The organism is Prevotella sp. HCN-7019, from assembly GCF_037890215.1.
Classification (GTDB): domain Bacteria; phylum Bacteroidota; class Bacteroidia; order Bacteroidales; family Bacteroidaceae; genus Prevotella.
Genome location: NZ_JBBKBO010000002.1, coordinates 461,372 through 519,042, shown reverse-complemented (window position 1 = coordinate 519,042; position 57,671 = coordinate 461,372). Strand labels below are relative to the sequence as shown.

Annotated in this window: 38 protein-coding genes and 1 tRNA gene (2 of these 39 running past the window's edge); 31 read left to right on the top strand and 8 right to left on the bottom strand. The window is 50.5% G+C overall.

All coding sequences use genetic code 11. From position 1 onward, the window contains the following. Nucleotides 1-971 carry the 5' portion of a DUF4091 domain-containing protein gene (locus WKT13_RS05055; protein ID WP_340323088.1) on the bottom strand. The gene continues 793 nt to the left of window position 1, outside the view, so only the first 971 of its 1,764 coding nucleotides appear in the window; it begins with the start codon at nucleotides 969-971; its stop codon lies beyond the left edge, outside the window. Between the two features lie 1,025 nt (nucleotides 972-1,996). On the opposite strand from WKT13_RS05055, the gene WKT13_RS05050 reads away from it, so the two are divergent. From WKT13_RS05050 to WKT13_RS05040, 3 genes are read left to right on the top strand one after another with little or no spacing between them, the layout of a single operon-like run. Beyond that, the gene (locus tag WKT13_RS05050) at nucleotides 1,997-2,530 is read left to right on the top strand and encodes a YceD family protein (protein WP_298618129.1); all 534 of its coding nucleotides are present in this window, start codon (nucleotides 1,997-1,999) and stop codon (nucleotides 2,528-2,530) included. A 6-nt stretch (nucleotides 2,531-2,536) separates the two neighbouring features. Next, nucleotides 2,537-2,722, top strand: a complete 186-nt coding sequence (gene rpmF / locus WKT13_RS05045; RefSeq protein WP_021993472.1) for a 50S ribosomal protein L32 — start codon at nucleotides 2,537-2,539, stop codon at nucleotides 2,720-2,722. Nucleotides 2,723-2,725: 3 nt separating this feature from the next. Further along, the gene (locus tag WKT13_RS05040) at nucleotides 2,726-3,745 is read left to right on the top strand and encodes a beta-ketoacyl-ACP synthase III (RefSeq protein WP_340323087.1); all 1,020 of its coding nucleotides are present in this window, start codon (nucleotides 2,726-2,728) and stop codon (nucleotides 3,743-3,745) included. 178 nt (nucleotides 3,746-3,923) lie between these two features. Here WKT13_RS05040 and WKT13_RS05035 read toward each other — a convergent pair whose 3' ends face one another. Next, nucleotides 3,924-4,901, bottom strand: coding sequence for a GntR family transcriptional regulator (locus WKT13_RS05035; protein WP_298618131.1), 978 nt, complete (start codon nucleotides 4,899-4,901; stop codon nucleotides 3,924-3,926). Nucleotides 4,902-5,339: 438 nt separating this feature from the next. On the opposite strand from WKT13_RS05035, the gene WKT13_RS05030 reads away from it, so the two are divergent. After that, the gene (locus tag WKT13_RS05030) at nucleotides 5,340-8,276 is read left to right on the top strand and encodes a family 16 glycoside hydrolase (RefSeq protein ID WP_340323086.1); all 2,937 of its coding nucleotides are present in this window, start codon (nucleotides 5,340-5,342) and stop codon (nucleotides 8,274-8,276) included. Between the two features lie 123 nt (nucleotides 8,277-8,399). On the opposite strand, the gene WKT13_RS05025 is transcribed toward WKT13_RS05030, so the two are convergent. Further along, entirely contained in the window at nucleotides 8,400-9,257 is an 858-nt protein-coding gene (locus tag WKT13_RS05025; RefSeq protein WP_298618133.1) for an enoyl-ACP reductase FabI, read from the bottom strand. Between the two features lie 88 nt (nucleotides 9,258-9,345). Next, a complete protein-coding gene (locus WKT13_RS05020) occupies nucleotides 9,346-9,816 on the bottom strand; it encodes a hypothetical protein (protein ID WP_298618134.1) in 471 nt (156 codons plus the stop codon). Between the two features lie 136 nt (nucleotides 9,817-9,952). Here WKT13_RS05020 and era point away from each other — a divergent pair, with 136 nt between their 5' ends. The 8 genes from era to WKT13_RS04980 all read left to right on the top strand — a co-directional run bounded on the left by era (nucleotide 9,953) and on the right by WKT13_RS04980 (nucleotide 23,253). Then, the gene (era, locus tag WKT13_RS05015; protein WP_340323085.1) at nucleotides 9,953-10,834 is read left to right on the top strand and encodes a GTPase Era; all 882 of its coding nucleotides are present in this window, start codon (nucleotides 9,953-9,955) and stop codon (nucleotides 10,832-10,834) included. A 99-nt stretch (nucleotides 10,835-10,933) separates the two neighbouring features. After that, nucleotides 10,934-12,247, top strand: coding sequence for a ribosome biogenesis GTPase Der (der, locus tag WKT13_RS05010; RefSeq protein ID WP_340323084.1), 1,314 nt, complete (start codon nucleotides 10,934-10,936; stop codon nucleotides 12,245-12,247). Between the two features lie 39 nt (nucleotides 12,248-12,286). Further along, nucleotides 12,287-12,682 (top strand): hypothetical protein, encoded by a 396-nt coding sequence (locus WKT13_RS05005; RefSeq protein ID WP_340323083.1) that lies wholly within the window; start codon nucleotides 12,287-12,289, stop codon nucleotides 12,680-12,682. Nucleotides 12,683-12,700: 18 nt separating this feature from the next. Next, nucleotides 12,701-13,630, top strand: a complete 930-nt coding sequence (locus WKT13_RS05000) for a hypothetical protein (RefSeq protein WP_340323082.1) — start codon at nucleotides 12,701-12,703, stop codon at nucleotides 13,628-13,630. 1,527 nt (nucleotides 13,631-15,157) lie between these two features. Beyond that, nucleotides 15,158-16,744 (top strand): DUF6377 domain-containing protein, encoded by a 1,587-nt coding sequence (locus WKT13_RS04995; RefSeq protein WP_340323081.1) that lies wholly within the window; start codon nucleotides 15,158-15,160, stop codon nucleotides 16,742-16,744. 290 nt (nucleotides 16,745-17,034) lie between these two features. Next, the gene (locus WKT13_RS04990) at nucleotides 17,035-19,965 is read left to right on the top strand and encodes a hypothetical protein (RefSeq protein ID WP_340323080.1); all 2,931 of its coding nucleotides are present in this window, start codon (nucleotides 17,035-17,037) and stop codon (nucleotides 19,963-19,965) included. A gap of 150 nt (nucleotides 19,966-20,115) precedes the next feature. Beyond that, nucleotides 20,116-22,383: a glycoside hydrolase family 31 protein gene (locus tag WKT13_RS04985; RefSeq protein ID WP_340323079.1), complete on the top strand. Its 2,268-nt coding sequence runs from the start codon at nucleotides 20,116-20,118 to the stop codon at nucleotides 22,381-22,383. 141 nt (nucleotides 22,384-22,524) lie between these two features. Then, entirely contained in the window at nucleotides 22,525-23,253 is a 729-nt protein-coding gene (locus tag WKT13_RS04980) for a SusF/SusE family outer membrane protein (protein WP_340323078.1), read from the top strand. Nucleotides 23,254-23,462: 209 nt separating this feature from the next. Here WKT13_RS04980 and WKT13_RS04975 read toward each other — a convergent pair whose 3' ends face one another. Together WKT13_RS04975 and WKT13_RS04970 are read right to left on the bottom strand one after the other, a co-directional pair. Further along, on the bottom strand, nucleotides 23,463-24,245 hold the full coding sequence (locus WKT13_RS04975; protein WP_298618143.1) for an ABC transporter ATP-binding protein: 783 nt from the start codon (nucleotides 24,243-24,245) through the stop codon (nucleotides 23,463-23,465). Between the two features lie 70 nt (nucleotides 24,246-24,315). Then, entirely contained in the window at nucleotides 24,316-25,062 is a 747-nt protein-coding gene (locus WKT13_RS04970) for an MlaE family ABC transporter permease (protein WP_298618144.1), read from the bottom strand. Nucleotides 25,063-25,841: 779 nt separating this feature from the next. Here WKT13_RS04970 and lptB point away from each other — a divergent pair. From lptB to WKT13_RS04905, 13 genes are all read left to right on the top strand, one after another. Next, nucleotides 25,842-26,675: an LPS export ABC transporter ATP-binding protein gene (gene lptB, locus WKT13_RS04965; protein WP_298618145.1), complete on the top strand. Its 834-nt coding sequence runs from the start codon at nucleotides 25,842-25,844 to the stop codon at nucleotides 26,673-26,675. Nucleotides 26,676-26,690: 15 nt separating this feature from the next. After that, a complete protein-coding gene (gene yfcE, locus WKT13_RS04960; protein ID WP_340323077.1) occupies nucleotides 26,691-27,230 on the top strand; it encodes a phosphodiesterase in 540 nt (179 codons plus the stop codon). 226 nt (nucleotides 27,231-27,456) lie between these two features. Then, on the top strand, nucleotides 27,457-28,815 hold the full coding sequence (gene tig, locus WKT13_RS04955) for a trigger factor (RefSeq protein ID WP_340323076.1): 1,359 nt from the start codon (nucleotides 27,457-27,459) through the stop codon (nucleotides 28,813-28,815). 153 nt (nucleotides 28,816-28,968) lie between these two features. Next, nucleotides 28,969-29,646 (top strand): ATP-dependent Clp endopeptidase proteolytic subunit ClpP, encoded by a 678-nt coding sequence (gene clpP / locus WKT13_RS04950; RefSeq protein ID WP_298618148.1) that lies wholly within the window; start codon nucleotides 28,969-28,971, stop codon nucleotides 29,644-29,646. Nucleotides 29,647-29,732: 86 nt separating this feature from the next. Further along, a complete protein-coding gene (gene clpX, locus WKT13_RS04945) occupies nucleotides 29,733-30,974 on the top strand; it encodes an ATP-dependent Clp protease ATP-binding subunit ClpX (RefSeq protein WP_298618149.1) in 1,242 nt (413 codons plus the stop codon). Nucleotides 30,975-31,055: 81 nt separating this feature from the next. Next, nucleotides 31,056-33,233 carry a DNA helicase RecQ gene (recQ, locus tag WKT13_RS04940; protein ID WP_298618150.1) on the top strand — a complete coding sequence of 726 codons (2,178 nt, stop codon included), beginning with the start codon at nucleotides 31,056-31,058 and terminating at the stop codon, nucleotides 33,231-33,233. Between the two features lie 836 nt (nucleotides 33,234-34,069). Then, entirely contained in the window at nucleotides 34,070-35,548 is a 1,479-nt protein-coding gene (gene guaB / locus WKT13_RS04935) for an IMP dehydrogenase (protein WP_340323075.1), read from the top strand. Nucleotides 35,549-35,591: 43 nt separating this feature from the next. After that, nucleotides 35,592-37,013, top strand: a complete 1,422-nt coding sequence (locus tag WKT13_RS04930; RefSeq protein ID WP_340323074.1) for a peptidylprolyl isomerase — start codon at nucleotides 35,592-35,594, stop codon at nucleotides 37,011-37,013. Nucleotides 37,014-37,051: 38 nt separating this feature from the next. Further along, a complete protein-coding gene (locus tag WKT13_RS04925; protein WP_298618153.1) occupies nucleotides 37,052-38,482 on the top strand; it encodes a peptidylprolyl isomerase in 1,431 nt (476 codons plus the stop codon). Next, nucleotides 38,479-40,164: an OstA-like protein gene (locus WKT13_RS04920; protein ID WP_340323073.1), complete on the top strand. Its 1,686-nt coding sequence runs from the start codon at nucleotides 38,479-38,481 to the stop codon at nucleotides 40,162-40,164. Before WKT13_RS04925 ends, WKT13_RS04920 begins: the two co-directional genes overlap by 4 nt. A 288-nt stretch (nucleotides 40,165-40,452) precedes the next feature. Then, the gene (gene mutL / locus WKT13_RS04915) at nucleotides 40,453-42,282 is read left to right on the top strand and encodes a DNA mismatch repair endonuclease MutL (RefSeq protein ID WP_340323072.1); all 1,830 of its coding nucleotides are present in this window, start codon (nucleotides 40,453-40,455) and stop codon (nucleotides 42,280-42,282) included. Nucleotides 42,283-42,454: 172 nt separating this feature from the next. Then, on the top strand, nucleotides 42,455-43,582 hold the full coding sequence (locus tag WKT13_RS04910; protein ID WP_340323071.1) for an OmpA family protein: 1,128 nt from the start codon (nucleotides 42,455-42,457) through the stop codon (nucleotides 43,580-43,582). A gap of 326 nt (nucleotides 43,583-43,908) precedes the next feature. Next, nucleotides 43,909-43,983: transfer RNA gene (locus WKT13_RS04905), tRNA-Val, on the top strand. A gap of 1,002 nt (nucleotides 43,984-44,985) precedes the next feature. Here the strand turns inward: WKT13_RS04905 and cysK are convergent. Together cysK and WKT13_RS04895 are read right to left on the bottom strand one after the other, a co-directional pair. After that, on the bottom strand, nucleotides 44,986-45,915 hold the full coding sequence (cysK, locus tag WKT13_RS04900; RefSeq protein ID WP_340323070.1) for a cysteine synthase A: 930 nt from the start codon (nucleotides 45,913-45,915) through the stop codon (nucleotides 44,986-44,988). 74 nt (nucleotides 45,916-45,989) lie between these two features. Further along, nucleotides 45,990-46,937, bottom strand: coding sequence for a DMT family transporter (locus WKT13_RS04895; RefSeq protein ID WP_340323069.1), 948 nt, complete (start codon nucleotides 46,935-46,937; stop codon nucleotides 45,990-45,992). A 237-nt stretch (nucleotides 46,938-47,174) separates the two neighbouring features. On the opposite strand from WKT13_RS04895, the gene WKT13_RS04890 reads away from it, so the two are divergent. The 6 genes from WKT13_RS04890 to WKT13_RS04865 form a co-directional block, all read left to right on the top strand. Next, the gene (locus tag WKT13_RS04890; protein WP_340323068.1) at nucleotides 47,175-48,449 is read left to right on the top strand and encodes a glycoside hydrolase family 27 protein; all 1,275 of its coding nucleotides are present in this window, start codon (nucleotides 47,175-47,177) and stop codon (nucleotides 48,447-48,449) included. Nucleotides 48,450-48,508: 59 nt separating this feature from the next. After that, complete coding sequence (locus WKT13_RS04885) at nucleotides 48,509-51,694, top strand: SusC/RagA family TonB-linked outer membrane protein (protein WP_340323067.1); 3,186 nt, start codon at nucleotides 48,509-48,511, stop codon at nucleotides 51,692-51,694. Between the two features lie 26 nt (nucleotides 51,695-51,720). Then, on the top strand, nucleotides 51,721-53,463 hold the full coding sequence (locus tag WKT13_RS04880; RefSeq protein WP_298618161.1) for a RagB/SusD family nutrient uptake outer membrane protein: 1,743 nt from the start codon (nucleotides 51,721-51,723) through the stop codon (nucleotides 53,461-53,463). 14 nt (nucleotides 53,464-53,477) lie between these two features. Further along, complete coding sequence (locus tag WKT13_RS04875; RefSeq protein WP_298618162.1) at nucleotides 53,478-54,686, top strand: glycan-binding surface protein; 1,209 nt, start codon at nucleotides 53,478-53,480, stop codon at nucleotides 54,684-54,686. A gap of 28 nt (nucleotides 54,687-54,714) precedes the next feature. Beyond that, a complete protein-coding gene (locus tag WKT13_RS04870) occupies nucleotides 54,715-56,145 on the top strand; it encodes a glycosyl hydrolase (RefSeq protein ID WP_340323066.1) in 1,431 nt (476 codons plus the stop codon). 1,451 nt (nucleotides 56,146-57,596) lie between these two features. Beyond that, nucleotides 57,597-57,671 carry the beginning of a glycoside hydrolase family 26 protein gene (locus tag WKT13_RS04865; RefSeq protein ID WP_340323065.1) on the top strand. Its footprint extends 1,005 nt past the window's final position, so only the first 75 of its 1,080 coding nucleotides appear in the window; it begins with the start codon at nucleotides 57,597-57,599; its stop codon lies beyond the right edge, outside the window.

Genomic DNA, 57,671 nt, shown 5'->3' with positions numbered 1-57,671 from the left:
CAGCTTATCTGTTTTTTCACGCCGAGACTCATCATGAACTCCACCCATTTGTCGAACGCCGTGTAGTCGAACGCCCATGTGCCGTCGGCCTTCTTCATCCACGTTATCATGCTCGGGAAGGCGTCGTAGGTCTGTCCGTTCCACGGACGGTGCATCATCGGCACGGTGATGGCCTTGCCGCCGGCGTCGGCGTAGAGCAGCATTATCGGGCGCATGAGTCTGAAGTGCTCGTTGCTGAACGGCTCCACGTTGTAGTAACGGGCCACGGCGTAAGGATTCTGCCATAGGTCTAAGTGGAATTTCCAGTCTTTGGCTGAAGGTAGTGTACGGTTTGTCACCTTCAGGTTGAGGCGCAGCGACGCTATCGTTTTGCCGCCAGCCTTCACCTCTACGGTGCCGCGATATGTGCCTGCCTTGGCATTCTGCGGCACGCTTATGCTCACCCATCCGCAGCGGGTGGTGTTGGACTCCATGTCGAGTTGGCGCGTGAGATGGTCTATCGGGTCGGCCACGAGAAAATGTCTGTACTCCTCCTGATTGCGTCCGCCGCACGTGTTCTGTCCGTCCTTCTGCAGTTCGTCCGCCATTACATATCTCACGAAGGCCGTCCGTACGTTCGCCTTGCTTATTGTTGAGGCTGAGCCGGTGAGGTCGCCTGCCTCGAAGGTGAGTGCGGACAGTTTCTCCGGCGTGCTCACTGCGAGCTGCGCCGACACTTTCTCGCCCCGCCATGCCGTGAGACTGATGCTCCCGGCGGTGGCCTTGGCGGGCAGTTCCTTGTTGTAACGGGTGTCGGTGTCGCCCCATCCTGCGGTGACTTTCTTCACCGCGCTCCATGCCTTGGCGTCTGTTGCGGTGGGGTTGGGCAGTTCGTTGTAGTCTGTCGTTGCTTGTCCGAACGTGCACAGCGCGCCTGCTAACAGCGCGGCGAGCATTGCCGTCCGTCTTTTCCTGATAGGTTCTGGTTTCATGTTGGCATTATTGTTTTTGAGGGTTAGTATGTTGGTTTCCTTTTATCGGCATGAAAAGATGCGTGCATCCTGGCGGAATGGTGTTCTGTTCTGTGTCTTTCCGCCCGCAGTCTTGTGTATTATACAAAGGTAATGAAATACAACAACTTGCGCAAAAGGATGATATGTTTTTTAATTTAAATTATCCGTAGGGCTTCATACTGCTCTCATTTCTGCTCATGATGTGCGGACGATGGCTGACAGCGACGGCGCGGACGGATACTCCTCATCGGACCATCCGCAGAGATATAAAAAAACAAAAAGCGCAGTCGGAAAAGTTAAATTTTTATCGTGGAAATCTCGTAAAAACTGCGTGAAATCGTCCGTGACAGGATTTTGTTCGGAAAATCGTAAAAATGACGAGTCTTTGTAAATTGTTGACAGATAGTGATTTACCGGAGATGATATTCCGGCGGTATTTTCTTCGTCCTGCGAAAGAGCCTTTATTGCACTCCGATACGGGCCGTTTCAGGTGGTGATATGGTGCATATCAGGCCCTAAAACAGTTAATATCAGAGCGTGAAACGGGCTCTTTCGCAAGACCGTCAGCGCGGTGCCGCTATGTGGAATGTACGGAACGGGCTTTCCGGAGAGCATCCGGCGGACGGAATTTCTCTGTAATCGGGAAAATGATGTGTTAAATCCAGTGTGCGGAATGTGAATGGATGTTAATGAAAATTTGCAAATACGTGCGCATGCAGGGTGGGGGATGCTCCTGCCGGCGTGTCATTGCCGTGTGGCTGTTTTTGACGTTCGGGTGGCCGGTTTTGGTTGCACGTTTCTGCCTAAGTGTGCGAAAAGGAGCGGCAAACACGGCCCGTTATCGGTGTCAGATACTTAAATAACATGATTTTTTGCTTTTTTATGTGCTGGTATGAAAATAATTTGTAACTTTGCATCCCAAAGGCAGACTCTGCTCTGTGTGCGTGTGAAGCAAACGGTTTCCTCGCGTCGGCACTGTCTGCGCAGACTATCCTTATAGCCCGATGTTCAGCTTGGAGTCTTTTAAAATAGATTTGAAAGGGTTGGAGACCGGCGTCACGACGTTTCAGTATGACCTCGGCGATGCTTACTTCAGTGCCGTTGGCGGTTCGGAAGTAGGTGGAGGCGACGTGCATGTCAGTCTGGATGTCCGCCGCTCGTCAACTCATTACGAACTTGATTTCTCCATTTCGGGAACTGTGACGGTGGCCTGCGACCTGTGTCTCGACGACATGGAGCAGCCCATAGAGTCGCACAACCACATCGTGGCTAAGTTTGGTGACGAATGTTCAGAAGACGAAAACCTCGTCATTGTCGATGAGAGCGAAGGCGTTCTCGACGTGGCGTGGCTCATATACGAATTCATTGCTCTTGCCGTTCCCGTCAGACATGTGCATGCACCTGGCAAATGTAATCCTGTCATGATAAAGGCTCTCGAAGAGCACTCGGCTGCCCGAAGCAGCGAGGAGGACGGTGCGACAGCGGTGGATCCGCGCTGGAGTGAACTGGAAAAATTAAAAACAATAATTAAAGATTAAAAGAAAATGGCACATCCTAAAAGAAGACAGTCAAAGACTCGTACACTCAAAAGAAGAACTCATGATAAGGCAGTAGCACCTACACTGGCAGTATGTCCTAACTGTGGCGCTTATTATGTTTATCATACAGTATGCCCGACTTGCGGATATTACAGAGGCAAGGTGGCAATCGTAAAGGAAGTTGCTGAATAATCGATGGGAAAGATCAACGCGATAATCACCGGCATCGGCGGATACGTGCCCGATTATGTCCTCAACAATGAGGAACTGTCGCGCATGGTTGACACGAGCGATGAGTGGATCATGACTCGCGTCGGCATCAAGGAACGTCACATCCTCACCGAGGAAGGCCTGGGTACAAGCTATCTGGCGCGCAAGGCTGCCAAGCAGTTGCTGAAGAAAACAGGCACGGATCCTGATACCATCGATGCTCTTATTGTCAGCACTACAACGCCTGACTATAAATTCCCGTCAACGGCTTCTATCGTTCTGGGCAAACTGGGACTGAAGAACGCTTTCGCATTCGACCTCGAGGCAGCATGCTGCGGATTCCTTTATGCGCTCGACATGGCTGCGTCGATGATCCAGAGCGGACGCTACAAGAAAGTGATTGTCATCGGAGCCGACAAGATGTCGTCGCTCGTTGACTATCGCGACCGCACAACATGTGTGCTCTTCGGCGACGGTGCCGGAGCTGCTCTTGTTGAGGCTACGGAGGAAGAGAATGTAGGTGTGCAGAACACTTACTTCCGTACAGACGGCATGGGACTTCCGTTCCTGCACATGAAAGCCGGCGGTTCGGTTTGTCCTGCTTCTCATTTCACCGTTAACCATCGTCTCCACTATCTGTATCAGGAAGGCCGCACGGTGTTCCGTTATGCAGTTACCAACATGGGTGACGACGTGCTCAAGGTGATGGAGAACAACAATCTGACAGCCGACGACGTGAAATGGGTTGTTCCTCATGAGGCCAACATGCGTATCATCGAGGCAGTGACCAAGCGTGTGGGCATCCCTATGGAGAAGGTGATGGTGAACATACAGCGCTACGGTAACACGAGTGCTGCTACCATTCCGCTCGCTCTCTGGGACTTCGAGAAGCAGCTCAAGAAAGGTGACAATGTGATATTCACAGCGTTCGGAGCCGGTTTCGTTCACGGAGCTTCATTCTACAAATGGGCTTACGATGGCGACAAGGTGGCTGACGCGAAGTAAAGAACAATATTATCAAGAATCATAGGAACGTGTGCACGGCTTGATGCTGTGCACACGTTTTTGTTTTTATGTCTGTGGGGATATGGTTTCGCCGGACGGGAATGAGTATTGCGCGTGGGCGGCCGGCGCCGGTCTTCATGGCTTTTGGTGTATTTTTGGCGCTGTTTGTCTGACGGTCTTACAGCGATTTGCGTATTGTCAGGTTCCAGGCGTTGTCTATGTTTATTATCTCCTTGCGTTTCAGGAGCGACGCCATGGTCTTTCCCATCTTTCTGAAGTCGGTTGACAGCGTGGCTATGCCGCCTGCCAGAATCTCTTTCAGCGTGGTGTCGTTGTATGAGATGATGCCGAATTCGCGGCCGGGCTCCATGTTCTGGCGTGCGGCCTGCTTCAATACCTTGACAAGGTCGGCGTCGTTGGCTATCATGAACAGGTCGGCCGTGCTGATGTGTTTTCCGTTGAAACCGTTCATGTATTTACATTCAAAACCGTTTTCGCGTGCGAATCTCTGAAGTCCGGTGAAGCGTTCGTAAGGCTCTTTTGCCTCGCTCTGTATCATGCAGATGCGTTTGTATTTGTGCAGATGGGGCAGTCCGGAGACAAGGGCGTTGTATGTGTCGTTCTCAAAATTCTGCCCTACGCCTGAGTAACGGCCGCGAAGCTCGGGATGATAGTGGTCGAGCAGGAATACGCGTCCGTTGAGGCTGTCGAGCAGCGGAGCCAGTCCCTGGAACTTTCCCGGCATCAGCACGTATGTGGTGTACTTACCGTTGGCCTCGCGGAGCAGCGTCTCGAACACCCGACGGTTGTAATTATGGAACTGCAGGTCCACCTTGTCGTCCTTGTCGAGGCCCGACATGAAGGCATCGTATAACTCCTGCTTGAATGAGTTCATCTCGTTGAAAAGCAGAAAAATGTTCTGCTTGAGGTTCAGCCGCACGTTGCTCACGAAGTAGCCCACGCCCGGTGCCGACGATATTATGCCGTGGGCTTTCAGTTCCTTTATGCCGGCAAACACCGTGTCGCGTGACAGATTGAACATGTGGCGATACTCGTTGATTGACGGCAGACGGTCGCCTTTGCTTATCTCTCCGTTGTTTATGCCGTCTATCACATGGTTGACCACCAGTTTGTATTTTGATTCGTTCTGTTTCATGTTTTCATTATGTATGTGTGAACACGCGGAATGTCATGTGCAAATATACGTATAATATTCGGTAAAGTGTTTTTCTTTACATAGTTTAATTTCCTTAAATATGGTTTGCATGAGCAAATATTGTCTGGTAGCCAGAATGTTATAAAAATTTAAAAACCGTATCAGTTCGTACCAGTATGGAATATTGTTGCTATATTTGTTGCCGGAATCTAAATTATTATTAACCGTATATAAGCTGTTCCAATGAAGAAACAGGATGTGCGTGATTACTGTCTGCATACCGCGTTTCCGCCTGCCGTATAAGTGCATTGCTGCATAGGTGCGTGACGGACGGATGCTCCCGTACCTGCAAAGCAAGGTGGTGGTGTTTTCACAGAATGACAACTTGGATCATTAATCAGATATATTATATAACAAAATTAAAAACCATACAGCCTTATGAAACAGACTATTGTTGCGTTATTGGCGTCAGTCGTGCCTTTGTCGTTATCTGCACAGACCCGTATAACAGTGGATGCCTCCAAAATAGAAGGCTCTATCCCGGCTCTGATTTACGGTGCCGGGGCAGAGGATGTGAACCATGAGATATACGGCGGATTGTACGACCAGCGTATATTCGGCGAGAGTTTTGAGGAGCCTGCCTTCTCTTTGGTCAACGGTTTTGCGTCTTACGACAACCAGTGGAGCCTGGAGAACGATGTGTTGAGAATAGATACGGACGGCTTCGGTAAGATTGTTTATCAAGATCGAAGCCTGCAGAAGGCGTCTGTAGATGTTGACATGCGCATAGATGGAGCTGATGCCATCGCCGGTTTCATATTCAATGTGAGCGGTGCGGGCAATGGTGCGGATGCTTTCAACGGGTATGAAGTGAGCGTGGATGCGGCAGAACGCAAACTCGTGGTGGGCAAGCATGAGAACAACTGGCAGCCCGTAGCGGAGGTCCCTCTGACCGTAACTCCCGGAGAATGGAACAAACTGCGTGTCGATTTTGACGGGGCGAGGTTCACGGTTTTTCTGAATGGTGACGAGGTATATGATTATGAAGATGTGACGAATCCGCTGACCGGCGGATATGTCGGCCTGAGAAGTTATGACGGTTCTGCCAGTTTCAGAAATCTGCGGATAGACGGTGACATGATAGAATTCAGGGCGTTGCCTCTTGATGTTGAGAACTTCAAGCGTTATGATGACTTCTGGACAGTGACGGACAATGTGATGAAAACCGCGACATCCGCCTTTGCCAAGGCTGTGTATCAGAGTCATGACATGCAGGAAGGTTCGGTAGAGACGGACGTGCGTATGGATGGCAGCCGTTCCATATCGGGTCTTATCGTTGACGTTTCGGATGCGGGCAACGGCGCGGACGGTTTCAGAGGATATGAGATAAGTCTTGATGCGGACGACCATACACTTGTGATTGGCAAGCACGATCATAACTGGCAGCCAATAGAAAGCATCCCTGTGTCGTTCAATTCATCTGACTGGAACAGGCTGCGCGTGGATTTCAACGGAAACACATTTTCCGTATGGCTGAACGGAAAAAGCGTTTACGAATATGTGGACGAGAATACTCCGCTGATGAAAGGTAAGGTGGGAGTGCGCACCTTTGACGGCCCTGCGAGCTTCCGCAACCTGAAGATAAACGGTGAGACTATCGCTCTGAGAAACAGTCCGGTGGGAGTGAGCGCCATGTGGCTTCCTGTCGGCAACGGTGTTTATACTCATGACGGCACGCAGGCGTTCAACGGCACATACTCACAGAAGATCACCGGCACGCAGGGCGACGGCATCTGTAATTTCGGATTGAACAAATGGGGCATCGGTGTTACAGGTGAAGAGCCTATGAAAGGATATGTATATCTTAAAGGTGACGTGGAAAAGGCATACGTGGCATTGCAGAATGCTGACGGCAGCGTGGAATATTGTCGCAAGGAAATAAGCGGAATAGGAGAGGAATGGAAACGTTTCGATTTCGAGATGACGCCGTCGGTATCTGACAATAACGCACGTTTCGTCGTGGCTCTTGACGAAGAAGGTTCGATGTGGGTTGACATGGCAATGCTCCATACGCAGAGTTTTCCTTACAGGGCAGACCTCACCCGGAACTTCATGAACGAGAAACAGACCTTCCTGAGATATGGTGGAACAATGATAAACGCTCCTGAATATAAGGTGAAGAATATGATGGGACCGCGCGACAAACGACCTCCTTACAAGGGTCATTGGTATCGTTACAGTACGAACGGTTTCGGAATAATCGAGTTTGTTGAGTTCGCACGTAAGATAGGAACCGAACCTACCTTCAGCATAAACATCGAAGACGATCCGCAGGACGTCATCGCTCTGCTGGAAGAACTGAAACCTTACGACCTGAAATATATTGAAATAGGAAACGAGGAAAATATCGGCGACGAGTCGTTAGGCGCATACAAGCACTATGTGGAGCGTTTCCTCGCCTTCTACGATGCCATACATCCGCTTTATCCGGAGCTTCAGTTCATCAACGCCGCGTGGTGGCGTCAGGACAAACCGGAGCTTATGGAATATGTGTTCAAGAGTCTTGACGGCAAGGCTGCGCTGTGGGATTATCATCCATGGACCGACGAGATAGACCAGGCACGTGCTGTTGAGACCGAACTTAAGAACATGCGGCAGATGTTCCTCGGCTGGAATCCTCAGACATCGATGAAATGTGCGATACTCGAAGAGAACGGCAATACCCACAATATGCACCGTGCGCTCAGTCACGCCATAGTTCTGAACGCTGTGAGAAAGATGGATGGATTTGTCCAACTCGACAGTCCTGCCAACGCGTTGCAGCCATATCTGCAGAACGATAACGGCTGGGATCAGGGACAGATATTCTTCAACAGTTCCATGTCTTGGTGTCAGCCGCCGTACTACGCACAGCAGATGGCTGCCTCACATCATCAGCCGCTTCTGATAGATAACGTATGTTCGAACCGCAACATCAATATGACTGCGACGCGCAGTGAGGATGGCAGCACCGTTGTATTGCATATAGTGAATACATCTTCTAATGATATATCTGTGGATATCGACATAAAAAATGTCGGCGATATAAGCAATATCAAGAGAGTTTCTCTTTGTGGAGACCTTGCGGACAGGAACACTCCGCACGAACCGGAGAAGATAGTTCCGCAGGAAGTGGAACTGCAGGACATGCAGATGGTACTTGAAGCGAAAAGCTATACGGTGCTCGAAGTTTCGTGTGATGTGCCAGACAATATCAATGATGTGACGCTGGAGGAAAACCAGGACAGTGTTTATTATAATATCTCCGGCCAGAGAGTCGCCGATCCGCAGCACGGAATATATATAAACAACAGCGGTCAGAAAGTGATAATGTGAGCATGACGGCTGGCGAGGATATATCTGTTGCCGGCTAGTATTGCTGAGAAAGACCATAAAGAAACGGCATCGCGAAAATTCCGCGATGCCGTTTCTTTATGGTATATTTGCGTTTTGTGCTTATTATCCGTAGATAATCTTTCCGTTCTCGTCCTCGTAAGGAGCGAGATCCTTTGCATACTGGTTCATGGCTCTGAGGCTCATACCCATTGAAGAGAATCCTCCGTCGTGGAAGAGGTTCTGCATTGTCACCTTGCGGGTGAAGTCGGAGAACATCATTACGCAGTAGTTTGCGCACTCCTCTGCAGATGCGTTGCCCAGAGGTGACATCTTGTTGGAGAAGTCCATGAGGTTGTCCATATCCTTGATACCTTTTCCTGCTGTTGTAGGAGTAGGCGACTGAGATATGGTGTTGATGCGTACGTTCTTCTCACGGCCGTAGATGTAACCGAAGCTGCGCGCGATGCTTTCGAGCATGCTCTTGGCGTCGGCCATGTCGTTGTAGCCGAAGAATGTGCGCTGAGAAGCGACGTATGTCAGTGCTACCACCGAACCGTATTCGGCGATGGCGTCCTGTTTCTTTGCAACCTGAAGCATCTTGTGGAATGAGATGGCCGAGATGTCGAGTGTCTTCTGCAGATAACCGTAGTCCAGATCATCGTATGTACGGCGTTTGCGTACGTTGGGGCTCATTCCGATAGAGTGGAGTACAAAGTCGATTTTGCCTCCGAGGAGTTTCACTGATTCAGCGAATACCTTTTCCAGATCTTCAACGCTTGTAGCATCGGCAGCCACAACGGGAGCGTTGAGTTTTTTGCTCAGTTCGTCGAGCGTACCCATGCGGAGTGCCATCGGAGTGTTACTCAGAGTGATGGTGGCACCTTCTTCAACGGCTTTCACAGCCACTTTCCATGCAATGGAGTCTTCGTTAAGCGCACCGAAAATAATACCGCGCTTACCTTTCAATAAATTGTGAGTCATTATTTATATTTCGTTGATTCGTCTGCAAAATTAGTATAAAATCGTGAAAAACACGGGTTTTACGCGAAATATTGCGGATTTTTGCTGTCTATTCCACTCTTTTCAGCTCACTGAAAGGATATAAGTCGATGTGCAGCACGTCGTTATCGACATTCCGAAAGTCAATCATACGGCCCACGGTGCCGCCTTCCTGGCGTTCTTTAAGATAAAGTATGGGGCGCAGTTCGTCGTTGTCGTTGCGCACCACGTTCAGAGACCATGTCCCCTCGCTTTTGTATTCGAGAGTGCTTGTCCATTCTCCGTTGTCGTCGGGAGTCAGTGCCGATTCGACGAGTGTGAACGTCCTGTCCTCGTTCAGTTTCAGATTGACCACGCTTTTCAGCTGTCCGTCCTCTCTCGGCATTTCGTTCTGCCATTCTCCGTACATCAGACTCAGGTATTTTTCTTTCAGTTCCTGCAGCGCCTTGTATGCGCCGGGATCGGTGGGTCGGGGCTCGTTGCTGCACGAACAGAGCAGAGTCACGGCCATCAGCAGCATCAGACAGATTTTCTTCATCATGTATCCAGTGTTTTGTTGTTTGCATTATAACGGGCGCAGACTGTCTTTATTGTGCGTGTCATTTCTGTTTATTCTTACTGTGTAATGTTGTAAGTGCAGAATTTTTTACGTATCTTTGCTGCAATAAATATATAGTATGCACAAAGCAGGTTTTGTAAATATAGTGGGAAATCCCAACGTCGGCAAGTCAACACTGATGAATCAGCTTGTCGGCGAGCGCATATCCATTGCCACATTCAAGGCGCAGACCACGCGCCACCGCATCATGGGCATTGTCAACACGGACGATGCGCAGATAGTTTTTTCGGACACTCCGGGTGTGCTGAAGCCCAACTACAAGCTCCAGGAGTCTATGCTCGCCTTCTCGGAGTCGGCGCTTCAGGATGCTGACGTGCTGCTCTACGTCACCGATGTGGTGGAGAACCCCGAGAAGAATATGGACTTTCTTGAGAAGGTGGGCAAGATGACCATTCCCGTGCTGCTGCTCATCAACAAGATAGACCAGAGCGACAACAAGACGCTGGGCGACCTTGTGGAGAAATGGCACGGCCTGTTGCCATCGGCCGAGATACTGCCGATATCGGCTCAGAACAAGTTCGGCATCGACTTGCTCATGAAACGCATTAAGGAGCTTCTGCCCGATTCGCCGCCTTATTTCGACAAGGACCAGCTGACGGACAAGCCCGCCCGCTTTTTCGTGAGCGAGATTGTGCGCGAGAAAATCCTGCTTTACTATTCGAAGGAAATTCCTTATTCTGTCGAGGTGAGGGTGGAGTCGTTCAAGGAAACGGACAACCTCATACGCATAGGAGCCGTGATATACGTGGAGCGCGACTCGCAGAAAGGCATCATCATAGGTCATCAGGGCATCGCGCTGAAGAAAGTGAGCACCGAGAGCCGCAAGTCTCTGGAGAAGTTCTTCGGCAAGAACGTCTATCTGGAGATATTCGTCAAGGTGGACAAAGACTGGCGCAACTCCAAGCGTGAGCTCGACAGCTTCGGATACAATCCTGTATGACGCCTGCCGCCCATGCGGCGGACATACGCCTGAAGGATGCGTGATAGGTGCGCCCTTACGGCATACATCATTATCGTTGAAATCAAAAACATCTGAAAAATGGCAAATTTAGTAGCAATAGTCGGACGCCCTAATGTAGGCAAATCGACACTTTTCAACAGACTGACAAAGACGCGCAGTGCCATCGTGAGTGATACTGCGGGCACAACGCGCGACCGCCAGTACGGCAAGTGCGACTGGAACGGCCGTGAGTTCTCCGTCGTTGACACCGGCGGATGGGTTGTCAATTCAGACGACATATTTGAGGACGCCATACGCAAGCAGGTGCTTGTGGCAACAGAGGAGGCCGACCTCATTCTGTTCCTCGTCGACGTGACCACCGGACTGACCGACTGGGACGAGGACGTGGCTGCAATATTGCGCCGCACCAAGCGCCCCGTGATACTCGTTGCAAACAAGACCGACAACAACAATCAGATATACGACGCGGCCGAGTTCTACGCACTCGGACTGGGCGACCCGCAGTGCATCAGCTCTGCAACCGGCAGCGGAACGGGCGATCTGCTCGACCTCGTGCTCTCAAAACTGCCCGAAGACAAGAGCGAACTGCTCGAAGACGGTATTCCGCGCTTCGCTGTTGTGGGACGTCCTAATGCAGGAAAGAGCAGTCTGATAAACGCCTTCATAGGCGAAGACCGCAATATCGTGACCGAGATAGCCGGAACAACTCGCGACAGCATATACACCCGCTACGACAAGTTCGGCTTCGACTTCTATCTTGTCGATACCGCCGGCATACGCCGCAAGAACAAGGTGACGGAAGATCTGGAGTTCTATTCGGTGATGCGTTCCATACGTGCCATTGAGTATTCGGACGTCTGCATACTCATGATAGATGCAACCCGCGGCATCGAGGCGCAGGACATGAACATATTCCAGCTCATACAGCGCAACAACAAGTCGCTTGTGGTGGTGGTGAACAAGTGGGACCTCGTGGAGAACAAGGATCAGGTGGTGATAAAGACCTTCGAGAACGCCATACGCGAACGCATGGCTCCGTTTGTCGATTTCCCCATCATCTTCGCCTCGGCCCTTACCAAGCAGCGCATCTTCAAGGTGCTCGAGATGGCCAAGAGCGTATATCTCAACCGCAAGTCGAAGGTAGGAACGGCCAAGCTCAACGAGGTGATGCTTCCTCTTATCGAGGCTTATCCGCCACCATCGATAAAGGGCAAGTACATCAAGATAAAATACTGCACGCAGCTTCCCAACACGCAGATACCTTCGTTCGTGTTCTATGCCAACCTGCCGCAGTATGTCAAGGAGCCTTACCGCCGCTTCCTTGAGAACAAGATACGCGAGAACTGGCCTATGCACGGCTGTCCGATAAACATATTCATCAGACAGAAGTGACACTCAATATGGCCTTACACTCATAAAACAACGATCAGTATGCGCAGATTGTTTATAATTGCGGCCATTGCGGTCGCTGCGATGTGGGCGTGCTCTGAGCAGAAACCGTCGGCCGACGAAATGGCCGGCCGCACGGCAAAGCTCTACTACGACTATCTCGTGGAAGGCAAATACGACGCTTATGTAGACGGCTTCTTCCAGCCCGACAGCATTCCCGGCGTGTATCGCGAGCAGCTCATAGCCAACGCCAAGATGTTCGAAGCCCAGCAGCACGAGGAACGCAAGGGCATAGCCTCCGTGCGTCTGCTGCGTGCCCGCGCCGATACAGCCCGCCATGTGGCCAGCGCCTATCTTCTGCTCTGCTATGGCGACAGCACCAGAGAGGAGATTGTCGTGCCGATGGTGGAGCACAAGGGCGTATGGATGATGAAATAAAGAAACACCCACCTGCTTATGGTATGGCTCAGACACATATTGTTTGCCGTGACGGTATGCGTGGTTCCGATTGTAGTCCACGCACAGGAACCGGTGGAGAAACCGGACGTCGGACAAAGCATTCCGGACGTCACGCAGAGTCCTGAGCCCGACCTTGGCGGCATACCTGTCACGCGCAAGCCGTTCACCACACTTCCCGGCAAGGCGCCACAACAGCCCGCCACCACTGCCGACAGCACCATGCGCCGCATTGCCGGAGCCATGTCAGCACGCTATTATCCGTCGGTGTATCCGCGCGGTGGAGCCGATTTCTCACGCAACATTTTCTTCTACGACTACTCTTCCGGCGGCGACCTGATGCGCTGGAAGGGCGGAGCCCTCGTGGGAAGCGGCAGCCGTACCACGATGCCCGGACTATTCTCGCATCAGAATGCGTCGCTCCAGGCTGTACATACAGTAGGAAACCTCATGTTCACGGCAGGCGTTACGGCCGACCGCTATCTGCTCACGCGCGGCCTGAAGACCGTCTATGGTATCAACGCCTCGGCCACATACAACTTCAACGAAAATCTGTCGCTCACCGTCTTCGGCCGGTTCTACAACAATTCGCCGTACGTTTCGATGGCCGCCATGCCCTATATCGGCAGCTCTGCCTACGGTGGATATGTCAGTTACACGGGCGAGAGGTTCGGCATAAACCTTGGTGTGGAACGGGTGTACGATCCTTTCCTCCGTCGCTGGACCACCGTGCCCATAGTGACGCCAATGATCAACTTCGGCCGCGGCATAGTGGTAGAACTGCCCGTTGGATGGTTTGTGAAGGAGCTGGTGGAGGATGCCGTGTACGACAAGAAGCAGCCACGCAATCCTACTATTCTCCCGCCCACGCTGCCACCGCCCTCACCTTCGGTCATACCTCCGCCATCGGGCACCGACGGCAGCTTCTGAATCTTATAATTGGTTATTCTCAAATATAATCGCGCACCGGCCTACTCATACCTCGTTTTTAGTTCGGATGTACGTGGGCAAACGCATTTCCTGCCGTTTATATGCTGAAAATGAAGAGTATGTCAGGTTATTGTCGTACCGCCGTTTATATTTATAGTGCAGACGGCGGACCGTTTCCTGTTCTGTGATAAACAGCGCTTCATACTCCCACAAAACTGTTTCTGCATACTCATTGCGCCTTTTTCGCACCATGTAGAAGCACGTCTCAGCCGTTGGAAAGCACTTTCCGACGTATCATAAAGGCCCGTTGGAAATACGGTGTGGATTGATTATACTAAAACCCTGCAGCTTGAATCCCGAACCGACGATGTTGTTCCTCTTTTGAAATAAAAACAAAACGGGGCACTTACAGATTTTCAGTTCTCTGTGGTTTTCGCGTCTGAGTTTTCTGTTCTACCCCGAAAAATTAGCGAGTATTTGCGGGCTGACTCTCCTTCGGACGCAAATACGCGAATTATGAGAGGTTTTTATAAGATGCTGAGTGTCAGATATTTATATTTGATAACCGTTTTTCCGTCCTGCAATAAGCACCGTTTCAGCATGCGTTATTGTCCATATCAGGGGCTGAAATGCTTAATATCACGCCATGATACAGACGGAATCAGACCCTCAAACGGGCATTATCAGAACGTCGGACGATTTGTTTCGGAATATAGTATGGGGTATGTCAAAATGCTGTTCGGGCGGAAAGAGCCTTTATTATATGGAATTTGACATTCCCTTACGTCTGTTTTCCGAAAATATTTTGTCAAAAAAAAGTCAAGAAAAACTGTAAGTCCGCCTCTCGGGTTTTCTTCAGAAACGCTGATTCTGTAATATGGAAAAGCACTGAAAGATATGCAACAAGCGTGCTGTGAGGGCGTGTCGGTTGCGGCAGTGTGAATTTATCATTAGGGGGGAAAGCCCCGTTGCTGTTCATGCCACATTGCGGTGTCCTGCCATTTTAGGTTATTCTATGATGATTTATGGATTAAAAACAATCCACACGGAATTTCTACAGAACTGTAATGTCCCTTTCTCTTGTCTGCTTCCTGCTCCTGTCGGCCGGCTTTTCCGGTGGTTGAGGCTCATTTATGGCGTTTTCTCTGCCATACGTCCATACTGCATCTGAAAAATCGGAGGGTTAAAACTGTCGTGGCGTTAACTTAAAATAGATATAAAATCCAAGTTTTCAGACATAGCGTGTATGTATGTCTTCTGCTTTGGCATCCGCATCGCGCGCAAATAAAAATATGTCTTAAAATTTTAAGGCTATCGTTTTTCTTTTTTCAAAAAATATGTAACTTTGTGAAACAATCTATATCATCTGCTTCTACTTTTACCGTGCCTTGCGTACACATACATCCGGCTGGATGTACTGCATGCGGGAGATGAGGCAGATTCTGACGATACAGGACGTCATGTGTAGCCGCCACCATGCGGCACAAATCAGAAGTACTGTTATAATTACAGAAAAAAGAACACACGATGAAATCCTTGATAATTATACTACTGACAATATGTCTCCTTCCTCTTACGTCCTCCGCTTCTGACGAAGTGGAGTTCTGGCTGCGCAAACTGGACCACAGTCTTGAGCACAAGGATAAGTATGAGAATGTGAAGAAGCACCGTATAGCATATCTGCGCCGTTCGCTTAATGTTGCAAAAGGACCGGTGCGACGCTACAAACTGTGTCATAGTCTTTTTGAGGAGTACAAGGCCTATCGCAACGATTCGGCTATGGCTTATGCATGGCAGTGCATGCAGCTGGCCGAAAAGACCGGCAATGACGACATGATGGTGGAGGCCCGTTGCGCCGTTGCCTTCTGTCAGATATCGGCGGGCATCATGAACGAAGCCTACAACACGATTTCTGTCATAAATCCCGAGCACCTGGACGTGAAGCAGAAAAGAGACTATTATAGTCTGTGTTCGAAATTGTGGCAGGAAAATGCCAATTATACCAACGGCACGCCTTACTGCGACAATTACAAGAAGAAGAGCATAGCCTATGTGGACACGCTTGTTATGCTGACTCCGAAGAACAGTGCCGAGTACTGGATGCACATGTGTACGCTGCAGATGCGTACCGGACAGTGGGAGAAAAGCATCGAGGCGTTCAGAAATTTCCAGAAGTATGGCAACGTGGACAGTCATACCAAGGCTATGACCTATGCGGTGGTGGCATGGGCATTCACCGGACAGGGCCAGACGGACAGTGCCAAGGTGTATTTCGCAAGGTCGGCCATCTACGACAATATTTCGTGCACACGTGAGATAACGGCGCTTTATCTGCTTGCCAAACTCATATATAAGGACGATTACAACCGCGCAAGCCGTTACATACATCTCGCACTCAACGACATCACTTTCTACGATTCGCGCCAGCGCAAGATAGACCTTGGAGCCATATTGCCGCTCATCGAGCAGGACCGTTATGAGGCCATACGCAGCCAGCGCAATTACTTCATGCTTGCCGCCGCGCTCTTCGTGGTGCTGCTTGCTGTGTCGTTGCTGTCGGTGAGATTTGTCAGACGCAAGAATGCAAAGATAATGCAGGCGCGCAATACCATCAGCGAGAACCTGGCACAGCTGCGTGAGGTGAACCGGCAACTCACCGAGGCGAACAAGATCAAGAACGAATATATCGGCATGTCGTTCTGTGCCAACTCTGAGCTTTTGTCAAGATTACAGAAACTCTTCACCGTGCTCGACCACAAGATTGTGGCTCATCAGTATGGCGACCTGCGCGCAATAATCGACCGCACTGTGCTCGACACCGAGCGCGACAGTATGTATGCGTCGTTCGACGCTGCGTTCCTCAAACTGTTCCCGGACTTCATCGAGAAATACAATCTGCTGTTCGACGAGAAGTATCGCACCATACCGCGAAAGAATTCTCTGACATCCGAAATGCGCATCTTCGCACTTATACGTCTTGGCATAAACGACAGCGAGCGCATTGCCAACTTCCTGAACTACTCGGTGCATACGGTCAACACATACAAGACGCGTGTGAAAAACCGCTCACTGCTCGACAACAGTAAGTTCGAACCGGCCATAATTGCCATCTGAAAACCTGCCGGCCGTATGGGCAGTAAGCTCTCCGCAGGTCGTATAATACATCCGAAAAACACATGAACAAGGCATGTTTTTCATGTCTTATTCTTTATTCTGTACTGTATTTTCTGTAATACAAAACGGTTACATGGCGAAATGTAACATGTTGATAATCAGTTGTATGTGATTATACAACTGATAAAATCATTATACAAGTACTAAAAACGCTGATATATTTTTCTTTTTTTTCTAATTTTGCATGGTACGAATCTAAATTTTATATAAACCTAAATTAATTTTAACGTATGATTAAACGATTACCTATTTATCTTTTGTTGACAGCCTTAGGTACTGGGGCCGTGTCTGGCGCATATGCAATAGACATAAAAGATGATGTTTATCAGATTGCGACGGCATCTGATCTGATGGAGTTCTCCAATCTTGTAAGTGGAGGCAGCAGCAACATCCGTGGTGTGCTTACCAACGATGTGGACATGTCGGGTGTGGAGTTCTCACCCATCGGCAATAGTGAAGTGCCTTTCAACGGAACCTTTGACGGAAACTGTCATTATGTGCGCAATCTTAATATCGATGCACCGGGACAGAGCTATGTTGGATTATTCGGAGCTGTGGCCGACGGTGCTTATATAAAGAATGTGATTGTCGACGCTGCCAGCTCAATCAATGGCGAGGAGTTCTGCGGCGGTATTGCCGGCGGATCTGTTGGCGGTGGAACGGTGACTATCGAAAACTGCGGTAATGAGGCATCGGTTTATGCAAACGGAGCAAATGCAGCAGGCATCATCGGAGTGAGCTATCTGGGAAGTTGCAACTTCAATATAAGCAACTGTTATAACGCCGGAAATATAGACGGCGGACGTGAGAGCGCTGCCATCTCCGGTTGGGTAGGCGGCGGTTCTGTCATCAGAAACTGCTATAACGCTGGAAACATCGTCGGTATGGACGGCACACAATCGCTCTACCGCAATACTTGTACATCGTCAGGTCTTTACGACATATATGGTTATCAGGGCACTCCGGTGAGTGTGGAGGAACTGGAGAGTGGTGCTGCAGCATACGCGATGAACAACAACGGCAATAATAATATATGGTATCAGACACTTGGTGAGGACAGCCAGCCGGTGCCTTTCAATACACACGGTACCGTGTATGTAGTGGGAGACCTTAACTGCGACGGTACACCGGCAGGCCAGATAAACGGTTATTCAAACGAAGATCTCTCTGTACGTGAACCACACGATTATGTAGACGGAGTATGCTCTGCTTGTGGAGATGTCAATACCGATTTCATGTCACCCGATGCAGAAGGCATGTATGCTATTTCTACACCGCAGCAGCTCTACTGGTTTGCAGCTTATACTAACAGGGTTGATGCTGCTGCCAGTGCATATCTCACTGCTGACATAGATTTTAGCAGCTACAGTGCTAAAGGTGTGATGATTGGTGAAGTGGAGGAAAATTCGTATACAGGAACATTCGACGGTCGCGAACATAAGATAACAATCGCTTATGACACAAGTAATGACAACGTGGCTCTGTTCCGTTTTATAAAGAATTCTACAATACGTAACCTGCTCACTACAGGAACAATCAACACTTCTGCACGTTATGCCGGAGGTATCTTGTGTAGGTCGGCCGGTTCTTCGCTCATCGAGAATTGTGTTAGCGACGTCAACATCACATCGTCTTATTCAGGTGATGCTACACACGGAGGACTTGCTTCCAACACACATGACAATATTGTATTCCGCAACTGTGGCTATGCCGGACAGATAGATGCTCCGCAAAGTGAAGGTAGTGCGGGAATCATCGGATATGCTCATGGAGCTAAGGAAATTCTGTTGCAGAATGTTTATGTGATAAGCAATCTTAATTTCTCAACATCAGGATTGTATGACGTGTTCGCACGCAATAACGTACAGTATGACAACTGCTATTATTGGACACCATTCCTGGACACAGAAGACGCGACATTACTCAAGGATGAAGATGCAGCTGCTTCAGGTGAGTTGTGTTATATGCTCAATGCATTCAGCTCTTGCGGAGCATCTTGGACGCAGACTCTAGGCGCCGATGCTTATCCGTTGCCTTTCATGAGTCATAAGACTGTGAATGTGGCCGGTGACGTCAACTGTGACAAGACACTGGGTGCCAATGCTACATTCACAAACGACGAGGCGGTGACAAATGTTCATGAGCATGATTATATTGATGGTGTCTGTCAGAACTGTGGTGCACGCTATATCACAACTGCAGAACAACTCATGGCTGCTGCCGACGACATTGCGACCGGGTTTGCAAGCCGGATGATGAACATTACACTTGGTGCTGATATTGATATGAGCGGCATATACAATTATCCTGGTATAGGAACTGTGGATTATCCTTATGGAGGAGTGTTTGAAGGCAATGGACACCGTATCTACAATCTGATGATAGAGAATGATATGGAAGGCAATAAAGGATTGTTCGGTGTTATAAACGGAGGTGCAAAGATCAGAAATGTGATAATGGATGCTTCGTGCTATATCTATGCAAAAGCATGGGCCGGAGGTATCGTTGGAACAATTGTCAATAAAGGACTTGTTGAGATTACCGGTTGTGGCAATGAGGCAGATATCACTGTTACTGGTGCAAATGCCGGTGGTATACTTGGTGTGAACGACCAGCAGAAGGCTCTTGTATATATCACGAATTGTTATAATACAGGTATCATAACTGCACAACGCGAAAGTGCAGGACTGTCAGGATGGCTTGGCGATAGAGCAGAAATTGTCAACTGCTATAATGCAGGAGAGGTCATTCTTCAATCACCCGATGCAAACAATAGTTTTGCACGTGGAAATAAGACTGGATTTACCAACTGCTACGAACTTGACGGCTCACAGGTGACAAGCGTCACAAGTACTCAGGTTAGAAACGGTGAACTGTGTTACCTGCTCAATGGTAAGAAGAGCGAGGATGTGGTATTCTTCCAAACACTTGATGAAGACATGCATCCGGTGCTTGACAAGACACACAAAGTGGTTTACTTCGATGGCACAGACTATGTGAACGAACTTGATACAGACGCAATAGAAGACATCGAAAACGCTGCCGATGCCAAGGTTGAGGGCATCTGGTCGCTTTCCGGTGCGAAGATGCAGACACTGCAGAGAGGCATCAATATCGTGAAGATGTCTGACGGAACAGTGCGCAAAGTGCTTGTGAAATAAACATAAATCCTGAATTCCTGAGTCCGGCCTGCAATATGGCAGGCCGGAGCAGGAAATATGTTACGCAAAGATTCACCTGTGCTGTAGATAAAGTCTGGATTTCAAAAAAACGGAAACACTATACATTATATATAATAAAATAAGGTTAATATGAAAAAGATTTTATTGTTACTGTCTTTTGCATGCCTGGCTCTGATGGCAAAGGCGCAGGAAGACTATGAGCCGAAGGCTGATCCTAAGGCTGTGGTAGTCTCTGGCAGCGCGCGCTTCACGGTGCTCACGCCGCAAATGATACGTATCCAGTACAGCAAGGACAAGAAATTCGAAGACCGCGCCACATTTGCGGTTGTTAACCGTCGTCTGCCGGTGCCGGCGTTCAAGACACGCGAAGACGACAACTACTTGTATATCAGTACGAGCGATCTCGAACTGAAATATCGCAAGAATGCAGAAATAAATGCTGCTGACAAGAATCCTGATGTGCTTTCCATTACGTTCACACTCAATGGCAGGGAAGTGCTGTGGTATCCGGGAAAGGACGACGCGCTCAACCTTAAGGGCACGACACGAACACTCGACGGATGCATAGGAGACTCAAAGCGTCCTGAACTCGAGAACGGATTGCTCTCGCGTGCAGGATGGGCCATCATTGACGAGTCGTATTCGGCACGAAGGGGTGACGGCAGCCGCACATTCGCATTCGACAATAACGTGAACGGTATGTCATGGGTAGCACCGCTCGCAGACAAGACAGCTATCGACTGGTACTTCCTCGGCTACGGCCATCAATATAAAAAAGCACTGTACGATTATACGCTTATCGGTGGAAAACAGCCGATGCCGCCGCTCTTCGTGCTTGGCTACTGGTACAGCAAATACCAGCGTTACTCACAGCAGGACTTTGTAGATATTGTCACAGATATAAAGAACAACAAGATTCCTATCGACGTGATGATTCTTGACATGGACTGGCACACTGAGGGATGGACCGGATGGACATGGAACAAAGAGCTTATCCCGGATCCGCAGGGACTTCTCAAATGGATGCACGAACAGGGCCTGAAAGTGTCGATGAACCTTCATCCGGCCGACGGAGTGGACAGCGACGAGGAGAACTTCAGCCTGCTTGCGAAGGACATGGGCCTGGATCCGGCAACCACAAAGGTTGTTCCATGGCAGCTCGAGGACTCCGTATTCTATAAGAACATGTTCAAGGACATCCTGCACCACAGAGAGAAGGATGGTGTGGACTTCTGGTGGCTCGACTGGCAGCAGAACCTCACCAACCCGCGTATGGACGGACTGAGCGAGACATTCTGGTGCAACCACGTGTTCTACAACGACATGAAGGCCACTCATCCGGACCGTCGTCCGCTGATATTCCACCGTTGGGGTGGACTCGGAAGCCACCGTTATCCTATCGGTTTCTCCGGCGACTCGTTCTCCACATTCCCGACACTCGCCTTCCAGCCTTACTTCACAGCCACTGCTGCAAACGTGGGCTTCGGCTACTGGGGACATGATCTTGGCGGCCACCAGCACGGCAACAACGATCCGGAACTTTATCTGAGATGGATGCAGTATGGTGTGTTCTCTCCGCTGTTCAGAACTCATGCTACAAACGATCCGAAGATTGAGATGCGCATCTGGAAATATCCTAACTTCCCGGATCTGCTCCAGACTGTGAAACTCAGATACGAACTCATGCCTTACATATACACCGCCGCACGCGAGTCATATGATACAGGTGTCGCAATATGCCGCCCGCTGTATTATGACTATCCTGAAGTGAACAACGCCTACCGTTATGAGGACGAATACATGTTCGGCGACGAGATTCTCGTTGCGCCTGTTCTGACAGTCGGAAAGAATGGAAAAACAGAAAGAAAGATCTGGCTGCCGGAAGGAAAATGGTTCGACGTATGCCGCAACAAGATTGTGGAAGGCGACAGAGAGTTTGTGGATTACTACAAGCAGACCGAAATTCCTTATTTCTATAAGGCCGGAAGCATCATCGTGAACTACGAGAACGTGATGAACCTCAACAACCGTCCTGACTGCATCGTGCTGAAGGTTGTGCCCGGCGCTGACGGTTCTTCAACACTTTACGAGGATGAGAACAACACCGAAGGCTACAAGTCGGGATTGTTCACCAACACCAGATTCGAGCAGAAACGTACCGCAGGAAGCGTCACTCTGACCATCAACGCACGCGAAGGTTCGTTCCCGGGAATGCCGGAGAAACGCAACTACACCGTGAAACTGCTTGCAGAGAACGCTCCTACAGCGGTAAGCCTTGACGGCAAGAAGCTCAGTAGCACAGACTGGAGCTACGACAAGGCCACACGCACTGTGAAGATAAATCTCGCCAACATACCATGTGGCAAGAAAACGGTGGTAAAGGTGAACGTGAAATAATAAATCCGGAGACAGTGCCGGACGCAATGTGCCGGCCTGCGCTCCATGTCTGAACCGCCTCGTGCGGAATGGTCCGCACGGCGGCAGAGGACATGAATCCGGAAAAGAATCAATGGTTCGTAAAACAAAAAACAGAAAGAAATGAGAAATATCAGTATTATATTCATATTGTCAATACTGTTCGGATATACAGTCAAGGCGCAGACTTACCAGAATCTGTGGATAACAGGAAGCGCCGTTCCAGAAGGAACACGTCAGCTGCAGAAGACTCCCGACGGTGAGTTCAGATTTGCCGGCACACTCAAGGACGGCGAACTGAAGATAATGACCACCGAGAAGGCTGGCGCCGACACCAAGTATATCGCACCTAAATATGAAGATTCGTACATTGTGAATAAAGGCATCGAAGCCGAACTTACGTCTGATGCCGGCAAGGCTTCATGGGTGGTGCCGTTCGCAGAAGACCGCTACCGCTTCTACGTAAGCAGCGACTGCAAGAAACTTACAGGCGAGCTGTTTGTGCCTTGGGAAGAGGCTTACGTGGGCGGTGGTGCCACTGATGCAGGCTGGGATGCCTTCAAGGTGGAGCTGATGACACAAAGTCCCGACAACGAAATGGTATGGACATGGACCGGCGAGCTGAAAACCCATCAGAACATCGAGGAGCCTTCAAGCTTCAAGATTATGGGATTGAGAAACTGGGGCCAGAAAGAGATTCACCCGTTTGTACAGGGTGAGGCCCCGCTCGGTACAAAACTCGTAAGAACAAACGGCGATGATACCAAATGGACAATAACTAAGGACGGAACATACCGCATCACAGTGGATGTGTTCAACGAAACATTCAAAGCAGAACTGATCTCTCAATAACAATAATAAGAATGCCGTCGGTCTGGAGCGATCCTGCATTTTGACGCATGAAGAATATTGCAGGACGCGTCCGGACGACGACATACACAAAGATATTCAATAGTCTGAAAACCAGAGAAACACCGGGTCCGCCATTGGTTGTGTTAACTGATGGCGGATATTTTTATGTTGTTTTCTCCGGGATATAAAAATAAATCAAGTCTGTCTTGTCAGTTGTTTTTGCGGGCAGCGGCTTTCTCCATCTCCACTTTCTTCACTTTCTTGAAAAGCTCTGAGGCGAACACGAGGTCGTTCAGCTTTTCGTTGGTGGATGTCATGACGTCATCCTTGGTGCCCTGCCATTCCTTGTTACCCTGATATATGAATATGATGTTCTCGCCGATACCCATCACCGAGTTCATATCGTGCGTGTTGATGATGGTCGTGATGTTGAAGTCCTTGGTGATGTCGCTCAGCAGAGAGTCTATCACGAGAGACGTGCGCGGGTCGAGTCCTGAGTTAGGTTCGTCGCAGAACAGATACTTCGGGTTGAGCACAATGGCGCGGGCTATGGCCACACGCTTCTGCATACCGCCCGATATCTCGCCCGGAAACTTGTTCTGTGCGTCGCCGAGGTTCACTCGGTCGAGACATTCCTGTGCGCGTTTCACACGTTCGCGGTAGTTCATCGACGAGAACATGTCGAGCGGGAACATCACGTTCTCCAGCACGTTGAGCGAGTCGAAGAGTGCGGCGCTCTGGAATATCATGCCCATCTCGCGGCGCATGTTCACGCGTTCCTCCTTGCTCAGTCCCACAAAGTCGCGTCCGTCGTACAGCACCCGGCCGCTTGTGGGTGTGAGCAGTCCCACCAGATTTTTCATCAGCACGGTCTTTCCGCTTCCGCTCTGACCTATGATGAGGTTTGTCTTTCCGTCCTCAAAGACCGCATTTATGTCCTTCAACACTTCCTTGCCGTCGAACGATTTATATAAATGTTGTATTTCAATCATCTTTTTCTTCGTGATAAATTTGTTGTATTCTGGTCTTTCCTTTTCCGTCAGCTCTCTGCGAAGCCTTTGCTCAGGAGAGCAGCTGGGTGAGGAATACGTCGGAGAACAGTATGAGAACACTTGAGCTCACCACCGCGTCGGTGCTGGCTTTTCCCACTTCAACCGAACCTCCCTCCACGGTGTAACCGAAGTATGAGGATACGCTTGCTATGATGAACGCAAAGAAAAGACTTTTTATGATACTCATCCATACGAACCATGAGTTGAACGAATGTTGCAGTCCGAGCGTCAGGTCGTCTGGTGGAAGTATGTGGCCTATGTACGCCGTGCCGTAAGCTCCGAGTATACCGGTGGCCGAAGAGAATATCACCAGAAACGGCATGATGGTCACCAGACCGAGGATTTTCGGCAGAATGAGATAGTTGGCAGAGTTCACACCCATTATCTCGAGCGCGTCTATCTGTTGTGTCACGCGCATGGTGCCCAGCTCCGACGCTATGTTCGAACCCACTTTACCGGCAAGGATGAGACACATGATGGACGAGGAGAACTCGAGCAACAGAATCTCACGTGTGGTGTAACCCGACACCCACCGCGGCATCCACGGGCTCTGGATGTTGAGTTTCATCTGAATGCAGATGACGGCTCCGATAAAGAACGAGATGAGCAATACAATGCCGATGGAGTTGACTCCCAGCGACGACATTTCCTTGATGTATTGCTTGAGAAACATGCGCATGCGTTCCGGACGTGCGAACGAGCGCCCCATAAGCAACAGATAGCGTCCGAGGGTATTTAAATATTTTGTAATCAACATATTCTGCTTTTTTGATATGTCTATGAATGTACGGGTGCAAAAGTAGTAATAAAAGATTAAAAACTACCAAAAGCGTTGAAGTTTTATGTTTATTTCAGATTGGTGCGCCCGCGGTCTTTATTTGGTGCGGCCGTGACGGCGGGGTGGGGATTATGCTCCGGCCGACATATAAAAAATCGGAAAAAGCGATGTCCTATTGTTAAATTTTCATCGTGCCGGTCGCTCAAAATTCGCGTCGTGGCGAGCGGACGCTCCCTCTGCTCCGAATTTTGCGAAAATGAGAAGTTTGTATAAATCGTTGATATACATATGCTTACGGTATGTGTCGCTCCACACTTGTCTTTCCGGTCTTGCGAAAGAGCCTGTTTCGCACTCCGGAATAGTCCATTTCGGAGGGTGATATGGTCTTGATTGAGCTGTTGTTTGGTCTGTTTTGCAGTGCAACGAAGGCTCTTTTGCGCTACGGACTGTCTGCCGTCGTCCTGCCATATGTGCGGAACGGGCTCTTCGGCATGGCCGGAGGGCGCGGTGTCTCGCTGGAATGAGAAAAATGAAATGTTAAATCCAATTCTTTAAAAGTGAACATATGTTAATGAAAATTTGCATCCGTCGCCGCGACGTTGAGGATGAATGTCGCCCGTGGCCCGTCCTTGCAGGCTTGCGCATGCGGCCGGCGGTCGGCGTATGGATGCTGTGACGCCTGTTTGTAAAAAAGCATAAAACATGGTTTGCACGGAAAGATAAAAACATTTAACTTTGTAACCGATATAATCATTGATATGAACGAAACAGACAACAAGGCCGGTGCGGCCTCTACGCACAGCATGGTGCTGCGCACCGAAGGACTCGTGAAGCGCTATGGCAAGCGCACCGTTGTTAACGATGTGTCGATAAACGTGAAGCAGGGCGAGATTGTCGGACTGCTCGGACCTAACGGAGCGGGCAAGACAACGTCGTTCTATATGACCACGGGACTCATTGTCCCGAACGCCGGACACATCTATCTCGACGATCAGGAAATAACCGATTATCCTGTCTATAAGCGTGCGCGTGCCGGAGTGGGATACCTGCCGCAGGAGGCAAGCGTGTTCCGCAAGATGAGTGTCGAGGACAACATACTCTCCGTTCTCGAGATGACCGGACTCTCACGGGCCGAACAGCTGGACAAGCTCGAAAGCCTTATCAGTGAGTTCCGACTCAACAAGGTGCGCAAGAACAAGGGCGACCAGCTCTCCGGAGGCGAGCGCCGCCGTACGGAGATAGCGCGCTGTCTGGCCATCGATCCTAAGTTCATCATGCTCGACGAGCCTTTTGCCGGTGTCGACCCGATTGCCGTTGAGGACATACAGCACATTGTCTGGCGTCTGAAATACCGCAACATCGGTATTCTCATCACCGACCACAACGTGCACGAGACGCTCAACATCACCGACCGCGCCTACCTTCTCTTCGAAGGTAAGATTCTGTTCCAGGGGGCGCCCGAGGAACTTGCTGCCAACAAGGTGGTGCGCGAGAAGTATCTCAGCAACAGCTTCGAGCTCAAGAAGAAAAACTTCCAGCTCATAGACGAGGAGCGGCGCGCAAGGGAGAACGCAATGGCCGATAATAAATAACAAAGCTACGGACAGATGAAATACATGTTCCTGTCGGACATCCACGGCTCTATCGGCCGTCTGGAACGCGCTCTCGACTTCTACGCTGCCGAGCATTGCGACATGCTTCTGCTGCTTGGCGACATCATAAACTACGGTCCGCGCAACCGCATACCGGACGATATAAACCCTGCGGCAGTCGCTGCAAGGCTCAATGCAATGAGTTCTGACATCGTGGCTGTGAGGGGCAACTGCGACTCGGAGGTCGATCAGATGCTCCTGAAGTTTCCCATCATGGCCGACTATGCCGTGGTGGTTGACGGCCGTCGCCGCATATTCATCACCCACGGTCACATCTACAACGAGGGCAATATGCCCGTGTGCCGCCACGACGTGTTTGTTTATGGTCACACACATCTGTGGAAACTTGAGCGCCACGACGGATGCGTGGTGTGCAACACCGGCTCGGTCACCTTCCCGAAGGAAGACCGCGAACCCACTTTCGCACTCTACGACGATGGCGTGATGACCATCCGCCGGCTCGACGGAAGCGTTGTCTCGCAGCTCACAATCTGAATTTTTTCTGTACCCGCCGGCCCGTCGACCCATGCGTCACGGGTCGTTATGCCGCGCATGGCGATGTCGCCGGCATGCCGTGCGGCCTCTTCCGCATACCGCTTTCATAAGTGGTAAAAAAACAAAATTTTCATTCTTATGTTAGGTTATTACACTAATAATGAGTAATTTTGCACTTTCGGAATGAAAATAAACAATAAACGAATATAAGAAAATCAAATCAGAAATGAACATTTTATTTGAGAATCCCGACAAAGTGAATGGTCTCATGACCATCACCGTTGAAGAAGCCGATTTCAAAGACAATGTAGAAAAGACTTTGAAAGACTATCGTAAGAAAGCGAACTTCCCAGGCTTCCGCCCCGGAATGGTGCCGATGGGCCTTATTAAGAAGCAGTTCGGCGCATCTGTAAAGATGGACGCCCTTAACAAGTTCGTGGGAGAAGCCATTTACACGTATATAAAGGACAACAAGATACAGATGCTCGGCGAGCCTCTTCCTTCTGAAAAGCAGGAACCGGTAGATATCGAAAAGGACGGTCCTTATACTTTCATGTTCGACATCGCCGTTGCTCCTGAGTTCAAGATCGAGCTCAATGGAGACACAAAGATTGCTTACTACAACATCGAGGCTGACGACAAACTCATCGACCAGCAGGTTGATATGTTCGCAAGCCAGATGGGAAGCTATGAGAAGGCTGACTGCTACGACGGCGAACAGCGCGACATGCTGAAGGGTGATCTGCGCGAGCTCGACGCTGAAGGCAACACTAAGGAAGGCGGTATAACAGTGGAAGGTGCTGTTATGATGCCTGAATATATAAAGGTGGAAGACCAGAAGAAACTCTTCGACAACGCAAAACCGGGCGACATCATCGCCTTCAACCCGCGCAAGGCTTATCCGGAGAACGACGCAGAAGTGTCAAGCCTGCTCAAGATCGACCGTGAGGCTGCCAAGACAATGGAGTCAGACTTCAGCTATCAGGTTATTGAAATAAGCCGCTTCAAGAAGGCTGAGGTAAATCAGGAAATGTTCGATCAGGTGTTCGGCAAGGACACAGTGAAGAGCGTAGAGGAATTCCGTGGCAAGATTGCTGAAGGACTCAAACCGCAGCTCCAGGCCAACAGCGACTACAAGTTCCTCATCGACGTACGCAAGTATGCTGAGGATACAGTGGGCGAACTCACATTCCCGGACGCTCTCCTCAAGCGTGTTATGCTCCTTAACAACAAGGATAAGGGCGAGGAATACGTTGAGAAGAACTACGACGAGAGCATCAAGCAGCTCAAGTGGCACCTTATCAAGGAACAGCTCGTTGCTGCCAACAACATCAAGGTTGAGGATGCTGACGTCAAGGCTGCTGCCAAAGAGGCTGCACGCATGCAGTTCGCACAGTATGGCATGAACAACGTTCCTGAGGAATATCTCGAGAACTATGCTGACGAAATGCTGAAGAAGCGCGACAACGCAGCCAACTTCGTTGACAATGCAGTTGAGAAGAAACTTGTTGAAGCATTGAAGGGTGTTGTGGCACTCGATGAGAAGACTGTTACTCTCGACGAATTCAACGAGTTGATGAAATAAATAAATTTGAAAAAAAACTTCTTTTTTAAGAGGTTATCGACTTTTTTTTCTATCTTTGTGTAAGATAATTTGCAGAAAAGAGTCGATAACCTCTTTTTCTGTATATTTATTAATCAGTTTTTTTGAATATAATAAATATATTATTGTCATAGTATGAACGATTTTAGAAAGTATGCCACAGGTCATCTTGGTATAAACGGTCTGGCTTTCGACGAAGTGGTGAGAGCACAGTCCGGATATCTCAATCCTTATATTCTTGAAGAAAGACAGCTCAACGTGACACAGCTCGACGTCTTCTCACGCCTGATGGCCGACCGCATCATTTTCCTCGGAACAGAAATCAACGATTATACAGCCAACGTGCTCCAGGCACAGCTTCTTTATCTCGACTCTGTGGATAGCTCGATGGATATCAATATTTACATCAACTCTCCCGGCGGCAGTGTGACTGCAGGTCTGGGCATATACGACACCATGCAGTTTGTCGAGAGCGATGTAGCTACGATGTGTACCGGCATGGCGGCGTCTATGGCGGCCGTGCTTCTCGTGGCAGGTCAGGAGGGAAAGCGCACTGCGCTCACCCACAGCCGCGTCATGATACACCAGCCTCTCGGCGGTGTGCAGGGACAGGCTTCTGATATCGAGATCGAGGCACGCGAGATACAGAAGTTCAAGAAAGAACTTTACACCATCATCTCCGAACACTCGCACACTCCGTTTGAGAAGGTATGGCAGGACAGCGACCGCAACTACTGGATGACGGCAGCCGAAGCCAAGGAGTACGGCATGATTGACGCGGTGATGAAACGTAAGGGTGCGGCCGACAAATAATCGGCACACGCGTGTCATGTGGCCGCCGTGCCGCAGACCGTGAATATAAAAAATAAGAAACATCTCTAAAGACATAAAGACATAGAATGCCAAAAAAAGTATGCAGCTTCTGTGGAAGAAGCGAGAAGGATGTCAAACTGCTGATAACAGGCCTCGACGGTTTCATCTGTGAGGATTGCGCCGTATCGGCCTATCAGATTGTGGAGTCTACCGGACTTCTCGGCAAGAACGGCTCCGCTGCCGACACCGGCGAAAAGTTCAAGATAAAGAAAGTACCGAAGCCGAAGGAGATAAAGGATTTTCTCGACCAGTACATTATCGGTCAGGACGCGGCCAAACGCTATCTTTCGGTTGCCGTATATAACCACTACAAACGTCTGCAACAGCCTAAGGACGACGGCGGTGTGGAAATAGAGAAGAGCAACATCATAATGGTGGGCAGCACCGGAACGGGCAAGACTCTCATGGCCCGCACCATAGCAAAGCTGCTCGATGTGCCTTTCACCATCGTCGATGCTACTGTCTTTACAGAGGCCGGCTATGTGGGCGAGGACGTGGAAAGCATCCTGAGCCGTCTGCTCCAGGTGGCCGATTATGATCTGGCCGCTGCCGAGCGTGGCATTGTCTTCATCGACGAGATAGACAAGATAGCCCGCAAGAGCGACAACCCGAGCATCACGCGCGACGTGAGCGGCGAGGGAGTGCAGCAGGGACTGCTCAAGCTTCTTGAGGGAACTATGGTCAACGTGCCGCCGAAGGGTGGTCGCAAACATCCCGACCAGGACTACATACATGTTGACACGCACAACATCCTTTTCATCTGTGGGGGAGCGTTCGACGGCATCGAGCGCAAGATTGCACAGCGTATGAACACCGGAGTGGTGGGATTCAACACCGTGCGCAACGCTCACAAGATAGATAAGGAGAACATAATGAAATACATTCTTCCGCAAGACCTCAAGTCGTTCGGACTCATACCTGAGATCATCGGCCGTCTGCCGGTACTCACATATCTTGATCCGCTCGACCGTGCGGCCCTCCGCCGCATACTCGTTGAACCGAAGAACTCCATCGTGAAGCAGTATTGCAAGCTGTTCGAAATGGACGGCATAAAGCTCGACTTCACCGAGGAGGCGCTCGATTTCATCGTCGACAAGGCTGTGGAATACAAATTGGGTGCGCGCGGACTGCGTTCTATCGTGGAGTCGGTTATGACCGATGCCATGTTCGAAGTGCCGTCCAAGCACATCAATACGTTTGAAGTGACTCTTGATTATGCCAAGAGTCAGCTTGACAAATCGCATCTGCGCGGACCGGTTGTAGCCTGAACCGGTTCCTGACGCATGATGACCATCTGTTGCTTTAAAGTCTGCTCTGCAGCTTTCTACCTTTCATTCTAAATAAACTCTATGACATCTAAAGCTAATCTTAACGAAGAACTGAAACGCTATTTCGGTTTTGACAAGTTTAAGGGCGATCAGGAAGCCATCATACGCAATCTGCTCGACGGCAACGACACGTTTGTGCTCATGCCCACGGGTGGCGGTAAGAGTTTGTGCTATCAGCTGCCGTCACTCATAATGGAAGGTACGGCCATTGTCGTATCACCGCTCATCGCACTTATGAAAAACCAGGTGGATGTGATCAACGGGCTGAGTGAGGAAAGCGGAGTGGCTCATTATCTGAATTCGTCGCTCAACAAGGCGGCGATACAGCAGGTGATGGACGATGTGCACAGCGGAAAGACCAAGCTGCTGTATGTGGCTCCGGAGTCGTTGAACAAGGAGGACAATCTCGAATTCTTCAAGTCAATAAAGATATCGTTCTACGCCATAGACGAAGCTCACTGTATATCAGAATGGGGACATGATTTCCGCCCCGAATACCGCAACATACGTCCGACAATAGCAAAGATAGGCGCGGCGCCGGTCATAGCTCTTACGGCCACGGCCACCGACAAGGTGAGAACCGACATCAAGAAAAGCCTCGGCATAGTGAACGCCCGCGAATTCAAAAGCTCCTTCAACCGTCCCAACCTCTATTATGAAGTGAGACAGAAGACAAAGGACATCGACAAACAGATAATAAAATTCATCAAGCATAATGCCGGAAAGAGCGGCATTGTCTATTGCATATCGCGCAAGAAGGTGGAAGAACTCGCTGCGGTGCTTCAGGCCAACGAGATAAAGGCTGCGCCGTATCATGCTGGTCTCGACTCTGCCACGCGCTCGCAGACACAGGACGACTTCCTCATGGAGCGCATAGACGTCATTGTCGCCACCATAGCTTTCGGCATGGGCATCGACAAACCAGACGTGCGCTTCGTTATACACTACGATATTCCGAAGAGCCTTGAGGGTTATTATCAGGAGACCGGACGCGCCGGACGCGACGGAGGCGAGGGGCTCTGCATAGCCTTCTACGCTTACCAGGACCTGCAGAAACTCGAGAAGTTCATGGAAGGCAAGCCGGTGGCCGAGCAGGACATAGGCAAACAGCTGCTTCAGGAGACGGCTGCTTATGCCGAGTCGTCGGTATGCAGGCGCAAGATGTTGCTGCATTACTTCGGCGAGGAGTACAAGCAGGACAACTGCGGCAACTGCGACAACTGTCTTCATCCCAAGGAGAAGCGCGAGGGTAAGGAAGCATTGCTCATCATACTCAAGGCCGTTGTGGCCATAAAGGAGTCGTTCCAGCAGGCCTATCTCGTCGACTTCGTGAAAGGAAGAGCCACCGACGAGATAATCTCACACAAGCATGACAGACTCGAGGAGTTTGGTTCCGGCGAGGATGAAGACCCGAAGATATGGAACCCGGTGATACGTCAGGCACTCATAGCCGGTTATCTTGACAAGGAGGTGGAGAACTACGGAGTGCTCCGCATCACATCGGAGGGCCGCAAGTTCATAAAGAACCCTACGTCGTTCATGATTGTTGAGGATACCGAGTTTAACGAGAATTACGATGATGAGGGCGGCGACCGCACCGGTGCTGCACTCGATCCGGAGCTCTATTCTATGTTGAAAGACCTGCGCAAGAAGGTGGCCAAGAAGATGGGACTGCCCGGATATGTCATTTTCCAGGATGTTTCGCTCGAACAGATGGCCACGATGTATCCCGTCACGATAGAGGAACTGCAGAACATACAGGGCGTGGGCATAGGTAAGGCAAAGCGATACGGCCGCGAGTTCTGCGACCTCATAAAGCGCCATTGCGAGGAGAACGAGATAGAACGTCCCGAAGAGCTGCGCGTGCGCACGGTGGCTAAGAAGTCAATGCTGAAGGTTAAGATAATACAGAGCATCGACCGGCAGATACCTCTCGACGACATAGCGTCGGCCCAGGGACTCGACTTTGAGGAACTACTCGACGAGATTGAGGCCATTGTTTACAGCGGTACGAAACTCAATATCGACTATTTCCTCGACGACGTGATGGATGCCGACCACATCGACGACATATACGAATACTTCCGCGAAAGCGAGACCGACGACATTGATGTGGCGCTTGAGGAGCTCGGCGACGACAGTTCAGAGAACGACATACGTCTTGTCCGCATAAAGTTCCTGTCCGAAATGGGCAACTGACGGTGTGGATAATCAGGCGTTTTTTATTATATTTCGAATAAGCATCCCGTCCGGTATGAAGCCGGGCGGGATGTTTGTTTTGTGATTGTGCGCTGCGGTGTGTGTATGTTTGCGCTTTTTTATTTTCATGCGTTGTACTCCGGTTGTTTTCAGTGTTTTCACTTGCATGTTGAATGTGTAGGGAGTTAAAAAAATAAAAAATCCGCCCCTGAATGTTAAATTTCAAGCATGAAAATCTCGCAAAATTCGCGTCACAGCGCGGTGAGAGGACTTTGTCATGAAAAATCGCAAAAATTCTGGTTTCCCTTAATGTGTTGGCATACAGCGGTTTGCGCGTCTTGCCGTTCCGTGGTTTCTTTTTCGACTTTGCGGAATGGACTCTTTCAGCCTCTGATACAGGCTGGTTCAGGTGCTGATCTGGTTCGTTTCATGCTCTGAAATATTCGTTTTCGTGATGCAAAACATGTCGTTTTGCAAGACCGGATGTTCGTGTGCGTCTTACGTTTCGTACGGAACGGGCTTGTCGGAAGGTGTCATGAGGCTTACGGTTTGCTGGAATGTGAAAAATGAAATGTTAAATGCGAATTGTGAAGTGTGAACGGATGTTAATATAGATTTGCAAAAATCACCGCGGTTTGGGTGGATGGTCGTCTGCCGTGCAATGGCTTTGCGCAGAGGCCAATCTCCGTTATGCCTTTCCCCGACAGTTGTTGCGGCGCGGAGCCGGGCTTATTTCGGATAAATAGTGTTAACGGATGAAGGAAAAGGCCGTGCGGTTATATTCTATGTGAAAAATTTATGCTAAATTTGCACGCAATAAATTTTTAAAGTATTATATGTCATCATTTGTTGCAGATAAAATTGTAATGGACGGTCTGACTTTCGATGACGTCCTTCTTATTCCGGCTTATTCAGAAGTTTTACCGAAGACGGTAGATTTGAAAACCAGTTTCTCACGTAACATACGGCTCAACGTGCCGTTTGTCACAGCAGCCATGGACACTGTCACAGAATCGGCAATGGCCATAGCCATAGCGCGTGAGGGTGGTATAGGTGTTATTCACAAGAACATGTCGATAGACGAACAGGCACGTCAGGTTGCCATCGTGAAGCGCGCCGAGAACGGAATGATATACGATCCTGTCACCATCCGCCGCGGACGCACCGTGAAGGATGCGCTCGACATCATGGCCGAGTACCACATCGGAGGTATTCCTGTTGTGGATGAGGAGAAGCATCTTGTGGGCATTGTTACGAACCGCGACCTGCGCTTCGAACGCCATCTCGACAAGCTCATCGACGAAGTGATGACAACCGAGAATCTCGTCACCACCCATCTGCAGACTGACCTCAGCGCCGCTGCACAGATACTTCAGGAAAACAAGATCGAGAAACTGCCGGTTGTGGACAAGGACAACCATCTGGTGGGACTCATCACATACAAGGACATAACAAAGGCCAAGGACAAACCTATGGCATGCAAGGACGACAAGGGACGTCTGCGCGTGGCTGCCGGTGTGGGCGTTACTGTGGATACGCTCGACCGTATGCAGGCTTTGGTTGAGGCTGGAGCCGACGCCATCGTCATCGATACAGCCCATGGCCATTCAAAATATGTAATCGAGAAACTGGTCGAGGCCAAGGCTTCGTTCCCCGGCGTGGACATCGTAGTGGGCAACGTCGCTACAGGTGCTGCCGCAAAGATGCTGGTGGACAATGGCGCCGACGCAGTGAAGGTGGGCATCGGCCCGGGCTCAATCTGCACCACACGTGTGGTTGCTGGAGTCGGAGTGCCGCAGCTCAGCGCTATATATGATGTTTACACAGCCCTGAAGGGCACAGGCGTGCCTCTCATCGCCGACGGCGGACTCCGCTATTCTGGTGATGTTGTCAAGGCTATTGCTGCCGGTGGTACAAGCGTAATGATAGGTTCGCTCGTTGCCGGAACAGAGGAGAGCCCGGGCGACACAATCATCTTCAACGGCCGTAAGTTCAAGAGCTATCGCGGTATGGGATCGCTCGAGGCAATGGAGAACGGTTCGAAAGACCGCTACTTCCAGGCTGGCACAAAGGATGTGAAGAAACTCGTGCCGGAAGGAATCGCCGGACGCGTACCTTACAAAGGCACTGTCCAGGAGGTTATCTATCAGCTCGTAGGCGGTCTGCGTTCAGGTATGGGCTACTGCGGTGCACACAGTGTTGAGGAACTGCACAACGCACGTTTCACCCGCATCACCAATGCCGGCGTACAGGAGAGCCATCCGCACGACATCATGATCACGAGCGAAGCCCCCAACTATTCGCGTCCTGAATAATCCTGAAGGACGAATGACTTTCAGAAAAAACAATAGAACAATAATGAAATTCAATATACTGATGTTTGCAATGCTTCTTTCCGGAAGCATTGCAAACGCTCAGAACGACCCGGTGATAATGACCATAAACGGACAGCCGGTAACACGTTCGGAGTTTGAATATTCCTATAACAAAAACAACTCGGAAACAGTGGTTGACAAGAAAAGCGTGGACGATTATGTCGATCTTTTCATCAACTACAAACTGAAGGTGCAGGCTGCCGTTGATGCCGGCATTGACACCACGAAGAATTTCAGATCTGAATTCCTGCTTTATCGCAACCAGCAGATACGCCCTTCGTTCATCAGCAACGACGACCTCGAGAGAGAGGCTTGGAAGGTGTATAAGGCAACGCAGGCACGCATCGACTCGACCGGCGGACTTGTGAAGCCGGCCCACATATTGATTGGACTGAGACAGAACGCACCGGCCGCCGCACAACAGAAGGCAAAGGTGCGCATCGATTCTATATACAACGCCCTGACTGCGGGCGCTGACTTTGCCGAACTGGCACGCAAGTGCTCTGACGACCGTCGTTCGGCTGTGGAGGGCGGACGCCTGCCATGGCTGCAGAAGGGTCAGACACTCAAGGAGTTTGAGGATGTGGTATATTCGCTGAAGAAGGGCGAGATGAGCAAACCGTTCCTTTCGCCGGCCGGCTATCACATCGTGCTGCTCGAGGACAAAGGCATGTTCTTCCCCTACGACTCTGTGCATGCCGACATTCTGCGCTTTGTTGACCAGCGTGGAGTGCGCGAGCGCATCATCACACAGAACATTGACTCCATCGCCAAGGCTTCGGTACCGCCCGTCACTCCCGACGAACTGCTCGACCGTAAGGCTGCCGAGATGGAGGCTGCCGACCCGAACCTGAAGAATCTCATACGCGAGTATCACGACGGACTGCTGCTCTATGAGATAAGCAACCGCACAGTCTGGGAGAAGGCTGCTTCTGATGAGAAAGGACTGGAGCGTTGTTTCAAGAAGAACAAGAAGAAATACCGTTGGGACGAACCGCGCTATAAGGGCATCGCTTATTTCGTAAAGGATGAGGCTGACATAGAGGCTGTGAAGAAAGCTGTGAAGAAAGTGGACTTCAAGAACTGGGCCGATACCTTGCGCAAGGTGTTCAACGACAGCATCATACGCGTGAAAGTGGTGAAAGGTATATTCAAGAAAGGTGAGAACGCGCTTGTGGACAAGATGGTGTTCAAGGCCGACACAGTTGTCACTCCGCCTGCCGAATATCCCATACCTGCTGTATATGGTAAGGTGCTCAAGGCGCCCAAGTCTTACGAGGACGTACGCGAACTCGTGGTGGCCGACTATCAGGAGCAGCTCGAAAAGCAGTGGGTGGCAGAGCTGAGAAGAAAATATGCCGTAACCGTCAACAAGGATGTGCTTGCCACTGTCAACAAGCACTGACACATATCTTTGCCGATATTTAAACTAAACAGAATATAATGAGAAAACTGATTAACATCTATACCGGTTTGCTGGCAGCCGTGTTTCTCACCGGCGTGAGCGTTACGGCCGGAACTGTTGCGCGCGAAGGTGCCGACAGCGACTCCGTGGCAACAGCCCAGAAGGTGGAGATACCGGAAAGCAGCATTGCCGATGAGGTGATATGGATTGTGGGCGATGAACCCATACTCAAGTCTGATGTCGAAATGATGCGCCTCCAGGGCGAGGCTGAAGGCATCAAGTGGCGCGGCAATCCCGACTGTGCCATACCTGAGCAGCTCGCTGTGCAGAAACTGTTCTTGCATCAGGCAGAACTTGACTCTATCGAGGTTTCTGAGTCAGAAGTGGCAAGAGCCATCGACGAACAGATAAACCGTTGGATTCAGGTGGCCGGCTCGCGTGAGAAACTTGAGGAATACCGCAAGTCGTCCATATCGCAGATGCGTCAGGAACTGCACGACGAGTTCAAGAACAGTCAGCTCATAAATCTTATGAAAAAGCAGCTTGTGGCCGACATTACAGTCACTCCGGCCGACGTGCGTCGCTATTTCCACGATCTGCCGGAAGACAGTCTGCCGCTCGTTCCTACTGAGGTTGAGGTGGAAATCATAACCAAGCAGCCGAAGATTGAGCAGGAAGAAATCAACCGTGTGAAGGATGATCTGCGCGCATACACAGAGCGTGTGATGAGCGGAGAGACAACTTTCGCAACGCTGGCACGTCTCTATTCTGAGGATCCGGGTACGGCACGACAGGGTGGTGAGATGGACTATGTAGGACGTGGTTATCTCGATCCGGCATTCGCCAACGTGGCTTTCAACCTTACCGACCCCAAGAAGATATCCAAGATTGTGGAGTCTGAGTTCGGATATCATATCATACAGCTCATCGATAAGCGCGGTGACAAGATAAAGGTTCGTCACATTCTGCGCAAGCCGAAGGTGTCTGACGCTGCCATTCAGGAGATGACTCACCGGCTCGACTCACTTGCCGACGAGATACGTGGTGGCAAATATACATTCGAGGAGGCTGCTACATTCGTTTCTGATGACAAGGATACACGCAACAACAACGGTGTGATGTCATACATATCTGCCGAAGGACGTACTTCACGTTTTCGCATGCAGGATCTTCCTACAGAGGTTGCCCGCGAGGTGGAGAAACTGAAGGTTGGAGAGGTTTCCAACGCCTTCGAAATGCTCAACAGCCAGGGTAAGACCGTATGTGCGCTCATCAAGCTCAAAAGCCGTACCGATGCTCACCGTGCAACAATCACCGAGGACTATCAGGTGATGAAGAATGTGGTGCTGGAGAAGGAGCGAGACAAGTTCTTGCATGACTGGGTTGTTGACAAAATAAAGAAAACATACGTCAGGATGAGCGACAGGTACAAGAACTGCGATTTCGAATACGAAGGTTGGGTCAGATGACGCATAATGACATAAAATTCCGGTTACAGGGCGGGCATAGAATCATCATGTTGTTGGTTCTATGCCTGTTTGGACTATGTCTTGTCGCTTCTTCTATTGTGCCGAAGGCTCCGCAGAAAAAGGCTGCCGACGACGAACGCGTGTATCTTGTACATGCCGATGAGCTGAAGTATGATGCCTATGGACTCAATCCGCATGCGCAGATAGCGAAAGGCAATGTGCATTTCCGTCACAAGGGAGCCAACCTGTGGTGCGACAGTGCCTATTTCTTTCAGGACAATAACGCAATGCAGGCGTTCGGACACGTGAGATTCAGACAGGGCGACACGCTCTCGCTAACGTGTGAGTATGCCGAATACGACGGCATGGAGCAGATGATGCAGGCGCGTCGCAACGTGGTGATGAAGCATCGGGGACGCACACTTTACACCGACAGCCTCAATTACGACCGCCTTTACAGCTATGCCTATTTCTTCGAGGGTGGCGAACTTGTTGACGGAAAGGACAAGCTTGTGGCCGACTGGGGTGAATACAACACTGCCACAAAGCAGGCGGCATTCTTCTATAATGTGCGTATGCTGAGCGACAAACAGGTCATAACGACCGACTCGCTCTTCTTCAATACCGAACAGTCGCTGGCTCATGTCACAGGACCTTCGCGCATCACGTCGGACGGAAGCGTCATCAATACCGAAAACGCATATCTTAATACGAAGACAGACCAGTCGCAACTGTTCGGTCGTTCGGTCATTACCGATAAGGATAAGACCATTACCGGCGACAGCCTTTATCACAACAACGAGACTGGAGTTAACGAAGGCTTCGGCAATGTGGTGTATGTCGATTCGCTCAACAAGAACGAACTGATATGCGACCGGTTGTTCTACAATGAGAAGACAGGCTATGGCTATGCCACGGAGAAAGTGCTGCTCAAGGACTTTTCGCAGAACGCCGACACTCTTTATATGCATTCCGATTCACTGAAAATATACACATATAACATCGATACCGACTCCGTTTTCCGCAAGGTGCACGGGTTCCGCAAGGTGCGCGTTTATCGCTCGGATGTCCAGGCGGTGTGTGACTCGCTGGTTTTCAATTCGGCTGATTCATGTCTGACAATGTATCATGATCCCATAGTGTGGAACGACAATCGCCAGTTGCTCGGTGAGAAGATAGAGGTTTATATGAACGACAGCACCGTGCGCCTCGCACGGGTTATCGGTCAGGCCTTGTCGGTGGAGCTGGTGGATAAGGAGAACCACTACGATCAGGTGTCGTCGCGCATCATGGACGCCTATTTTACCGACGGTGCGCTGCGTCGTCTTGTTTCAACGGGCAACGTGAAGTCTGTCTATTACATCGCCGACGACAAGGACAGCACCCTTACCAACCTCAATTACATAGAAACCGACACCATGCGTCTGTTCATGTCGGCCGAGCGGAAACTCGAGAAGATATGGGCGCCGAAGGCAGTCGGAACGATATATCCTATGACACAGATTCCGCCAGAACGCTATAAACTTCCGGAATTTGCATGGTTTGACAAGATACGTCCGCTCAATCCGGCCGATGTGTTCAACTGGCGCGGAAAGAGTGAAGACGAAAAACTCAAGGTCGTGGAACGCCAGCAGGCTCCGCTTCAGCGTCTGCGCAGTAGGGGAGGAGGCATTGCACAATGAGTTTCTTCCGTAATTTAAGGCCGCGGCGTTTCTCTCATACCTTTATATATATAGACGAAAGGCGTGAGAGATTGCGCGACATCGAGCGTCGCGCGGCGGAGGAACTGTCGGCAGAAGAACGAGGTGATGTCCGTCCGGAGAAGGAGAATGTACGGCGTTGTGCCGCTCCTCACCGCATGCGTCCGTCCGGGATGTATGCACGCCATTCTTTTTCAGAACTGGTGATGCTGCTTCTTTTTCTCATTGTATTGTTTGTTGCGTTAATCAGTGTTATCATAAATTTCTGATATGAGTGATATCATACAATTACTGCCCGATTCTGTTGCCAATCAGATTGCTGCCGGTGAGGTCATCCAGAGACCGGCAAGCGTTGTGAAGGAACTTGTGGAGAACGCCATAGATGCCGGTGCCACACATATCAACGTGCTTGTGGTTGATGCCGGACGCACGTCCATACAGGTGATAGACAACGGCAAGGGCATGTCCGAGACTGATGCACGCATGTCTTTCGAACGTCATGCCACGTCGAAGATACGCAGCGCGTCAGACCTTTTCTCGCTCCATACAATGGGTTTCCGCGGCGAGGCTCTCGCTTCTATAGCCGCCGTGGCGCATGTCGAACTGAAGACATGCAGGCCGGAAGACGAGATTGGTACGCATCTCTCTGTGTCCGGTTCGCGCTACGACAGTCAACAGCCATGCTCATGTCCCGTGGGAAGCAACTTCATGGTGGACAATCTTTTCTATAATGTTCCGGCCCGCCGCAAGTTCCTGAAATCAAACTCTACCGAGCTTAACAACATCATAACGTCTTTCGAGCGCATTGTGCTCGTCAATCCGTCAGTGTCTTTCTCGCTCCATAGCAACGGCACCGAGCTGTTTAATCTCAAACCGGGCGGACTGCGTCAGCGCATTGTCGACGTATTCGGAAAGAAGATAAACCAGAGCCTTTTGCCCGTAGATGTGGATACGACGTTGTGCAAAATCCATGGTTTCGTGGGCAAACCGGAGTCGGCACGCAAGAAAGGTGTGCATCAGTATTTCTTCGTCAATGGCCGTTATATGAAGCATCCTTACTTCCACAAGGCCGTAATGTCGGCCTTCGAACGTCTTGTGCCGGCAGGCGAACAGGTGCCTTACTTCCTTTATTTTGATGTCCCGGCAGAGAATATCGACGTTAACATACACCCTACAAAGACAGAGATAAAGTTTGACAACGAACAGGCCATATGGCAGATTCTCATCGCAGCCGTGAAGGATTGCGTGGGAATGTTCAATGATGTCACGGCAATCGACTTCGACACACAGGACCGTCCCGACATTCCTGTGTTTGAGGACGGCGGTGATCTGCCGATGCCGAAAGTGCAGTATAATCCTTCTTATAATCCGTTTGAGGATATGTCGTCGCCCGGCAAGTCAAGAGCTCCGGTCGGATGGGAACAGCTCTACGACGGACTGAAACCGTCTTACGACGATGTCGCGCCCGGACTGTTTGACGAAACACCAGATTCCGACACCGTGACTCCGGCTCCGGCGGCAGGCGAGATAGCCGAAAAGTCACCTGCACATTATCAGTACAAGGCCCGTTACATAATGACTGCGGTTAAGTCGGGGCTGATGATAATCGATCAGCACAGGGCTCATGTGCGCATACTTTACGAGAAATATCTGTCGCTTCTCCACGACAACAAGTCATTCCCGCAGAAGGTTCTGTTCCCCGAAGTGGTCCATTTCTCCGTGTCTGAAGATCTTGTCTTGCGCAGGATAATGCCACAGATGGATTCGCTCGGATTCGAACTCACCGACCTCGGAAACGGTTCGTACGCCATAAATGCAGTGCCTTCAGGTATCGACGGCCTCAATTACGTGAATCTTGTGCGCGATATGGTGGGTACAGCGTCCGAATGTCCGTCGGGCGATATAGACGAAGTAAGCAGCACTCTGGCCGCAGGCCTTGCACGCAATGCGGCGGTGGTATATGGACAGGTGTTGGGCAACGAGGAAATGGAAAGCATAATAAACGATCTTTTTGTCTGCTCCAATTTCAATTATACCCCCGATGGCAAGAAAATATTAAGCATACTTAAAGAAACTGAAATAGAACACCTGCTTTCGTGATTACTGCATTTTTATATGTAGTTTTAGTTGATTTAAGTTTTTTTTTGATGCTTAAAGCAATATTTTTTGCTAAAAAGTGTTGCTGTAAGGATTTTATTGCTAACTTTGTGCACATAACGAATGCCTTAGGCCTCCGTTAGTATGATATTTTTTATTTAATTAAATATAGGTTATGAAAAAATTATTGATTGTTTTGGCTTTTGCCGGCGTCTCTATGACAACAATGGCTCAGGACGCTGACCCTGTGCTCAAGCACAGCGTTGCTACAAACTCATTCTGGAGCAACTGGTTCATCCAGGGTGGTGCTCAGTGGTCTGCATTCTATACATCAGCAGAACACGGACAAGGTCTTTCAAAAAGCCCGTTCAAGAGCTTCCGTTCAAATCCGCAGGCTTCAATCGCCATCGGTAAATGGTTCACTCCGGGCATCGGTCTTCGTACAAAGGTTTCTGGTATCTGGGGTAAGGCTATGGACCAGAGTTTCAAGTACTGGAATGCTCAGGAGCAGGTGCTCTTCAATCTGAGCAACATGCTTTGCGGTTACAATCCTGACCGTGTATGGAACGTAGTTCCTTTCGCTGGTGCTGGATTCGCTCGTAACTGCAGCGCCAACACTTATGCAATGGCTCTGAGCGTTGGTCTTTTGAATCAGTTCTATGTAAGCCGCAAGGTTGCCATCAACCTCGAACTTGGTTGGAACCGTTACGAGAACGACTTCATGAGCTCAAATCTTGTTAACGATGGTGAGCGCGGATGGGACAGCCACGACAACAGCCTCTATGCTGAAGTTGGTCTGACTGTAAACCTCGGCAAGGGTACATGGAACAACGTACCTGATGTTGACGCTATCAAGGCTCTCTCACAGGCTCAGATCGATGCACTCAACGCACAGCTCAACGATGCTAACGCTGAGAACGCTCGCCTGAAGAAGCTGCTTGCTGAGAAGAAGAACGAAACTCCGAAGGCTGTTAAGGAATTCATCAACACTCCGGTTTCTGTATTCTTCAACATCAACAAGTATAAGATTGCTTCTAAGAAGGATCTCGTAAACGTTGAAGCTTTGGCTAAGTACGCTAAGGAGAACGGTGCAAGCCTCCTCGTTACAGGTTATGCTGATAGCGCAACTGGTAAGCCTGACTACAACCAGTGGCTGTCTGAGAAGCGTGCTGAAACTGTTGCTAACGAACTCGTTAAGATGGGTATGAGCCGTGACAACATCTCTACCGCTGCTAAGGGTGGTGTAAACGATCTGTCACCGATCTCTTACAACCGTCGTGCAACTGTTCAGGTTAAGGACTAATAATCGCTTGACAAATATAAAAAAAGAGACGTGCCGAAAGCGCGTCTCTTTTTTTGTTGATATATGGACAGGCCAAAGACGTTGCGGTCTTGACATCGTTGTCAGCTGCCCTTATGCTGCATGTGCAGCTTCATGGGCGACAGCACGGTGCATTTAACGTCTGTTCTTGTTATATGATATGCCTGCTGTTGTTGTCCGATATGGTCTTTTCCACGCTGTACATAATGTGGATTTATGGCAGAACAATTATTTTTTGAAAATATTGCTCCTAAAATTTGGTGGATTAAAATAAAAGCCCTACCTTTGCAATCGCTTAAGAAAAGCAAGGGCGTTTAGCTCAGCTGGTTTAGAGCATCTGCCTTACAAGCAGAGGGTCGGCGGTTCGAATCCGTCAACGCCCACAGGGGTGTTTCCTTGTAGTCTTTCGGGACTGCAGGGATTTTTTTTGCCCGTAACTTTCGTGTTTGGTTGTTAGCGTACGAAAGTAGTCAAAGCGTTGTGTGTTCCAGATGTGCATGTCGAGGAACGGTAGAAACTCAATAAGGAATATCTTTTATTCATGAAGTGTCGCGGAATGTCGGAAACTTGCTGACAATGCGCGACGATATAAACCGTGCAGATCCTTCCCTCATGTAATAATAAATCCATGTTGGCGCAACCGTTAAGTCCTCACCCCAGGACCGCCACACACTTCCCGCGTTTCTCCTCGCCCCGAATAACAGTATTTTTAAGAAAACTCAGGCGCCGGCCTTACAGTTTTTCTTGACTTTATTTTGACAAAATAATTTCGGAAAAGAGGTGTAAAGAAATGTTAAATCAAACACAACAAAGGCTTTTCCGGAATTTACGGCATTGCCATCTACCCTTAAGCATGGTCTGTAAAAATTCACTTGGCGTTCTGATAATGCCCGTTTGAGGGTCTAATTTCGTCTGTATTACGGCCTGATATCGGGCATTTCTGGCCCTGATATGGGCGATATCACACGCTGAAACGGTGCTTATTGCAGAACGAAAAAACGGTTATCAAATATAAATCTCTGACACTCAGTGTATTATAAATACTTCTCAAAATTCGCGTATTTGCGTCCGAAGGAGAGTCCGCGCGCAAATACTCGCTTATTTTTCGGGGTAGAACTGAAAACTCGGACGAAAAAATCAAAGAATCTTAAAGGTTTGTAAAAGCCCGGATTGTTTTTCTTTCAGCAGAAAGCAACAATGCCGATTCTGATTCGAAGTCACGGTTTTTATATTCAGACCTGTTCCCGCAGAATTTCTATTTGCTTCGTATCATCTTGCCATGTTGCTGACAGCCTGTACCCCGTCCTCTTCGTTCTGTGCGGTTTATTGCTTCCTGCTGCTTGTGTTACGGCGCTTATGTGTGCGCCCTGTGGCGGAAAAGGTGCTCAGCCGAACACCCCAGTGGAGAGATAACGCTCGCCAGTGTCGGGCAGGAGAGTTACTATCGTCTTGTCGCGCAGCTCCTCGCGGCGTGCCAGTTCTGCCGCTGCCCATGCCGCAGCACCCGATGATATGCCTGTGAGCAGGCCCTCGCTGCGTGCCAGCAGACGGGTGGTGGACATTGCGTCGTCGTTGCTCACTGTGATAACCTCGTCCACAACGCTGCTGTCATACACCTCGGGCACGAATCCTGCACCTATGCCCTGTATGGCGTGCGCCCCTGCCTTGCCTCCGCTGAGCACTGGCGACGATGCCGGCTCTGCCGCTACTATGCGTATGGCGGGGTTCTTACTCTTCAGGTATCGGCCTACACCCGATATGGTGCCGCCCGTTCCTGCGCCTGCCACAAACACGTCAACGTGTCCTTCCGTGTCGTTCCATATCTCCGGACCTGTCGTGGCGAAGTGTGCCGCCGGGTTGGCCCTGTTGCTGAACTGTTGCAGTATTATGGCTCCGTCTATGCTGTCGCGCAGCCGCTCCGCTTCTTTTATAGCTCCCGTCATGCCTTCGGCCGCCGGCGTGAGCACTACCTGCGCGCCGTATGCACTCACGAGCTTACGCCGCTCAATGCTCATTGTCTCCGGCATTGTCAGAATGAGCCGGTAGCCCCTTACGGCTGCCACGAGAGCCAGCCCCACGCCCGTGTTGCCGCTTGTCGGCTCTATTATCGTGGCTCCCGGCTTTAGTGTGCCGTCTTCCTCAGCTTGGCGTATCATGGCCAGAGCTATGCGGTCCTTGGCACTTCCGCCCGGATTGAAATATTCCAGTTTGGCTATTATCGGCCGTGCGAGCCCCTTTTCGGCTGCGAAACGGTTGAGCTCGAGCAGCGGTGTGCCGCCGATGAGGTCGGTCAGACTTTGTGCTGTTTTCTTCATATTGCTGCGGTTTTATAATGCAGGTGCTAATATACGAAAAAAATATGATACTCCGCGTCCGTCCGCAGCGTATGTCATTTCTCCGCCTCGGCGCTCTCCTGTTTCATCTTCTCGGCCTTGATGATGTCGTTTCTCGATTTCGACTTTATCACGAGCCACACTCCGCAGAACACCAGAACCATTGCCACGCATTGCATGGGCTTCAGCACGGCCATGCCTGTGAGCAGACTCACGCTCACGGCCACCATGGGCTGCACGTAGTTGTAGGTGCTCACCACCGTGGGGCGCAGCACCTTCTGCGCCACCATCGTGAGCAGATAGGCCACGAATGTTCCGAAGAACACCACGTAGCCTGCCGACAGCCATGCCTTGGCGGGCACAGTCTCCCACGGCGTGTTGATGATGTGGCCGGCCGAGAAGGGTAGTATCAGCACTGCCGACCATAGGAATATCCATTTGTTTATGGTGAATACGCTGTAGCGTTTTATTAGTTTGTTGAACAGCGTCAGATACAGGGCAAACGAGAATTGTGCCGTTATGCACAGTATGTCGCCCCATATATTGCCCACTTTTGCGTTGCCCTCCGACGCGCTTGTCATTATAAGCATCACCGCGCCGCAGCATCCCAGAGCCACTCCGCACGCCTTTTTCCACGTCACGGGTTCCTTAAGTATGATGGCAGCCAGTATAAGGGCGAATATCGGTGACGACGTGGTGATGATGCTTGCGTTCGATGGCGACGTCATGCCTAGACCGATGGTGAAGCAGCACTGGTTGAACACTAGCGCGAAGAGTCCCGCCACTATCATCAGCAGTCCGTCCTTCAGCGGCACGTGCTCCTTCTTAGCGAAGAGTGAGGCTGTCCAGAACAGCACCGCACCTCCCGCAATGCGGAACGACACGAGGTCTATGCCGTCTATGCCGTTCATCATGGCTGTTTTACCGATAGGAGACATCAGGCCCCACATCACGCATGCGCTCAGTATGCTGAGGTGGGCAATTAAAGCTTTGTTGTTATCCATATACACAGAAAAGTTTTGTTCTTGCCTTAAGGCATGCAAAGTTAAGAAAAATAGCACTAACCCATTGTGCATGCCGTCAAAATATATGCGAAAACGTAAAATTAACACAGCTATTTGTTTAATGTCATGAAAGTGTAACCTTTTGTTAATATAGTGTCATATCTGCAAAATTAATCGGCGTATCTTTGCAACGTGATAATGAACAACCGAAAATCATTCTAACTTAAATACATTGATATGCTGAAATCATTATTCAATCACCGCTTGTGCGTCGCAGTGAGGACTGCTGCGGCCGCCGTACTATTTTTCACGGCTTCTGCCACAGCTTCGGCGCAGAAGTTTCCCGGCCTGGGCGACACTCCGCAGATGGGCTGGAGCACCTGGAACAAATTCCAGGGCAACATCAACGAAGACATCATAAAAGGCATAGCCGACGCCATGGTGTCATCAGGACTGCGCGATGCAGGATACACATATATTAATATAGACGACTGCTGGCACGGCGAACGCGACGCCGACGGATTCATACAGTGCGACCCGGAGCGTTTCCCCAGTGGCATGAAGGCGTTGGCAGACTATGTTCACTCCAAGGGATTGAAACTCGGAATCTACAGCGACGCCGGAACAGAGACATGCGCAGGCGAGCCGGGAAGCCTCGGACACGAATATCAGGACGCACTACAGTATGCGCGCTGGGGCATCGACTATCTGAAGTACGACTGGTGTAACACCGAGCAGAACTACGTCACACAGAAGTGTGCATACACTCTTATAAGTGAAGCTCTGCACGCTGCCGGACGTCCTATCTTCCTCAGCATGTGTGAGTGGGGAAGCTCCATGCCGTGGAAATGGGCACGCGAGGTGGGCAACTCATGGCGCACCACGCCCGACATATGGTGCTCGTTCGACTCGCTGCGCGTTTTCCCTACATATACACAATATAGTGTCATGGACTGCATCCATGCCAACGACTCACTCCGTATATACGCCGGTAAGGGCCACTGGAACGATCCTGACATGCTCGAATGTGGCAACGGAATGACCATAAACGAGGACCGCGCCCATTTCTCCATGTGGTGTATGATGGCCAGCCCGCTCATTCTTGGCAACGATATACGCAGCATGAGCGACGAGGTGAAGGCCATCCTTACCAATGCCGAAGCCATCGCCATCAACCAGGATACACTCGGAGTGCAATGCCTCAAGTTCGGCGAGGAATCCGGACTGTACATCTATTTCAAACCTTTGGCAGGAGGCGACTGGGCTCTCTGCTTCCTCAATCCTACAAAGAACGACGTGACGTACGCCATCAACTGGCAGCACTTCAATCTCACCGACGAGGAAGTGAGTGGCATGAGCACCGCTTTCGACAAGAATACCTACACAATATACAATGTCTGGACACACAAGAAGGAAGGCAAGACATCCAAGGCCGACAAGGTGGCAAAGAAGATCAAGGTGCCATCACACGACGCTGTGATGTACAGACTCGTGTGTCAGAACAGCAAATGACATGCTGAAGCTTCCCCAATAACTTCAAACATAAATTCTAATATTTAAAATTACGCTTAATGAACAGATTGGTTATGCTGTTGGCGGCGCTGATTATCAGCACCCTGACGTTCGCACAGACTAAAGTGACCGGCAACGTTACAGACGAGACCGGAGAGCCTGTGATTGGCGCAAGCGTGACCGTCAAGGACCATAAAGGTACGGGTGCCGTGTCCGATATCGACGGCAACTTCACCATCAATGTGCCTGACGGCAAAAGTGAGCTTGTGGTTACATACGTGGGATTCGTCCCGCAGACGGTTTCCGTAAAAGGAAAGACTATGGTGAAAATCGTGCTCAAGGAAGACAACAACACGCTCGATGAGGTTGTGGTCGTGGGCTACGGTACTATGAAAAAACGCGATCTCTCCGGTGCTGTCGGACAGATCAAGGCCGACGACCTCATGAAGGGTGGAACCATCGACGTGGCACACGGTCTGCAAGGTAAGATGGCAGGTGTGCAGATACAGCAGAGCGACGGTGCCCCGGGTGCCGGAGTGAGCATCACGGTGCGTGGTGCCAACTCGTTCCAGACATCTTCACAGCCTCTGTATATTGTCGATGGTGTTCCGTTTGAGACTGGCTCCACACCGTCTAACGATGCAAGCAGCAATCAGACGGCCAATGCCCTGAGCTTCATCAACCCTCACGACATCGAGAGCATCGAGGTGCTCAAGGACGCTTCTGCCACAGCTATCTATGGTTCGCGTGGTGCAAACGGCGTGGTTCTCATCACTACCAAGCGCGGTAAGGCCGGCAAACCGAAGGTGGAGGTATATACAAACTTCACCACATCCAAGATTGCGAAGCGCATGGATGTGCTCGATCCTGTCACCTATGCGAAATACTGTAATGAGGAGACGATGAACTCCATATACTACGAAGGTTCCAAAACCACCACACTGCCTTATCCCGGCACATGGACTTACAAGGGACTTCCCAATGGTCGTGTCGACTATAACGTCGGTACATACAATCCTGCGCCTGAAGACTTCCGTCATCCGGGATGGTATCGCGACGAATATGGCAACTACAGTCAGGTGGGAGTGGCCGACTGGCAGGACCTTATTTATCAGGACGGATTCTCTCAGGAGTACAACGCCAGCGTCAGCGGTGGCGACGACAAGGGCTGGTATGCCTTCTCAGGCAATTACACCAACCAGGAAGGTATCATAAAGAACACCGGCTACGAGCGCTTTTCTGTCAGAGTGAACATCGCCCGTCATATCACCAAATGGCTGGAAATTGGAACCAACACAAGCTATACGCAGTCCACAACCGACTTTGCCAAGACAAGCAGTGACAACAGTGGTGTCATCCGTTCGGCTCTTCTTTTCCCGCCGACATACGATCCTAACATGGAGGCAACCACTGCCGACAACCTCAGCTGGCTCGCTGCCAACCCGGCGGCATACGTCAACAACGCACGCGACCAGGTGAAAGGCATCAACTGGTTCAGCAGTTCGTTCCTCGAAGTGACGCTTTTCCCGTGGCTGAAGTTCCGCCAGAATCTCGGTCTTTCCCATACCGATAATCACCGCGGTTACTATTACGACCGCCACACCAGCGAGGGTAAGGCACCTGTCAACGGTAAGGCCGGTAAGGGTTCCGATATATGGAATGGGCTGACTGCCGAATCACTCGTCACCTTCGACAACACTTTCGGAAAGATACACCACATCAATGCCGTCGGCGGTTTCACCGTTGAGAGCGGCAGCTGGGACAACCAGAGCGTTGTGGCAACCAATTTCCCCGACGACATGACAATGGACTACGACATGAGCCGTGCGCTCGACAAGGCCACACTCACAAGCTCCATCGGTACGCAACGCCTCGTTTCGTTCCTCGGTCGTGTCAATTATACACTCAACGATAAGTATCTTGTCACAGCCAGCGTGCGTACCGACGGTTCTTCAAAGTTCACCGACAAGAACAAGTGGGCTACGTTCCTTTCAGGAGCATTGGCGTGGAGAGCATCTGAGGAGAAGTTCATCAAGGACCTGAACATATTCTCAAACCTCAAGTTCCGCGTCAGCTATGGTGAGACCGGAAACCAGGGCATCGGCTCATACCGTACAGTTCCGCAGCTCGGAACAGCCAACTATCCATTCGATTTCGCACTCAGCAGCGGACAGGCAATGGTGAGTGATCCCGTGAGCGACGACCTCAGATGGGAGACAACGGCGCAGTGGAACGCCGGAATCGACTTCGGATTCTTCGACAACCGCCTCGCTCTTACCGTAGATTACTATCATAAGAAAACGCGCGACCTTCTTCAGGACGTGGTCATCCCGGGCTCTACGGGTTATCTCCAGATGACAACCAACACTGGCAACGTGAGCAACGAAGGTCTTGAAATATCTCTCAACTATGATGTTCTTCCCAAGTCGCAGCTTAAGTGGAGCATCAATGCCAACATCTCTTTCAACAAGAGTACCATCAGCGGACTCGAAGGCGACCAGTTCGCAAGAAAGTTGTGGAGCAGTGCCGACGAGGTGTTCATCCAGCGCAATGGCTGTCCTATCGGTGCCATTTACGGCTATGTGGAGGACGGATTCTACGACAACGAGGCTGAGGTGAGGGCTGATCCGCAATACACCAACGCCGACGACGCTACGGTGAAAGCCATGATCGGTGAGATAAAATACCGCGATCTCGATGGCGATGGCAGCATAACAGCCGACGGCGACCGTACCATCATCGGCGACACAAACCCTGATTTCACATACGGTATCACCAACAACTTCTCATGGAAGAACTTCTCCCTCTCGTTCATGTTCCAGGGAACACAGGGCAATGATATATTCAACGGTAACCTTGTTGACGTTAAGATGGGTAACATCGGAAACATCCCGGTGTTCGCATACGAGTCGCGCTGGACTGCCGACAACTACGAAGTGGCCAAATGGCCTAAGGCAACAGCCGGATATACACGCGAATGGAAGCTGAGCAACCGCTACGTGGAGGACGGCAGCTATCTGAAACTTAAGAACCTGACCTTCGGATACGACTGGCGCAAACCGGTAAGTGGAGTGGAGAACATCAAGATAACATTCACCGCCACCAACCTGTTCACTATCTCCAACTACAGCTGGCTCGATCCTGACGTAAACTCTTTCGGTAGCGATGCAAGCCGCCGCGGTGTGGACATCTACTCTTATCCGAGCGCGCGCACATTCGCTCTGGGACTTAATTTCACCTTCTAAACCAAATAATAATAAATCGTTTTCAAATGATGAAACCATATAAATTACTGTTTTCCATCGCTGTGGCGTGCGGCGCTATGACGCTCACGTCGTGCAACGATTTCCTCAAAGAGGATCCTAAGCACCTTGTCAGCCCCGACCAGCTCGGCGACACCGAGGAGGCATGCGACCAGTGGGTGGCCGGAGTTTACAGCAAATGGCTCAACGATATGTTCCGCTGGTCAAACTTCCCGCGTGTGCTTGAGCTCGACGCCGACTACATTTCCGGTCCTGATTGGCTGTTCTCAAGTCTCGGAGCCGGCAGTTTCCAGGCCGACCCGGGCACAATGAACACCATGTGGAACGGTCCGTACGCCATCATCAGCCGCGCCAATCTTGCCGAGAAATACATCAGCCGGCTCAACATCGACGAGGATTACAAGAACAACGCACTTGGCGAGGTCTATTTCAACAAGGCGTTTGCATACTTCCTCCTGGTACGTGCGTTCGGTCCGGTGCCAATCCGCAACAAGACAATACAGGACGGTGACGAGCCTGATTCTCCACGTCGTCCCGTTGCCGAGGTTTATGAGGAGATAATAAATCTGCTCACCAAGGCAGCCGGTCTCATGTACACACACGAGGATCCGAACTTCCGCCGCGGCCACGTATGTGCCGGAACAGCGGCCGGAATGCTCGCCAAGGTTTATGCCACAATGGCTTCGGCAGCAATGCCTGAGGGAACACAACTCTATGTCCGTACAGGTCCTCCATACGAGATTGTGAACGGCGACAGCTATTACACCGGACTCACCACAATGACTTTCTCAAAGTCTAAGGTTGACGGATATGAGAATATGAACGCCAAGGAACTCTACACCAAGGCTGCAGAGTGGGCATGGAAGGTAATCAACGGCGAATACGGCTCATACGACCTGCTGCCTTACGACGAGCTTTGGACCAAGTCGCACAGCAACGACCCTGAGTTCATGTTCTCCATACAGGCCATCGCCGGCAACGAAGTGTACCGCAACCAGATTCATTCATACTATTCGGGCTACACTGTCAGCAGTTCTTCCGAGGTGATAGGTGGCGGACAGTGGATAGGTTGCACTGACCATTGGTACAAACTGTTCGATCCGCAGGACCTGCGCATCGTCAAGGGAGTGAAACATCGTTTCATCTATACATACAATGAAGAGGATAATCAGGGCATGTACTATCCGCAGAACGCCGAGTGGACGCTCAAAGCTACAGGCTATGATGAGAACGGCAACAAGGTGGCTGACCCCGTTGCACCGTTCGACGACGGCCGTCAGTATTATTACAATCAGGGTTCGGAGTGTCTGGCATTCACCACAAAGTATGACGATGTGACCGATCCTTCGTCCGACTATGCTGATGCCCAGTGGCCGTTCCTGCGCTTTGCCGACGTGCTGCTCATCTATGCTGAGGCTGAGGCAGAGCTCGATCATTCCGACATTGCCATAAAATATCTCAACAAGGTGCGCCGCCGTTCCAACGCTGTCGAGTCAAACGACCCGGGCGATCTGGTCAAGCTGCGCAGCATGATACTCGAGGAGCGTGCCAAGGAATTTGCCTGCGAGGGCGACCGCCGCTGGGACCTTCTGCGCTGGGGCATCTATCTGCAGGCCATGAACGCCATTGGCGGACGCGACGATGCCAACAACAACAAGAACCGTACGAGCCGCAACCTGCTCTATCCAATACCGCAGGACGAGATAAACTCGAACGACTCCATAACATCTAACAACCCCGGATGGAATTAAAACATACGAACAATATGAGACTAAGACATATCATGCGTGCGGCCGCAATACTGGCGGCTGCCGCCCTGACGACATCCTGCAGCGACGTGGTGAACTATGAGGACGACATCGAGGACATCTACTCCAACAGCGGTGCACCGGTCATCACAGCCATATATGATGTCAAGGACACAAAACTGGAGAACGCCCTGCAGGAGGGTTCTCTCAACCAGATGATACGCATCACCGGCAACAACCTTGCCAAGGCCAAGAGCGTGACATTCAACGGCATCGAGGTGGACGTGCGCAGCATCTATGCCACAACCACGGCCAGCTACATGAAGATACCGCGCGAAATACCTGAGGCGGTGGACAACAAGATTGTTTACACCACCGACCGCGGCACCGTGACCTACGATTTCCGCGTCAACATCCCGCACATGTCGTGCGAAGGCCTGGCCAACGAGTTTGCTCTGCCGGGCGAGAGCGTGCAGGTGAAGGGCGAATTCTTCGACCTCTTCGGCTTCGGCGATAGCGAGTCGGACGCCACCATCACCATGACCAACGAGGCCGAAGGCTACAGCAAGGCGCTCGAAGTGGATTCGCTCACTGAGGAATACATGGGTGTGCTCATTCCGGAGGATGCTCCCGACAACTCCGTCATCACTCTCACATGGACCGAACCGGGCAACGTGGCGATGCAGAAGACCATACCTTACCGCTACACACGCTACATGATGTTCGACGATCTGAACACCGTCGGATGGTGGGACGGCACTCCTGCCACCTACATCACCGACGGTACGGCCGACGGCGATCCCGAAACGCTCGGCTGGGATTACTTCCGCTTCAAGGGTTACTTCCCGCAGTGGCAGTGGACACAGTGCGGAGGCGGAGCCAACTGGCCCGACATCGACTGCACGGCTGCTCCGGCAGACTATGTGTTCAAGTTCGAAGTGTGCAACTCTGCGTCCTATCCTTTCTACGATTCAGCCGAATATGGCTACCTGTTCTCGCTCAACGGAGGCACTAACTATCCGTGGAACCCGTCGTCGGGCATGAGCTTCAACACCTACGGTGAGTGGAAGACAATATCCATTCCGCTCGATAAGGTGGCAAGCAACGGTGTACCCGCTCCCGGCACATGGAGCAACTTCGTGCTTGTGATGCAGCCCAACACCGACGGAGGATGGAACGTTGACCACAGCTTCGCAAACTTCCGCATCGAACCGAAAGACTTTTAAGTGTGACAATTAAAAACTAATCAGCATTATGAACAAACTGTTTAATATCATATTGGCGTGCATGCTCGGACTCTGCATGACGGCATGCAGCGAGGACGAGATGCCCACCACGGGCGACGAACCGCAGCAGGACCCGACGCTCGCGCCCAAGGTGGTGAGCACGCTCCCGGCTGCCGACGCTACAGATGCCGACGTGCTCGACGGCATAACCGTGACATACAACAAGAACATATACGTTCCGCCGGTTGTCACAATAGACATCAACGGCACCTACATCGAGGAGGTGAGCGTCAGCGGAAACAAACTCTACATACCGTTCCCGATGGATGAGGGAGAGACCTACACCGTAACCATCAGCAAGCCGAGCGTGAGAGACTCGCTCTACAACTTCGCTGCTGACTACACTTTCACCTTCAGCACGAAGACAACCAATACATTCGATCCGTCGCTCTTCGACATAGATGAGGCTCTCACCACCGCTTCGCCCATGAAGCAGACCGCTTCTGTCTATGATTTCCTCAGGGATAACTTCGGCAAGAAGGTCATCGCCGCTGCCGTATCGAGCGGAGCCCTCGACACCGACATGGCCGACAAGATACAGGAGATGACGGGCAAGTATCCGGTGATAAACTCCTTCGACTTCCTCCACCACATCAACAGCGCACCGCTCAACCCGTCCAACTGGATTGACTACACCGACATGACGGTGCCCGAGACATGGTGGGCCGACGGTGGACTCGTTTCATTCATGTGGCACTGGAACGTGCCGTGTACCGAGGCCGACAAGGACAACTTCGAGAACTACGCCTTCTATTGCAACGGCGCAGGCGAGAAGAACACCGACTTCAACGCTGCCAACGCAGTGGTGAGCGGCACCTATGAGAACACTATTGTAAACCGTGACCTCGACGTCATCGCCGGATATCTGCTCTCGCTCCAGCAGAAACGTATACCGGTTATCTGGCGTCCGCTCCACGAGGCTGCCGGCAACGTGCCCTCGGGAGGCAAGGCCTGGTTCTGGTGGGGCAACGCCGGAGCCGATGCCTACAAGGCTCTGTGGCGCTACATGTACGACTATTTCAAGGCTAAGGGCATCAACAACCTCATTTGGGTGTGGACTTCTGTCACCGATGATGCCGACTGGTATCCTGGCGACGAATACGTTGACATAATAGGTTACGACTACTATGAGTCTGACGAGAACAAGTTCCACCAGTCGCTGCCTTCTGTCATGGCTAAGCTCCAGGGCATATCCAACAGGAAGATTCTTGCACTCAGCGAGTGCGGAGCCATGCCGTCGGTGGAAAACATGATGAAGAACGGCGACGTGTGGAGCTGGGTGATGCCTTGGAACGGCGACTACACCACCAACCCGTATTACAATCCGGAGTCGCTCTTCCGTGAGATGTACGAGTCGGGTAATGTCATCACACGCGACGAGATGCCTGATCTGAAATGATATTCTGCATGACAGCGGTGCGGCGGACCGTTCGTCCGTCCGCCCGCCGGTCTGAAAGACAAATCAGGGTTATTGTTTTTAGTCCTTTTATTAAGGTTGGATAAAGATTGAAATAAGGTTTGTTTTTCGGTAATGTCCCGGCAATGAATTACATTGTCGGGATTTTTTATATGTTCTTACATCGCCATTCCGTACATGGCAGTCTTGTGGCTGTATGTTGCGTTTCGGCCCGTTTTCTGTCTATATACCTGTTTAGTAGAATAGGGAAAATCTCGGTTCTGCAGAAATCCTGTGTATGGATTTCAACGCAGCGACTTCGTTCTCACCTGCGAAGCACCGTTGTATCCTTTTTCCGAGATAAGTCCATCGGGGCACTTACAGATTTTCAGTAACTTGTGTTTTTCCCGTCCGGGTTTTCGGTTCTACCCCGAAAATTCAGCGAGTATTTGCGGGCTGACTCTTCTTCGGACGCAAATACGCGAATTATGAGAGGTTTTTATAAGATGCTGATTGTTAGAGATTTATGTTTGACGACCGTTTTTTCGTCCTGCAATAAGCACCGTTTCAGCATGCGTTATTGCCCATATCAGGGGCTGAAATGCTTAATATCACGCCATGATACAGACAAAATCAGACCCTCAAACGGGCACTATCAGAACGCCGGATGATTTGTTCCGGAATATGGTATGGGGTATGTCAAAATGCTGTTCGGGCGGAAAGAGCCTTTATTATATGGAATTTGACATTCCCTTACGTCTATTTTCCGAAAATATTTTGTCAAAAAAAAGTCAGGAAAAACTGTAAGTCCGCCTCTCGGGTTTTCTTCAGAAACGCTGATTCTGTAATATGGAAAGGCACAGAAAGATATGCAACAGGCGTGCATTGACGGCGTGTCGGTTGCGACAGTGTCAATTTATTATTGCATGAGTTCCGTGCAGTCACGGTATATAACGCTCCGCGTGTCATAAAATTTTACGCCATTCAGTAGTGTTTAATGAATAACCCCCTTCCCCCGCACAGTTTCTACCACGCCGCATAAATCTAAGCCCAAGACTCTGATATTTATTTTCGTATTATTCAAAGACAGTCTTTTTGTTTTCCCATCACTGTTTATCGGGCTAACCGGAATGGCATGATGAAGTTATGGAATGTCCTGTCTGATACTTATAAATATTCCCGGTTGTGCCTGTTCCCGTGCCCCGTATCATGCCGGACCGGCTTTATACTTAAAATATCAATAAAGTGCCACCATTGGCTAATATAGTATTATATCGGGTGGAAAAAATGGAATATCTTTGCAAACAGTTGGCGGCCCTTCTGTCGCCGTGTCCGCAGGGACTCGCGCCACGCTTATGGCAGACTCTCGGACGGGGCGGGCGGAGCATCCGGACATAAGGGCCGGCCGGCGCAGAAAAGCGGATTTACCGTAAACCAAAAACAAAAAACACAAGATGAGAAAAATTCTTTTTACGGCCATTGCCGCGATAGTGGCTTTGTGTGCAGACGCACAGAACAGCACGCCGGCG

Excerpts from the sequence above, each read along its gene's own strand:
- WKT13_RS04975 (WP_298618143.1), bottom strand. The coding sequence starts at position 24,245 with ATGATTGAAATACAACATTTATATAAATCGTTCGACGGCAAGGAAGTG.
- WKT13_RS05000 (WP_340323082.1), top strand. The coding sequence starts at position 12,701 with ATGGTATGGCTCAGACACATATTGTTTGCCGTGACGGTATGCGTGGTT.
- yfcE (WP_340323077.1), top strand. The coding sequence starts at position 26,691 with ATGAAATACATGTTCCTGTCGGACATCCACGGCTCTATCGGCCGTCTG.
- lptB (WP_298618145.1), top strand. The coding sequence starts at position 25,842 with ATGAACGAAACAGACAACAAGGCCGGTGCGGCCTCTACGCACAGCATG.
- clpP (WP_298618148.1), top strand. The coding sequence starts at position 28,969 with ATGAACGATTTTAGAAAGTATGCCACAGGTCATCTTGGTATAAACGGT.
- tig (WP_340323076.1), top strand. The coding sequence starts at position 27,457 with ATGAACATTTTATTTGAGAATCCCGACAAAGTGAATGGTCTCATGACC.
- WKT13_RS05025 (WP_298618133.1), bottom strand. The coding sequence starts at position 9,257 with ATGACTCACAATTTATTGAAAGGTAAGCGCGGTATTATTTTCGGTGCG.
- recQ (WP_298618150.1), top strand. The coding sequence starts at position 31,056 with ATGACATCTAAAGCTAATCTTAACGAAGAACTGAAACGCTATTTCGGT.
- WKT13_RS04970 (WP_298618144.1), bottom strand. The coding sequence starts at position 25,062 with ATGTTGATTACAAAATATTTAAATACCCTCGGACGCTATCTGTTGCTT.
- WKT13_RS05040 (WP_340323087.1), top strand. The coding sequence starts at position 2,726 with ATGGGAAAGATCAACGCGATAATCACCGGCATCGGCGGATACGTGCCC.
- WKT13_RS05005 (WP_340323083.1), top strand. The coding sequence starts at position 12,287 with ATGCGCAGATTGTTTATAATTGCGGCCATTGCGGTCGCTGCGATGTGG.
- guaB (WP_340323075.1), top strand. The coding sequence starts at position 34,070 with ATGTCATCATTTGTTGCAGATAAAATTGTAATGGACGGTCTGACTTTC.
- WKT13_RS04890 (WP_340323068.1), top strand. The coding sequence starts at position 47,175 with ATGCTGAAATCATTATTCAATCACCGCTTGTGCGTCGCAGTGAGGACT.
- WKT13_RS04895 (WP_340323069.1), bottom strand. The coding sequence starts at position 46,937 with ATGGATAACAACAAAGCTTTAATTGCCCACCTCAGCATACTGAGCGCA.
- WKT13_RS05030 (WP_340323086.1), top strand. The coding sequence starts at position 5,340 with ATGAAACAGACTATTGTTGCGTTATTGGCGTCAGTCGTGCCTTTGTCG.
- WKT13_RS04990 (WP_340323080.1), top strand. The coding sequence starts at position 17,035 with ATGATTAAACGATTACCTATTTATCTTTTGTTGACAGCCTTAGGTACT.
- der (WP_340323084.1), top strand. The coding sequence starts at position 10,934 with ATGGCAAATTTAGTAGCAATAGTCGGACGCCCTAATGTAGGCAAATCG.
- WKT13_RS04995 (WP_340323081.1), top strand. The coding sequence starts at position 15,158 with ATGAAATCCTTGATAATTATACTACTGACAATATGTCTCCTTCCTCTT.
- WKT13_RS05050 (WP_298618129.1), top strand. The coding sequence starts at position 1,997 with ATGTTCAGCTTGGAGTCTTTTAAAATAGATTTGAAAGGGTTGGAGACC.
- mutL (WP_340323072.1), top strand. The coding sequence starts at position 40,453 with ATGAGTGATATCATACAATTACTGCCCGATTCTGTTGCCAATCAGATT.
- era (WP_340323085.1), top strand. The coding sequence starts at position 9,953 with ATGCACAAAGCAGGTTTTGTAAATATAGTGGGAAATCCCAACGTCGGC.
- WKT13_RS04920 (WP_340323073.1), top strand. The coding sequence starts at position 38,479 with ATGACGCATAATGACATAAAATTCCGGTTACAGGGCGGGCATAGAATC.
- rpmF (WP_021993472.1), top strand. The coding sequence starts at position 2,537 with ATGGCACATCCTAAAAGAAGACAGTCAAAGACTCGTACACTCAAAAGA.
- WKT13_RS04870 (WP_340323066.1), top strand. The coding sequence starts at position 54,715 with ATGAACAAACTGTTTAATATCATATTGGCGTGCATGCTCGGACTCTGC.
- WKT13_RS04885 (WP_340323067.1), top strand. The coding sequence starts at position 48,509 with ATGAACAGATTGGTTATGCTGTTGGCGGCGCTGATTATCAGCACCCTG.
- clpX (WP_298618149.1), top strand. The coding sequence starts at position 29,733 with ATGCCAAAAAAAGTATGCAGCTTCTGTGGAAGAAGCGAGAAGGATGTC.
- WKT13_RS04980 (WP_340323078.1), top strand. The coding sequence starts at position 22,525 with ATGAGAAATATCAGTATTATATTCATATTGTCAATACTGTTCGGATAT.
- WKT13_RS05020 (WP_298618134.1), bottom strand. The coding sequence starts at position 9,816 with ATGATGAAGAAAATCTGTCTGATGCTGCTGATGGCCGTGACTCTGCTC.
- WKT13_RS04985 (WP_340323079.1), top strand. The coding sequence starts at position 20,116 with ATGAAAAAGATTTTATTGTTACTGTCTTTTGCATGCCTGGCTCTGATG.
- WKT13_RS04880 (WP_298618161.1), top strand. The coding sequence starts at position 51,721 with ATGATGAAACCATATAAATTACTGTTTTCCATCGCTGTGGCGTGCGGC.
- WKT13_RS04910 (WP_340323071.1), top strand. The coding sequence starts at position 42,455 with ATGAAAAAATTATTGATTGTTTTGGCTTTTGCCGGCGTCTCTATGACA.
- WKT13_RS04930 (WP_340323074.1), top strand. The coding sequence starts at position 35,592 with ATGAAATTCAATATACTGATGTTTGCAATGCTTCTTTCCGGAAGCATT.
- cysK (WP_340323070.1), bottom strand. The coding sequence starts at position 45,915 with ATGAAGAAAACAGCACAAAGTCTGACCGACCTCATCGGCGGCACACCG.
- WKT13_RS04875 (WP_298618162.1), top strand. The coding sequence starts at position 53,478 with ATGAGACTAAGACATATCATGCGTGCGGCCGCAATACTGGCGGCTGCC.
- WKT13_RS05035 (WP_298618131.1), bottom strand. The coding sequence starts at position 4,901 with ATGAAACAGAACGAATCAAAATACAAACTGGTGGTCAACCATGTGATA.
- WKT13_RS04925 (WP_298618153.1), top strand. The coding sequence starts at position 37,052 with ATGAGAAAACTGATTAACATCTATACCGGTTTGCTGGCAGCCGTGTTT.